This window comes from Pseudomonas sp. H3_C08, assembly GCF_054669455.1.
Genome location: NZ_CP162803.1, coordinates 3,088,720 through 3,145,509 on the forward strand (window position 1 = coordinate 3,088,720; position 56,790 = coordinate 3,145,509).

Sequence of the window (56,790 nt, forward strand, 5' to 3'; positions counted from 1 at the left end):
AATTGTCCCTGCTCAAGGGCGCGGACTACCTGAGCATGGTGTTCCTCGCGCTGTTTCTCGGCTGCCTGGAATACACCCTCGAAGAAGGCCCGCGCTGGAACTGGTTCAGCGACCAGACCATTCTGACCACGGCGTGGATCAGCGGCCTCGCGGGATTGGCCTTCATCGGCCGGACCTTGCACGTGGCCAATCCGATCGTTGATCTGCGCGCCTTGAAGGATCGCAATTTCGCCCTCGGCTGCTTCTTTTCGTTTGTCACCGGCATCGGCCTGTTCGCGACGATTTACCTGACGCCGCTGTTCCTCGGCCGGGTACGCGGCTACAGCGCGCTGGACATTGGTCTGGCGGTTTTCTCCACTGGCGTGTTCCAGATCATGGCGATTCCGCTGTATGCCTTTTTGGCCAATCGCATGGACCTGCGCTGGATCATGATGATCGGTCTGGGTTTGTTCGCGGTGTCGATGTGGGAGTTCAGCCCGATCACCCACGACTGGGGTGCGGGGCAATTGATGCTGCCGCAAGCGTTGCGCGGGATCGCCCAGCAACTGGCAGTGCCGCCAGCGGTGACGTTGACTTTGGGTGGGTTGGCGCCCGCACGTTTGAAGCATGCTTCGGGTCTGTTCAACCTGATGCGCAATCTGGGCGGGGCGATTGGTATTGCGGCGTGCGCGACCATTCTCAATGACCGCACCAACCTGCACTTCACACGGTTGGCCGAACACTTGAACAGCAGCAATGAAGCGATGAATCAGTGGCTGTCGCAGGTCGGCGGCAACCTGGCGAATCTGGGCCAGAGTGGCGACGTCGGTGTCACCGCCAGCCTGCGCCAGTTGTGGCTACTGACCTACCGCGAGGCGCAGACGCAAACCTACGGCGACACCTTTCTGATGATCGGGGCGTGCTTCGTTATCGCCACGGCGATGGTGCCCTTGATGCGCAAGGTGCAACCACCGGCGGCGCCGAGTGCGGATGGGCATTGATCCCTATTTTCTGGCCATGCCCAATTCCCCTGTGGGAGCGAGCTTGCTCGCGAATACGGTGTATCAGGCAACAATTTAGCGACTGATACATCGCTTTCGCGAGCAAGCTCGCTCCCACAGGGGTTATGCGTTGAGGCTTAAGCTTGTGGGGTTTTGCGGAAACCTACGGCCAAACGGTTCCAGCTATTGATGGTGCTGATCGCCACGGTCAAATCGACCATTTCTTTCGGCGTGAATTGCGCCGCAACCACGTCGTAATCTTCGTCCGGTGCGTGGGTCAGGCTCAGTTGGGTCAGCGATTCGGTCCACAGCAGCGCGGCGCGTTCGCGGTCGCTGAAGAACGGCGCTTCCCGCCAGGCGGTGACCGCGAACAGCCGACGCGGGGTTTCGCCGCCCTTGATCGCATCGGTGGTGTGCATGTCGATGCAGAACGCGCAGCCGTTGATTTGCGAAGCGCGCAGTTTCACCAGTTCGATCAGGGTCTTTTCCAGCGGCAGTTTGGACACCGCCGTTTCCAAAGCCATCATCGCTTTCAAGGCGTCTGGGGAAGCGGTGTAGAAATCGGCACGAGGTTGCATGGTAGCTCCGGGTAGCAAGTGAATGTGTGGTTACGTTAGCCCTCACACCCGGTCCGGCAAATAGCCAATATTGCCGAAGATCAGGAGGCCACTCGGTTTCGCTGCTGACCGCTCGTCAGCCACCCGGCACCAAGGGTTCTGCGCGTCAGACCAATATCAGGTACAGACCCCTTGTGGAGACGGATCATGATCACGCGCAAACTCACTTCGCTATTACTCGCCGGGCTGCTGGCCACGGCATCGACCGCGAGCTTCGCCGTCAACGACGGCGCTGACGCTACCGGCACCAAATCCGGCGGACCGACCAGCACCACCACGCCGCCAGACAACACGCCGGGCGCGCCTTCCGGTGGCAGCGGGTCTTCGGGGATGGGTTCCGGGACTGGCACCAATGGTGGCGCCAGTGGTTCTGGTTCGGGGGCTGGCGGCGGCACAGGTTCGGCAGGTGGCGGGACTGGCGGTGCGGGCGGTGGCACAGGCGGCTGAACGAACAAGAGCCATCCGTGGTGAAAACCCTTGATTGTTTGGGTATTCACATAACCTTGGCCTGATGAAAATCCCTGTGGGAGCGAGCTTGCTCGCGAAGGCGGTGGATCAGCCAACATTTTCATCGCCTGACACTGCGCTTTCGCGAGCAAGCTCGCTCCCACAGGGTTTGTGCCAGGTTTTGGATCAGCGGTCCGAGCGCATCAATTCGGCCAGGCCGCTGTCCAGCGACAACACTGCCGCACGATTACGCCCGGCATTTTTCGCCTGATACAGCGCCGCATCGGCGCGCTGGATAAACACTTCCAGGCTGTCATTGCCGCTCGGGATAAATGAATAGCAGCCCAGACTCACCGTCAGATAACCGGTCGGCGAGCCGCTATGGGTGATGTGCTTGTCGATCACGCTGCGTCGAATCTGCCCGGCAATTGCCAGCGCGCCGTTGATGTCGGTGTCCGGCAACAGCACCGCAAACTCCTCGCCACCGTAACGTACTGCCAGATCGGATTTGCGCTGACAGCACGCCCGCAGCACCTGAGCAACCTGGGTCAGACAGTGATCCCCGGCGACGTGGCCATAGGCGTCGTTGTAGCGTTTGAAGAAATCGATATCGAGCATGATCAGGCTGACCGGACTGACCTGCCGCGCGCCCCGGGCAAATTCGATCTCCAGCGAACGCTCGAACAAACGTCGATTGGCCAATCCGGTCAGGCTGTCGTGGGTCGCAATCTGCTCCAGTGCGCGCTGGGCCTTGCGCAGGTTTTTCTCGATCCGTTCGCCGTCGCGCACCTGATGAATGAACACCCAGCCAAACAGGCCGACGCCGAGAATCACCAGCGCGACAATCACACTCGACTGGAACGCACGCTCGTACCAACCCTTGAGAATCGTGTCGCGCGAGGTCGCAGACGACACCACCAACGGATACGCCGACAAGCGTCGATAACCGTACAAACGCACAACACCATCGACCACCGAATTGATCATCGCCGTGCCGGCCGCCGCCTCGGGCAGCAACGTGCGATAAATCCGTCCTTGCGCCAGCGACGTGCCGATCAGGCTCTCATCAAACGGACGGCGGGCAAGCAAAGTGCCGTCGCTCAAGCCAAGAAACATGATGCCTTGGTCATCGAGGCTGAAGCTTTCGAAGAAGCGGTCGAAGTACGACATCTTGATCCCGGCCAGCAACACACCCTGAAAATTGCCGGCGTGATCATTGACGCGTTTGGAAATCGGGATGATCCACTCGCCGTTCTCGCGGCTGCGAATCGCCGGGCCGATGTGCGCCAGCGTCGAAGCGTTCTGTTGGTGGAATTTGAAATACTCGCGGTCCGCCACGCCATTGCCACGGGGCAGGTCAGGAAACGAGGTAATCACCCACTGCCCATCACGATCGAACAGGAACATGCCGTGCAACTGATCGAGTTGCTGCACGCGCCGGGCGAAGGTTCTCTGCAGACGCGGCTTCTGCGCGGCGCCGTAACCGTCCTCCTGAATCCAGTCGACCAGGCTGGTCATCACCAGATCGGCAGCCAGAAACGTGTCCTCGGCCTGCTGGGCCATCGCCCGGGTCAGGTTGCTCGACGCGACTTTTGCCACCGCCAGATCCTGGCGTCGCGACTGCTCCAGTTGCAGGTACAGCAAACCGGACAGGCACAACCCCACCGCAACGATAAACAGCACCGCCGCTTTGCGTAGCGGCAGGCGTTTAAGGGTGCCTCCGGGGGCCTGATGTGGGTCGTGAATGGGGATAGGCAAAAGCAAGTCCTGGGCAGGTACGACAAGGGCGCCAGCAGGGAAACCCTTATGTTTGTGAGCGTAGCCCACCGGAATCTACGGGGCAAACGCCCCGCTCCCGCCTAGGTATATCGGCGCGCAGCGAATTTGGATGATCGCTGTTCGCAGATTTATTTTCGATGCCTCTTTAGGGTTAGTCAGTTGTGAAGGCGTGTGAGCAGTTTGCAGCGCGGTCTGGTGGAGTTTTTGCGTGGGGAGTTGGGGGTGGATGCGCGGGAATTGACCTGATGACCCAGGCCTGTCGAAACCCTGTGGCGAGAGAGCTTGCTCGCTCGCCACAAGTTTAGTGTTCAGCCGATCAGTTCTGGCACATCAACGCGACGGCGGCACGCGAATATCCCCCGCCCGGCACTGGGTTTTCACGCCCTTGCCACACGCGCCGAACTGCAAATCCTTGCCCATGCACACACGCACTTCCGACAGTTCCGGGCCGCTGCAAATGACAGCGATGCCATCTGCCGGGATCCCCGGGTTGGCCTTGCGGAACAGGTCGGCAATTTCCTGAGCTTCGAAGTAATAGGAGCTGCTGAACGGTTGCAGTTCCTGCGGGATTTTCACCGCCGCCACCGCTTTGTCCGCTTCATCCAGATAGCCCATCGCGCCGAGGCCGCTGCAGGTGCCGTGCTTGGACCATTCGTGGTCGAGCAGTTTTTTGGTCGGGAACAGCGTCAGGCCCTGGCTGGTTTGCGCCGCGTTCAGCGTGGTCAGCGGTGGACAGGACTCCGGCCAGCCACCCTTGGCGTATTGCGGCCACAAACCGTGAAGCACGAAGCCGTAGCCCTTGCCCGTGCACTGCGAGTCATCTTTGTGCGTCAAACAAAAGGTCGGCGACCAGGACAGCGCCAGCAGGTAGTAATCGAACACCCCCGCCACCGATTCTGCCTGGGCCTTGCTGGACTGTGACTGGCGCGCCGAACTCAAACCGATGCTACCGGCCGTCAGCGCAATCACCGCCAAAATTGTAAACAGCTTTTTCATGTACCCACTCCTTTGGGACGCCTGCGTCCATGGTTTTTGATCCTGACCGACTTGGCCAGCACTGATTTCGACACGCTTGTGTTGCAAGCGCATGACGCAAGGCAAAGCCGTACGCCGTTGAAAGGTCTACGATTAACAGGCAGCCACCAAACCAAGGGAACCAAAATGAGTAAAGCAGACGAACTCGCCGCCAAACTCAAACAAACCCGGCATACCCACGCGGATGCGGCACTGGAAATCGATTGCTGGCCTGCTCAGGTGTATGACTTGTACCACCGCATTGAGGCGTGGTTGCAGCCCGTCACCGAAGTAGGACTGAAGATTCGGCGAAATCCTACGCATGTTTGCGAAACTTCACCGGATTGTGAGGCGCATGACTACGCAATTGATCAACTGGTGATCGAGGCCAATGATCGAAGCCTGACATTCGATCCCATTGCGCGATTTACCGAGGATGGCGCCGGGCGGGTGCAGATCATCCCGTCAGCCACGGACACCTATCTGCTGCGTACCGTGGATGAGCACGGTGAAAGCCATTGGTGGATGCAGTCGATTGAAACCGGGCAGCAGTTGGATGCCATTGCGCTGACGGAAAATAATCTGTTGTTGGCGGTGCAGGAAGGATTGGGGCTTTAAATTCTTTCCATCACGAACAACTCAGAAAAACAGACCAATTGCATTGAATGGCCGGATTTCTAAAGAAATCTGGCCATTTGTCGTTACAGAACCACCAATCAAACCCGATGGAATCTTGATCGCATGGATGCTTCGCCCGCACCAACGTTTACGCAGTTCTTCAAACGCAATTTCAAACGCGTTCTTGATTACTGGAGCCAGATCACCGTCACTCTGGGCTTTCTCGGCGCGGGGTTGGCAATCCTTGGGCTATACGTCTACACCCGGACAATTGGTCGTACTGACCTTTTCCTGGCAGGCAGCGATGCCAAGTCAGCCCTTGCTATCTGGCTGTTACTGATCGTGCTGATCATGGTGGGCTACCTCGGCGTACTCTCCGCCAGCGCATGGTTCTACGGAATCACCGTTTCGATGTTCGAAAAAGTGCCAAAAAGGCACAAACAAATCGCTGCCTTTTTGCTGCTTCCTATGTGTTTTGGCTTTGGTACCTTCATTTCTCTGCTTTTCAAGTTCCCGAACACATTCAGCGCCGCAGGTTCGATGCTGTTTGTTTTTTCCTTGACCCTGCTGGTCTACTTCGCACTTTTCCTGCTCAAACGCTTTCGAAAGATCTTCAACAAAAACACCCGGCGAATGGGTGGCTGGAAGAAAAACGGGTTCCGACTCTTGATCGGTAGCATGATCGGCTTTGCCGTTCTGTGTGCGTCCCTCCCCACATTGCTGATTATCTCGACCTACGTCGGCGAAGATAACGCGAAAGCGGTAGTGGTTGTCGGGGTGTTTTCCCTCGGCACACTCATTTTCAGTCTCCTCCCCGTTTTCATTTTTTACATCAGCAAAGGTCATGTCTTTGCGCGTATCGCTTATGGAATCGCAACAGCACTGGTTCTGTTCAGCGGGTTTCTTCTTTTATCGCCAGGTGCAATGCCAAGCATCACCTACGCGGCTGCTGGAAATCTGGCGATTCGTCAGCAGCCAGCGCGATTCATACTTGACGAAAACATCAGCCTGGACGATCTGGATAACAGACTGTGGCGAACCACACTCAATGAAAAACAAAAGATCGAAGTCACGGCGTTTCCATTGTTCACCTTTGGCGACATCTTGCTGTTGTGCAGCAGAGACCTGCAGCGTTTGAACCTCTATGAATTGCCTCGCTACACACACTTTTGCATCGCCACACGTAACAGCAAGGTCACTCAGAAACCGTTGCGTCCAGGGGTTGCGCCGCTACTCAGCTGGCAGCAGCGTGCTGAACACGTCGTTGGCTGGGATCACTTGCGCTCAGCCATTCTCAAGCCGATTCACCTATCGCCACAGGTCTTCCAACTGCAACGCCGCATTGAGCAATTGGCTGAACCTGTCAAAACTGTAATCCCCTACTCAGCCAACTGAAAGCTGGCGCTGGAGGCGTTGCCCGGTACGTTGAGTCCGGGCGCGGGATGACACCCGGGAAAGCCTTTCACTACACTGGGCCACCGTCCTTCTCAGAAGCCCCGATCGCAATGACAACATTAAAAAGCACGATGATCCTCTGCGGCCTGCTGACCCTGGCCGCCGGCGCCCATGCCGAGCAACCCCCTTCGCACCTCGACAGCATCCAGCAACAAGGCCAGTTGCGCGTCTGCACCACGGGCGACTACAAGCCCTACACCTTCAAACGCACCGACGGCGATTTCGAAGGCATCGACATCGCCATGGCCCGCTCGCTGGCCGACAGCCTCGGCGTCAAAGTCGAATGGGTGCAAACCACCTGGAAAACCCTGATGCCGGACATGCAGGCCGGTAAATGCGACATCGGCATGGGCGGCATCTCGGTGACGCTCGAACGGCAGAAAAAAGCCTACTTCAGCAACACCCTCGACACTGACGGCAAGATCCCGCTGGTACGTTGCGACGATGTCAGCAAGTACCAGACGGTGGAACAGATCAACCAGTCCGGCGTAAGACTGGTCGAACCCGCCGGCGGCACCAACGAAGCCTTCGTCCACGCCTTCCTGCCCCAGGCGCAACTGGCCCTGCACGACAACGTGACGATCTTCCAGCAACTGCTCGACAACCAGGCCGACGTGATGATCACCGACGCCTCGGAAGCGCTGTATCAGCAGAAACTCAAACCGGGCTTGTGCGCGGTGAATCCGCATCAGTACATGCAATATGGCGAGAAGGCTTACTTGCTGCCGCGCGATGACATCAGCTGGAAACTGTATGTCGATCAGTGGCTGCACTTGAGCAAAGTCACCGGCAAGTATCAACAAACGCTAAGCGAATGGATTGCCGTACCGGCCGCGCAGTAATCCTCAATCATCATGCAGCATGCCGGAGCTGTACTGATTGAGACTGCTGCCGATACTGTTGCCGCCGAACTTCAAGGTATTGGCGTTGCGCCCCTCCGGCGACTGACAGTCGCTGGAGAAACAACTGGTGGTGGTCAAACCACCCGCGCCGGAACAGGCACTCAACACCGATACTGCAGCAGCAATCAACAGCACTTTAAGGCGCATGGCACGTTTCCCCTCGGGATGAACAACGACGATCTTGTCTCAGCATCCTAGGCCTGCTTTGCACGCGGCAAGATGAAACTTTGCTGATCGACAGCGCGCGTTCAGAATCGACTAACCACCAGACAAGAACCGCCACGTGCAATCGGATCAGCGCAATTCAACGCCAGGAGGCCCAAGCTTGAGACGAGAACTGAGCCACGCCGATCTATACAAAATCCGCGCAGCCCTCTCCGATATTTTCGTCGACACCGGCGTCGATTACCCCTACATCGCCCAGCAAATCGAAGGCTATGATCCGGAACAGGTTAAAGACATTCTGTATGCCGAAGTTGCCGTCGTCTGCGCCTGGAACCTGGAATGTGTACTCCCGCCGATCTGGACAGGTTTCGAACCCGATGCGTTGAACAGGGACATCGAGCAAATGCTGCTCGCAAACACGAACAGCTGGATTCGGCGGCAACTGCATAACCTGCACACCGCGTGGTTGCGATTCAGCTATCGGGAAGTCTGGGCAGAGATTACCGCTCACTGCAAAGGCTGGAATTAATACAGCCCTGCGTGGCAATGGCACATCAACGACATACAACGCGTTGAAACTGAAAAGATGATTGCCCCTCTGTCCGTTCAGTCCTTTCCCGGTTTGGGTATCGCAATCCGGCTACCAGTCTTGACCTCGCGCAACGCCAGGCTGGACTGAATTGAGGCAATCCCCACCTGACGCCTGAGCACCTGCTCAATGAAATCGCTGTAGCTATCAAGATCCTCGGCCAACACCTGCAACACATAATCGGCATCGCCAGTAATTTTGTGACAGGCCACCACCTGCGGCAATTGCGCAATCACCGCCTCGAAGGCGTCCGGCGCGTGGTCGGCGTGGGTGGAAAAACGAATGTGCACGAACGCCATGATATCCAGCCCGAGCATTCGCCGATCAAGGTTGGCCTGATAGCCCTTGATGACCCCCGCCTCCTCCATGCGCTTGCGCCGCCGCCAGCACGGCGTAAGGCTCAGCGACAGCCGCTCGCTAAGTTCAGCGTTGGAAATGCTGGCGTCTTCCTGCAATAACTCAAGAATTGCCAGGTCGGTCTCGTCGAGGCTGATGCGTTTGGATATTTTTTTCTGCATGCCGCCATTCCTGAGTAAAAACGCCCGAATAATCGACCAAACCACGAAAACAAAGCAAAGAAAGCGCGGCCAAGCCGGAACAGAATATTTGCACAGGCCAACAATAACGGATGCGCAGAATGTTTACAGTTTTCAGTGATTCCCACCGTTTACACCACGGCACCGAATTGAAAGACGGCGTGCTCAAACCTTCTTTCGAGCAACCGAGTCGCGCCGACACCGTGCATAACCGCGTCAAACAGGTCGGCCTCGGGCAGATCGTCGAACCGCGCGCGTTTGATCGCTCGTGCTACGTCAACGCGCACAGCGAGCGCTACGTCAGTTTTCTGGAAAATGCCTGGAGCGAATGGCGCGCAACCGGTCGCACTCACGATGCCTTGCCGCTGGTATGGCCGGTGCGCGATCTGGCCGGCGAAGAGGTGCCGACCTTCATCGATGGCAAGCTCGGCTTCTATGCCATGGACGCCGGTTCGCCGATTACCGCGACGACTTGGCAAGCGGTGAAAACCAGCGCCGACATCGCCCTCACCGGCCTGGCCCTGCTCGATGAAGGCCACGACAGTGCCTTCGCCCTGTGCCGTCCGCCCGGCCATCACGCCGCGCGCGAATACATGGGCGGTTATTGCTACCTCAACAACGCCGCCATTGCCGCGCAACAAGCCATCACCCAGGGCGCCAAACGTGTCGCAGTGCTGGACGTCGATTTCCACCACGGCAACGGCACGCAGAACATTTTTTACCAGCGCAGCGACGTCATGTTCGTCTCGTTGCACGGCGAACCGGCGGTGTCCTATCCGTACTTCTCGGGCTACAGCCACGAAGTCGGCGCGGGTGTCGGCGAGGGTTACAACCTCAACTATCCCCTGCCGAAAAACACCACCTGGGAGAGCTATCGCAACGCCCTGCTCCACGCCTGCAAAAAGCTCCAGCAGTTCGCCCCTGAAGTGCTGGTGATTTCCCTCGGTGTCGACACGTTCAAGGACGACCCCATCAGCCACTTCCTGCTGGAAAGTGATGACTTCATTGGCATCGGTGAACTGATCGCCAGCGTCGGCTGCCCGACCCTGTTCGTCATGGAGGGCGGCTACATGGTCGATGAAATCGGCATCAATGCCGTCAACGTGCTGCACGGCTTCGAGAGCAAACGCAGCTGAGCCAGCCCGCGCTCTACAACCTTTCAATGACTGGATCGGAGAACAAGAACATGACGCTTTTTATTGATGTCGATGATGCTGCACGCCTGTTCACCCAAGTCGGTATCCGCTGCGCCATCCGCGAAATGGCCGGCTACATCGAAGCGGACTACGCACGCTGGGCGCAGTTTGATAAATCACCGCGCACGGCCAATCACTCGGCGGACGGCGTGATCGAGCTGATGCCCACCGACGACGGCCAGCAGTACTCGTTCAAATACGTGAATGGCCACCCGAACAACGGCCAGCAGAACTTGCTCACGGTCATGGCCTTCGGGCTTCTGGCTGATGTGCAGAGTGGCTATCCCACGCTGCTCAGCGAACTGACCTTGACCACCGCCGTGCGCACCGCAGCCACCTCGGCACTGGTCGCGAAGTCGCTGGCGCGCCAAGGTGCGACTTCGATGGCCCTGATCGGCAACGGTGCGCAAAGTGAATTTCAGGCACTGGCCTTTCATGAAATGTTGGGCATCAACGAAATCCGCATTTTCGATATCGATCGCGACGCTTCACTCAAGTTGAAGCACAACCTCGCGGCGTTCCCGGACATCGACGTGATTCTGGCCAGCTCGGTGAAGGACGCGGTCAAGGGTGCGGATATCGTCACCACGGTCACCGCCGACAAAGCCTACGCAACCATTCTGACCCCCGAAATGATCGAGTCCGGCATGCACATCAACGCGGTCGGCGGTGACTGCCCGGGTAAAACCGAACTGCACGCCGACATCCTGCGCAACGCCCGGGTCATCGTCGAGTTCGAACCGCAAACGCGCATTGAAGGCGACATTCAGCAACTGGCAGCCGATTCCCCGGTGATCGAATTTTTCCGGATTGTGCAGGGCGAAGTGGCCGGACGCGAAAACGATGCGCAGGTGACGGTCTTCGATTCGGTAGGTTTTGCTCTGGAAGACTTTTCCTCTCTGCGCTACCTGAATGACCTGGCTCAGGCACAGCAAATCGGCCAGCGCATCCACCTGGTGCCGACGCCGGCCAACATCAAAAACCTCTTCCAACTGCTCGATCCGCAACCGGCCAAAGCCTCGCGTCTGCGTACCGTCAGTTGATCGCTAACCGCCGCCCCCAAGCCACAGGGGGCGATTCACCTTGTGATCAGCCGCTGCACCTCTAACAAGAACGCTCGACACCTACTTTCTGCCAAAACTCAAAAACATAAAATCAAGAGGTTTTGCAATGAAATCGACCCCTTCCGGGCTGCCTGAACAGCCCGCGCTGCAGCGCACGCTCAGCAATCGTCACATCCAGTTAATGGCCATGGGCGGTGCCATCGGAACCGGCCTGTTCATGGGTTCCGGAAAGATCATCGCCCTCTCCGGGACGTCGATCATCCTCATCTACATGATCATCGGCCTGTTCGTGTTTTTCGTCATGCGCGCCATGGGCGAAATGCTCCTGTCCAACCTCAACTTCAAAACTTTTGCCGACTTCGCCGGTGCCTACCTCGGCCCACGCGCAGCGTTCTTTCTCGGCTGGTCGTACTGGCTGAGCTGGAGCGTGGCGGTGATCGGCGATGCCGTCGTGGTCGGCGGATTCTTCCAGTACTGGTTCCCCGACGTACCGGCGTGGATACCCGCCGTCGGCATGCTGGCGACCCTGTTCGCGCTAAACGTACTGACCGTCAGGCTGTTCGGTGAAGTGGAATTCTGGTTCGCGATCATCAAGATCATTGCCGTCGTGACCCTGATCGGCGTCAGCACCGTGCTGATCGCCAGCTCGTTCGTCTCGCCCAGCGGCGTCACCGCGTCCCTGAGTCACCTGGTGGACAAACAAGCGGCGTTCCCCAACGGCTTGTTCGGCTTCTTCGCCGGATTTCAAATGGCGATCTTCTCCTTCGCCGGCACCGAGCTGATCGGCACCGCCGCCGCCGAAACCCGCTCGCCGGAGAGGACTCTGCCCAAGGCAATCAACTCGATTCCGCTGCGGATCATCCTGTTCTACGTCCTCGCGCTGACCTGCATTATCGCCGTGACCTCGTGGCAGCAGGTTTCCCCGGTCAAAAGCCCCTTTGTCGAACTGTTCCTAGTCGCCGGATTTCCCGCAGCGGCCGGCATCGTCAACTTCGTGGTCCTGACCTCAGCGGCATCCTCGGCCAACAGCGGCGTGTTCTCATCGAGCCGCATGCTGTTCGGGCTGGCCAATCAGGACAACGCCCCCGACATATTCCGCCGACTGTCGAGCAACAGCGTGCCGCTGCTGAGCCTGGCGTTCACCACACTGTTGATGCTGGTCGGCGTGCTGGTGCTGTTCATCGTGCCGGAAGTCATGACCGCGTTCACCATCGTCTCCACCGTGTCGGCGATTCTGGTGATCTTCACCTGGTCGACCATTCTTGCGTCTTACATCGCCTACCGCAAAAAACGTCCGGATCTGCATGCGAAATCGGCTTACAAGATGCCCGGCGGCGTGCCGATGGCTTGGTTTTCGTTGGCGTTTTTGGGGTTTGTGCTGGGGCTGCTGGCGTTGCGGCCTGATACGCGGATTGCGTTGATGGTCATGCCAGGGTGGTTTGTCTGGTTGGCGATTGCTTACCAGTTGACGCGGTTGAGGAAGCCGAAATCTGCGGTTGAGTCGGCGAGTCAGTTTGGCTAGATCTGCAAGCGAAAGCCGTCACCTTAAGGTGACGGCTTTTGTTTTCACTGAAAGGCTGTGCCAATCCTCGACCGATCGGATGAGTACCAGATTCCGGTGACTTTACCGGTAATGTCTTCGAGTGCGACCTGGCCCATGAAGCGGCTGTCGTTACTGCTGTCGCGGTTATCACCGAGCAGATAAACATGATCTTTCTCGACCACCGTCGGCGGCGTTTGCAGATAACGAGGATTCTTCACGCGCTCTGGCGGTGCAAAGAACAGCCCCATGTTTTCGCCGTTGCGAATGACCTTACCATCAACAATCGACAAGGTATCGCCACCCACTGCCGCCACACGTTTGACCGCCTCCGTGCCGTTGTAGCGATAAGTCACAATGTCGCCCACCTGCGGCGCGTCGATGCGCATTTTGGTGACGATATAGTCACCGATCGAAAGGGTCGGAACCATCGAGCCAGAGGGGATGAAGTAAGTCTTGAACCCCAGCGTCGGGCCTCTCAATGGCCCCAAAAGAATCAGCGTGAGAATGACCAGCGCCACCACGTAAAGCACATGGAAACGGGTGCTGGGGCTGTTCACCGGATGGTCGTTTCTACGCACCGATATCGCAGCTGCCGTGGCCGAGCCGAGTTTCACCAGAACGATAAACGTAGCGAAGACATACAGGCCCACTGGCGTGGCAGGCACCCCGCAGACACCGAGTAAAATCACACCCAGATAAAGCAAAGCGGCAACACGCACCGCCCACTTCACCTGACCGGCGTACACCAGACCCCAGCCGGCCACCAGGCACGACATCACGAATGCTTGCAACGGCAGCTTTGGCTTATCAGGAGCAGACATAAATTCTCTTCACGTAAATAGCTGACAATCAAGCGCCCGGCCTATTGAGCCAATAGGGCGCTACGGGCAATGCAGAGGGGGTTATTTAGCAGAAAAATAACCGGTCGTACGCAATTGCAGGCTGTACACCCAGATACCAAACACCAGTGCATATTCTTTGAACATCGGCAGAGTCAGCAGATGCACAACCGAATCGCTGTTCATCTGCGACAGAGAAAAGGCAATCCCCAGAATCAACGCCAGAACAAAGCACAGCGAACTGACCTTCTTTCTCGCCAGCAACAGCAAGCCGCCGACAAACATCAACAATGCCACCACACAGACGTTCAACAACATCAAGAACGAAATATCCCCTTCCCGCGCTTGTTGAAACCCGTCATGAGCCACCCACAGGCCAGCCTGAATCAACACGACAAAGCAATAAAAAACGGCCATGAAGACAACGGCGGGACGTGTGTTGTACCAAGCTTGGGACGATGTAGCTTCCATGGTGCGGCGACTCCTGAGTAAAGGCGCGGAATGCTACTAAATGGCCATCACCGTGTCCATTTACTCACCCTCCTCTCGGCTGCTTTGCTTAACGCTAACAACCCCTCCGTGGCAACGGCTAAGCCGTTTGCCACAAAGGGGGCTGATTGCAGTGGTCTAATTTCCCCGGACACCCCGATAGGTGGAAAATACATCTATCGAGGAGTTATTCATGACTAAAAAACGCAGGGCATTCGACGACAGCTTCAAGCTGCAAGTCGTGAAGATGATCAAGGATCAGGGACTGACCGTTACGCAGGTTTGCCAGGATCTGAACATTGGTGAGACAGCCGTTCGACGCTGGGTTCAGCAATACGAGGCAGAGCAACTGGGACAGGCCGGAATCGGCAAGCCATTGACGGCGGAACAGCAGCGCATCCGGCAGTTGGAGCAGGAAAATCGGCAGCTCAAGATGGACAACGACATCTTAAAAAAGGCTACCGCCTTCTTTGCCCGCGAGCTGAAGTAACGTATCGACTGGTTCGGCAGCTGCAACAGAAGGCTTACTCAGTGGCACATGTCTGTCGGTTGCTGAGCATCAGTCGTTCGGGCTTCTATGAGTCTCAGAAGCGTGCTGATGCACCTGTTCGGCAGAGTTGTCCTGTTGTTGTGCAACTCAAGGCGTCTTTTACCGAGAGTGGAGGCTGCTACGGCAGCCGCCCTTTGCGCGACGCTTTGCGTGCCAAGGGCATGCTTGTCGGGCTGTATAAAATCCGTCGTTTGATGCGAGCTAATGGGCTGCGCTCGGCTTGGAAGCGCAAGTTTGTACACACGACCGATAGCAATCATGACCTGCCGATTGCAGAGAATGTACTGGGCAGAAAATTTGATCAAGTGGCGCCAAACAAGGCTTGGGTGGCTGACATCACCTATATCCGCACCCGCAGTGGCTGGCTGTATCTGGCCGTGGTATTGGACTTGTTTTCACGCAAGATAGTGGGCTGGTCGATGGCTCCGAATATGCCGGCAGAGCTGGTGTGCACCGCGATGCAACTGGCTATCGCGCAGCGTCAACCGCCGCCAGGCTTGATTGCCCACTCAGATCGGGGTAGCCAATATGCGAGTGCAACTTACAGAGAATTACTGGCAAGAAACGGCATGCAGCAGAGCATGAGCCGTAAAGGTAATTGCTGGGACAACGCAGTGATGGAGCGCTTCTTTTTGAGTTTGAAAATGGAGCGGGTATGGCGCCGTGACTACGCGAACCACGCTGAAGCAATCCGCGACATCACCGAGTACATCGTTGGGTTTTACAACAACGAACGGTTGCACTCGAAACTGGGATATCTGCCACCGACCGCTTACGAGCGGGCGATGGCGTCAAAACCACCTATCGAGGTGTCCGGAATTAGTTGACCACTGCAGATTTACACTTTCACCTCAACGTTATCCAACGCCTGATTCACCGCCAACTCCCCCAACATCACCACCTGCGCAATGCCGAGCGCGGTTTTGCGGTGTGAGGGGTCTAGTGCTGCGGCGAAGTTGTTGAGCATTTCCGAGGCGGAACTGAGAGTTTCGCTGGCATTGGCCAGTAGGGATTCCGAGTCGTATTTGGGGTTGGCGAGGTACATGCGCTCGGGCTCGTTGACGCTGGCCATGATGTGCCCGGCGGGAAGGAGGTAGTGATCGAGCGCGCGCTCAGCGGCTTCGTGGAGTTTTTTGGAGTTGAGGGATTCGTAGGGGGATGCGGGATCGGTTTCTGGTGGGTTGGGCGTTACTTTGAACATAGATGGAACTCCAGCACTAAAAAATGGGAGCCATCCACTCTCGCTACCAAACGAAGGGTGGTGACCATACACAGGTTGGTAGACCGGAGCACTGGAACCGGCGCTTCCGAAGAAGCCCTGAGCATGGCCACCATAATCCAGACGCAAGAATGCGACTGCATGGGGTGACGCGATGCATCAGTGCTGCGGGTCTACCAAACCCGATCACTGGATTTCAGTGACCCAGGAACGATAGAACCCGCTAGCTAGACGCACAAGCCGGCGGATTCTGTCTTAGGTGTAGGGGGAGGCGCAAGGAGGCGTAGGCTAAGGACTGCAAAAGCATGTTTTTTTACACACGCGAAGATTTTTTCGTTAGAAGAAACTCCTGCATAGGTTTCGCCTTTCCGTTCTGAAGCACTAAATTTTGTACTGGTATCGACTCGACGATAGCAGCCCAGCTACGATGATTTGCAATCAGAGTCCTGTACCTGATATTTCTGTAAAAAGCTTCGTAAAGAAATTGCTCTTAGGGTTCACCTTATAGATCCAAGGAAGAAAAATGCAGTCAGAGTTAAAGTCCCTATCAAAGATTTTTTCAGAGGTCATCTTTCGAATCCCTGACTATCAGCGGGGCTATTCTTGGGAAACAAAACACCTTAAAGACTTTTGGAACGATATTGAACAACTCCCGGATGACAAGAGTCATTACACGGGCGTATTGACGTTAGAACCGGTGAATCCCGAGAACTATAGAACTTGGGAGGATGACACTTGGATTATTGAGTCTAAGCACTACAGTCCAATGTATGTAGTTGATGGACAACAACGGTTAACGACTGCCATCATACTGCTTCAATGCATTCTAGAATCAATCGATGAAGCAGAACTTTTAAACTACACAGAAAAATCAGATATAAGGAAAAAATATATCTGCGAAATCAAAGGCAAAGGAATCTCAAGATCTTATATCTTTGGTTATGAAAAGGACAACCCAAGTCACGAATTCCTCAAGCAAGTGATATTCGGAGATTCTTCCATCAATCACTCAACAGCGGAAGAAACTATATATACAAAAAACCTAAAGTCCGCTAAAGATTTTTTTTCAGAAAAGGTAAAAGATCTTTCCAAGGATGATCTAGAGTACATTTTCACAACTCTTACACAGCACCTACAATTTAATATATTTTACATTGAAAAAGACCTGGACGTTTTTGTAACTTTTGAAACCATGAACAACAGGGGCAAACCCTTATCTCATCTCGAACTGCTAAAAAACCGACTTATTTACTTATCTACCAAGTTCGACGTCGAGACATCAGAAAGCGTCCAATTACGAAAAGCTGTAAACGAAAGCTGGAAATCAATCTATCACTACCTTGGAAAGATGAACAAAAGCGAACTTGATGATGATTTTTTAAGAACGCATTTTATTTGCTATTTCAGTGAACTACTTGAAGATAAATTTAAAAACCCTTTTCAGACTCGCCGATATTTCAGCTATGGCGATGATTACAAGGATTACCTATTAGATGATTTCTTCACTCCAAAAAGGCTAAAAATTGAAACAAAGGAAGAAACCGAAGCAGTTGATTTACCTGCCATAGAACTGAGGCCATTAGATATAGAAACAGTTTTCGACTATTCGCAGAGCATTAAATGCTTGGTAAAAACTTACTATCATACGGCTCATCCAGCAGAAGGAGACTGGGCTGATACTGAGAAAGAAAAACTTAGCCAAATTAACAGACAGGGTAATGGAGATATTTTCAAGCTCTGCGTTGCCGTCCTGCATATGTTCGATCATGGTACTGCGCGTGAAGGTGCACTGAGCGCCATTGAGAGGTTCGGCTTTCTAACTAAGTTACGTTCATATTATTTCGACATCAGCATAACGGAGTTAACAGGCAAAGTTTTCGCTGGAAAATTAGATATAGAAGAACTCACAAAGATACTTACAGAGCCGTCAGATAAGTTCTCAAAATCCAAGGACTTTCATGATTCAATAAGAACCCTTGGAAAAAACCTGAATAGCGGATACTACAGCTGGAAACAACTTCGTTACTTCATGTTCGAATACGAACAACACTTGCGACAAGCATCAAAAACAACAAGACAGCTCTTAAAGTGGTCTGATGATGTGAGCCGAGAACACTATAGCAAAGATCACAAAACCATAGAGCACATCTACCCTCAGAAGGCAAACTCTGGTTACTGGACCCAGGCAATAACTGGACGTGGCTATTCGATTAAAGAAAGGAATATGCTCAAAAATTCGATAGGAAATTTACTGCCTGTATCTCATGCAAAGAATGCATCCCTGAGCAATAAATCATTTGAAGAAAAAAAAGGTTCTGAGAGCAATCAAGTTGGATATCGTTACGGATGCCTCTCTGAAATACAAGTTTCTGCATGCAAAGAGTGGACAGGTGTCGAGATCCTGAGGCGCGGAATCTATCTCTTAGACTTTCTTGAACGCAGATGGAGCCTTAAGATTGGTGACGCGTCGAAAAAAGCTGACGTATTGGGATTGAAGTTCGTTTTATCGTATGAAAAAACTGATATCAATTCTGTGGTAAATCAAAAGATGCCCGTGCCCTCGGCCCCAGACGAACGGATAGAGGAACGCGCAGATCAGATTGAATTCTAATGTTTGACAATATGAGGGCTGGATCACCTGATTTTGTCCTTTGTGTTGCACAAAAAGTGACCAGAAGAGTTGTCAAAAAAAACGACACTTGAAATGACGATAAAGAGACCGATGAACGGGATAGATTTATTTAATACCAAGCTTCCATCTTTCCAAATAAATCCACTAACTTTTTTTGTTAAAAATAAATCTATCACTTTTTTGCCGGCCCTTTTTACCTCTGTGGAAATCTTCAGGAGAACTTAATCAATGGAATACATGTATCGATTTAGATCAGTTGATAGACTAATGGGAAAAAACGGAGAAGAGGGTGAGTTAGAAGGCCAATACATTTTTTTTGCATCGCCAGAACAACTCAATGATCCGATGGAAGGATACAAGGATGTTTATTTTCAAGGCGACTCGGTAATATGGATAAATTTAATTAAGCATTACATACGGTGCTTAATTGATAGTTGCATGATATACCTTATTTCACCTGATGAAATTCCAAGCGCCAAAATTGGTGTATTCGCCTCTGCATTACATTCAAACGACAAGCTCAATTCAATCAACATTACCATATACAACCATTTAATCACTGAGCCGGCGCTAGGAAAATTCATCTCAAACATGGCAGTAAAAAGAAAAGTTCGACGTTGGGAGTTGTGTGCCTATTTACAAACAATTCACACACATCTGCTCGGTGTAATATTCAACACCTTTTATGATGTCAAGATAACCCCTGTAAAGTTTTCATACTTTATGTTCGGCGAGTCGGAAAGACTCGAAATGATTAACCGTGCCGCCGACGCACTTATAGATTCTGACGAGTTGACGGCCGATCAAGAGGCTAGTTTCCAGAAAAGCTTTCAGAAAACTAATGAAAAAAAACTATTAACCCAACTGCGGACGGAAGGCAAAGGAAAAGATTTTTGGTTTTTTTTGTTGTTTGATTATCCAGAAGTTTTTTGCAAGGACATCGAACGATTGGTGTATCCAGAATGGTATATAGCTTGCTTCATGTCTAGCTGCGCGGATTCAGCCATATGGGGAAGCTATGGGGGACACCACAAAGACGTGTGTTTAAAATACAAAGTCAATAAAAACGAAGGCCAAAGCACCTTAAAGCTTAAAGCTCCCAACGGACAAAACTCTAGCGGAGTTACATGGGGAACAATCGATTTTACTTTCCATGAGGTCTCCTACGAAAATTCGTTTGTGGACATTGATTTCTTTAGATCCATGGGCCACTTGTCTGTTCCCAATTTATCTCGCACATGGTTTATCGGAGAAGATCAGGTTAGGAGCATATGTGCTGAAGACATGTTTAGAGATGAAAACTTATGGAGAGATAATTATTGGAAAAACTTCTATCATTCGGTAACTGTAAAACTACAAGCATGGGACAGGGAGAAAGAATCAAGGCTGATTCTCACATCACCAATCAACAATCTGGAGGACGTAAGCATGAGAAAACTTAAATATGACTTTAGTTCTCTCGAGGGTATAATCTTTGGGATCAACACCTCAACTAAAGATAAAATAAAAATCATAAAAAAGGTTAGCGAGATTTGCGGAGATCTCAAAAGAGAGGAATTTAGTTTCTACCAAGCTAGATATGACAAGTATTCTAGAGAAATAATTTACGACAAACTTGAATCAATCTCACCTAAATCAGCATGCACTTAACCCCAGAATCTTCACCATAACAGAATATCAAACTTGGATATCTAAGAGCTTAGCTAACCCATAATCCACATGCAATCTACTCTTCAAAAAAATCATTTTTATAGATAAGGGGATAAGAAAAAACAAGGAGTGAGCTGAGGAAGGGGATGCCTTTATTTACATCTTATTCTTTTCCTTACAGTGTTAATGAACTCCTCCCCCAATTGACCTCCCGAATCCCCGCCCCACCCCAATCCTGTTAAACTCACCCACCTCCCAGCCCCACCCCAATCCAGAACCGCCAATGTCCCCTATCACCGCCACACCCGCTCCACTCTCCCGCCGCTTCTCCGTCGCCCCCATGATGGATTGGACTGACCGCCATTGCCGTTTCTTCCTACGCCTCCTGTCGAAGAACGCCCTTCTCTACACCGAAATGGTCACCACAGGCGCGCTGCTCAACGGCGATCACGAGCGTTTCCTCCGTCACAACGAAGCCGAGCACCCTCTCGCGTTGCAGTTAGGCGGTAGCGTCCCGTTGGATCTGGCAGCCTGCGCGCGCATGGCCCAGGATCATGGCTACGACGAAGTGAACCTGAACGTCGGCTGCCCCAGCGATCGCGTGCAGAACAACATGATCGGCGCGTGCCTGATGGGTCATCCGCAACTGGTGGCGGATTGTGTGAAGGCAATGCAAGACGCGGTGTCGATTCCAGTGACGGTGAAGCACCGCATCGGCATCAACGGTCGGGACAGTTACGCGGAGCTGTGTGATTTCGTCGGCACCGTGCGCGATGCCGGGTGCACCAGTTTTACCGTGCATGCGCGGATTGCGATTCTGGAGGGGTTGTCGCCGAAGGAGAATCGTGACATTCCGCCGTTGCGCTATGACGTGGCGGCGCAGTTGAAGGCGGATTTTCCGGCGTTGGAGATTGTGCTGAATGGCGGGATCAAGACGATGGAGGCTTGCCATGAGCATTTGCAGACGTTCGACGGTGTGATGTTGGGGCGTGAGGCTTATCACAATCCGTATTTGCTGGCAGAGGTGGATCAGCAGTTGTTTGGCAGTTCGGCGCCGGTGATCAGTCGGGCTGAGGCGTTGGCGCAGTTGCGTCCTTATATAGCCGAGCATTTGCTCGCCGGTGGTGCGATGCATCACATCACCCGGCATGTGCTGGGGTTGGGCACAGGGTTCCCGGGGGCACGGAAATTCCGTCAGTTGTTGTCGGTGGATATTCACAAGGCCAAGGATCCGCTAGCGTTGCTGGATCAGGCGGCTGAGTTGCTTGAAGGTCGTTGATTGAAGTTTTGAGTGTGCGGGTGACGCATGAGCGTTGCCCGGTGTTTTGTTGTACTGACAGGATGTCTTTTGTTTATGCCCGCGTTTACTTTTTCTGCTTTCAAGCGCTTCACCCTCCTCGCCTTGTTCAGCTTCACTTCCGACGTTTATGCGCACTGCGATGGCTTTTGCATGGGCCGTACCGATACGCCGTGGGAGGTGACGCAGATTTCCGGGCTCACCTTGGTGTCTTTATTTCTCGCACCTTTTTCGGCTAGCCAGGAAACGACCGACAGTCACAAGCGTGTTTACTCCGCCGAGGAGCAGGAAGACGCGCGACTCTATCTGGCCAGCGACGGCATGCTGCAGGCCGCGTATTTCACCTCGGCCTTGCAGCGCTTTCGCCAGGAGTCGGCGGATTCGGCGTTAAACGATCTCGCCGTTGCGGCGTTGATCAGCGCTCAGTGATCAGGCGGCCGCCGCTGCTGTCCAGTTCACCCAACCAAACAGCCACGTTGCCAGAATCAACAAACCAAACGCGATCCGGTACCAGGCGAACGCGGCGTAGCTGTGGTTGGCGATAAACTTGAGCAAGCCGCGCACGGCGATCATGGCGAAGATAAACGCGGTGACGAAGCCGAGGGCGAAGACTGGCAGGTCGTTGGGCTGGAACAGGTCGCGGTATTTGTAGCCGGAGTACACGGCGGCGCCGACCATGGTGGGCATAGCGAGGAAGAACGAGAACTCGGTGGCGGCTTTGCGTGACAGGCCGAAGAGCAGACCGCCGATGATGGTCGAGCCGGAGCGCGAGGTGCCTGGAATCATCGCCAGGCATTGTACGAAACCGACTTTCAGTGCGTGGGACCAGCGCATGTCGTCGACGTGTTCGACACTGATCACATGGCTGCGCTGTTCGGCCCACAACATGATGATGCCGCCGACGACCAGTGCCACGGCGACGGTGATCGGGTTAAACAGGTATTCGTGGATCGCGTCGGCGAACAACACGCCCAAGACCACGGCGGGCAGAAAGGCGATTAGCAAGTTGAGGGTGAAGCGTTGTGCATTACGTTCGGTGGGCAGGCCTTTGATGATGTCGAAGATCTTCGGTCGAAACTCCCAGACGACGGCAAGAATGGCACCCAGTTGAATAATGATGTTGAAGGCCATGGCGCGTTCGCCGCCGAATTCCAGCAAGTCGGCGACGATGATCTGGTGGCCGGTACTCGAGATCGGCAGGAACTCGGTCAGGCCTTCTACCGCACCTAATATCAACACCTGGAAAAGGGTCCAGAAATCCATTAATCCTCCGTCAGAGCGCTCATGGCGAGCGACCGGGTAATAACACTCAGGGGTTGAGTATCTGCAGTGAGACCATTGACATACATAAACGCAAAAGTTCATCAGCCACAAAGATTACGTCTTATTAAAAGACACACTCAAGCCATGTTAGTAATCGTCGGCCGACGAACTACGCAGAAAATATTTAGGCCTTTTTGCAGAAAAAAGTTGCTCTGACAAAAAAGTGTGATCAATATCACATTATTCTAGGATGGCCAGACAGTGGCAATTGGACACGGATAAGGCTATCGCAATAAGCTCAAAATAGTGGCACCATTGCATATCGCCACCATCTAAGCAGTAGTTCACCCCTCCGAGAAAATCAACTAAAAGCTTGAAAAGCTTAATTATTGTTAGAAAACTCGCGAGCCACGTCTAAAAATCGCGTGAATGTTACCAATTGTCAGTCACAGATGAGAACCGGTGCTTTAACATCCCGATGTCAGCACTTAATTCGAGTCAATGCATGATGCTCTCAGCGAACTTAGCGACTAGAAGCCCGCGCCCGACAAACGACGAACCTGGTGTTCTTACTCTGGGTCGTACCCGTGGCGTGGCTGAACATTTCAAAGCGCTAGTCGCCCAGCATATACGTACCGATATGGCGCTCGAAGCCAGCGCGTACACTAGTTCATATCAGTTGAATGAACAGTCTGGTTCGTATCGAGCGATCTTCCTGATTATCGACAGCCCTCAGGCGCTCGAAGACAATCTTGCCCTGGTCGAGAACCTGCGCAGCGACAACTTGAAACCGATCATTTGCGCGGTCATCACCGGTCGCGGCGCCTTCAACAAGATCAAATATTATCTGGCTGGCGCGGATGTTTGTATCAAGCTCAATACCCTTTCCGACGATGGCGCCGAGTTGCTGGGCGAGTTCTTCAACAGCGAAGAATGGCAACGCGATATCGATCTGACGCTTGATCCGACGCGTATCTGCCTGATGGGCACCAGCAAGAAACTCGATATCTCGTTTGCCGAAATGAAGATCCTCGAAGCCTTCGCGCAAACCAGTAATCACATTCTGAGCCATGATGAAATCGCCAGCATCATGGGCCTCAACACCAATTTCTACGACCCTCGAGCGCTGGAGAAGTCAATCAGTCGCTTGCGTGGAAAAATCAAGGACATGTATGGTACAAACGCGATTCAGAGCATTCGCGGCTATGGCTATCGCCTGCTGCGGGGTCTGATATCGACTGCCTGACTCTCGGGCAGCCATCCCATTTGCATACGTACGAAGGATCGTCTAATGCAACCATATAGCTTCCGTTCTGCTTCACGCCTGTTTGAAATCAAGCAATTGAATGAGCGCGACAACACGCCCCATAACAATAAAACTCCATAACATAGCAGCAGATCGAGTGGAATTTATCGAGGGCCAATCTTGGGCCCAGACCCTGCCTATCGATTACTTCCGAGGAAGTCATTGCTCGCCTGCCGATTTATCTTTTAGCCAATTTTGGTATGTATTCAGGAGAGAGACATGGAAACTAGTACAACCCTCCCAAGGAAATATTTTGTTGTCGTGACTCACAGTACAACGTCGCAACGCGAACTGGAGAGCATGCTGTCCAGTGAACGTTTCAATTCGTTTGAAGGGGTTGATTCGCCCTCTTCCGCTCCAATGGTGATGGAGTTCACATATCCAGGCATCAGTCGAAAAAATATCCCGCGCAGTATCGAACACGATACTCAGCGAATAGTGGCCACGCTCGAGTCCGAATGGCGCGCCGCGCAATCGGCTAATCCTTTCCAGAATGTCCCGGTCATTACCGGGGAATCCCGCAACATGCCACCTGCCGTTGAAGGTGATATGCCCGGCAATGAAACCTGGCATCTCGACCCGGCTCAGGGTGCACTGGTCAAAGAAGATGTCGAAATCAGCCTGACTGGCCTGGAAACAGCACTGGTCAGAAAAATGCTCAGCCATGAAGAGCGTGTTGTCAGTCGTGACGAGCTGATTCTCAGCATCGGTCGAGAACCGGAACAATATCGCGGCCTGGAAATGTGCTTGAGTCGCCTGCAAGACAAATTCAAAAGCGCCAGTAATGGTGAGCGACTGTTTCGTGCTGTCAGAAACCGCGGCTATTGCCTGATTCAGGAAGTCGTCGCGTAACCCGCAAGACCTCCACGAACAGAACAAACAGAAAAAGTGCGATTACAAAAACAACAAGAGCACTCTGTTTGGCTTGGTCTTCCTCCCTGAAGTAAATATTCCCTGCCTCCACCCTCCAACAGTAACAAATACAACACACTTTATTCACCCCTCGCTCCACGACCTTTTCTAACACCCTTCTATTTAATTATTAAAAAGTTGGCACTGTGCCATCTTGTTAGAACTCGTCAGACACCATTCCAGCCAATAACTTAGTCTATTGACTGACGACAGTTCGGCATATCGATGTTGTTACCTCAGGACACTCGTTAAAACAAAAACAATAAGTCTGCATAACAACTCGGTTTTCAACTGTTGAAACCTGAATGGACGTCTTTTGGGGATACCGTATGGATCTTTCTTTAAGTATCAATCGAAGCACAGGCCTCAAGGGACTGACCTTTTGGGGCCAATGGGCGCTGGCACAAGGCTTTGTGGTGACGCTGCTGTTCATACTCGCCGAGCAGCACACCGGGACGGTCGCGTTCTACTACCGGATGTGTGCAACCCTGGCGGTACTGGCGTCGGTGCCGGCGTATACGTTTAGCGGTGTTTATCGCAAGCGTGACAACTACCTGACCGGGCTCGGTCGGCTGTTCATGGGTTGGTCGATGACCATGGCGGCGCTGGCGTGCATCGCTTTTGTCTGCCAGGCCGATGAGCTGTTTTCGCGGCAGGTGATTCTGAGCTGGGCGGTGTATGGCTTCCTCGGCCAGGCGTTTCTCTACGCGCCGCTGCATGCGTTTTCCAAGTACTACCAGCGTTCGCGTAAAAGCGAACACAAAACGCTGATCGTCGGCACCGGCGAACTGGCGTTGGGTCTGGCGAAGAAGCTCAGCCAACTGGAAAACCTGCCGCTGGTAGGTTTGGTCAGCAATGGCGATGTGTCTGCACTGGGTTCGGATGCACCGCGTGTGGTCGGCGATCAGGAACAGTTGCTGGAGCTGATCGAAACCCATGATATCCGCCGCTTGTACATCACCCTGCCGCTGTGCGAAGCCGCGAAAATCGAAGCGATTTATGGCGATTTGCTCGGCGCCAACGTCGACGTGGTGTGGGTGCCGGACTTGAACAGTCTGACGCTGCTCAATCACTCGGTGAAGGTTGTGGATGGCCTGCCGGCGATCTACTTGAACGAAAGCCCGCTGACCAGTCGCCCTACCGCTGCCTTGAGCAAGAGTCTGGTAGAAAAAACCGTGGCGTTTCTGGCGATCATCGCGCTGAGCCCGATCCTGCTGATCATTGCGCTGGCGGTGAAGATCAACTCGCCAGGCCCGGTGTTTTTCAAACAGGATCGCCATGGCTGGAACGGCAAGGTGATCAAAGTCTGGAAGTTCCGCTCGATGCGTGTTCACGATGACCGTGACGTGAAGCAGGCCAGCCGTAATGACTCGCGCATTACCGCAGTCGGCCGCTTTATTCGCCGCACTTCGCTGGACGAACTGCCGCAACTGTTCAACGTGTTGCAGGGGCACATGGCCCTGGTCGGCCCACGCCCTCACGCCGTCGCGCACAACAACTACTACTCGGGGAAAATCCTCGCGTACATGGCGCGCCACCGGATTAAACCGGGGATCACCGGGCTGGCCCAGATCAGCGGCTGCCGGGGTGAGACGGACACCATCGACAAAATGCAGAGGCGTGTCGAGATTGATCTGCAGTACATCAACAGCTGGTCGTTGTGGCTGGATCTGAAGATCCTGGTGAAAACACCGTTTACGTTGCTGTCGAAGGATATTTACTGAGGTTCGAAGCTAATTACCGCAAGGGGACGAAAGTCCCCTTTTTTGTGCGTGGGATTTGGGAACGAGAGTGCATTGTGGAGGGATGCAAAAACCTGTGGGAGCGAGCCTGCTCGCGAAAGCGGTGGGTCAGGCAACATTGATGTTGGATGTGCTGACGTCTTCGCGAGCAAGCTCGCTCCCACAGGGATTTGGGATGGCATCGGAATTTTGGGCGTGACAGATAACCAATGTAGGAGTGAGCCTGCTCGCGATGGCGGTGGGTCAGGTAACGGGGATGCTGACTGTGCTGACGCCTTCGCGAGCAAGCTCGCTCCCACAGGGATTTGGGATGGCATCGGAATTTTGGGCGTGACAGATAACCAATGTAGGAGTGAGCCTGCTCGCGATGGCGGTGGGTCAGGTAACGGGGATGCTGACTGTGCTGACGCCTTCGCGAGCAAGCTCGCTCCCACAGGGGATTTGTGGTTGGCTTGGGATTTGTGGCGTGACAAATAACCAATGTGGGAGTGAGCTTGCTCGCGATGGCGGTGGGTCAGGCAACGGGGATGTCGACTGAACGAACGCTATCGCGAGCAGGCTCACTCCTACAGGGCATTTGTGGTTGGCTTGGGATTTGTGGCGTGATGAAAATCCAATGTGGGAGCGAGCTTGCTCGCGAAAGCGGCGGGTCAGGCAACATTGATGCTGGATGTGCTGACGTCTTCGCGAGCAAGCTCGCTCCCACAGGGGGCTTGTGGTTGGCTTGGGATTTGTGGCGTGACAAATAGCCAATGTGGGAGCGAGCCTGCTCGCGAAAGCGGTGGGTCAGGCAACATTGATGTTGGATGTGCTGACGCCTTCGCGAGCAAGCTCGCTCCCACAGGTTTCAGAGGCGCTTCGGAAATCTGCGCTTACTCTGTGATCTTCTCGAAATTCCGATAAAACATGTCCCCTTCGCGGCTATCGGTCATCGAGTGCAGTTGATAACTGCGGCTGAGTCGCGCACCACCGTCACGGGTCAGCGGCGCCCAGACCAGGTTGGCGCGGCGCATGGTCGACATGCTCATCATTTCGTCGAACGGGATCGACAGGTAGATGCCTTTGTCGAAACTACCTTCGCCATACTCGGCACTGCCCGCCGTGGTGATCGTCGCCCACGCACCAAAGCGCACGCCATTGAAAAACTCGCGCGAGATGTCCAGCGTACCGCCCCAGTCTCCGGCCAGATAACGCCCGACGCTCACCGCCGCCAGCGTATCGAACGGTAAATCGGTATACGCCGTGACATGCCCGGTCACCACCGAGTAATCACGCAGGGCAAAACCCTGATCGAAATCGCGCTGCCGCACCCAGTTCAGATCCGCGCCCACCGACCAGCGCTCACCGGTCGGGCGGAACAACACCTCACCGCCGACACCGGCAAACATCGACTCCAGATAACCGCCATAGACCATGCCGTACCAGTCTTTATCCAACTGCTCGGCATGACTCACCTGAAACAACGGCATGGTCGTGTTGGACGTGGTCAGGTACTGACGCAAATCCGTGCGCACACGCGGCAAACCGCTCGGCGCGTCGTAGGTGAACTTGTCGAAGTTGTTGGCCAGGTTGGCACTGAGCAACCCGCTCCACCAGGTGTTGCGGTTGAAGCGGTATTCAGCGTCGGCATCGGCGCTCAATTGATAGAGCAATCCGTCCGGACCACCAACGTTCTGTTTGAAGCCCAACCCCACGCCATAGCTGAAATGCTGCGGCGCTTCGGTGTAGAGGGTCTTCTCGTTGTGTGGCATCGCCGGGTTGATCTCGGTGGTGCGGTGCAGCGACTCTAGTGGCTCTTCGTTGTTGATCACTTCGCGGAAGGTCTGGCGCGGCACGCTGGTTTCTTCCAGCGGCAAGTCGTAGCGCTTGTTGACCACGGTGAACCAGTCGATGTCGTCGTTGACGCTGTTGTCGAGAATCCGGCTCGCCCGCCCGACAGCCTTGGACGAATGGAAGTAACGCTGCTGCTCGCCATAGACGATCAGCTCGGAATCACGCTGCGTGATGCGCTCGACCTTGTAGCCGGCATTTTGCTGCAAGCGTTGCGAAACGTTGGCCCAGTTGACCTGATCCATCGCCGTGTTCGGTGCCTTCGCCGGCAGCGGTTCCGGGGTCGGATCGTAAGTCTTCGCCGGAGCCTTGCGGCTGACGAAATTGGTGTGAAAGGTCACGCCGAACATCGCCGTATTACCGCGCTCCCACGCCGCGCTGACATCGACCGAATCGGTCACCTTGAATACCGCGCCAAGGTTAATCGGCGAGTCCTGTTTGATCTCGTTGTCCTTCGGTTCGTTTTTGTAATCGTTGCCTTCGTATTCGAGTTTCAGGCTGAGACGATCCCAAGGCGTCTGATAGCTCACGCCACCGAAGAACGACGGCCGGCCACGAAAGTACGAGCCGGAGTTGACGTCACCGGTGCCTTCCAGGGCCGGACGGGTATCGAAGCGATCGCTGACGTAGCCCAACGGGTTGTCCATGTCGCCGCGATTACCGAGGTAACCCCAGGCAATCCCGGCACTGAAATCGAAGTTGTCGTAGCGTTTGTTGGCGACGAAAAATTCGCTGGAGAACAAACCGGTACCACCGATATCTCGGAAGCCCAGCGCCACATCGGGTAGCCAGTGACTCTCCTGCCACAGCCGGACTTTGACGTCGACCGCCTTGTCCTTATAGCTTTGACTACCGCTGAGGGCCTCCGAGCCGTATGGCCGGTTGGTGATCGCGGTGTAGCGAAACGAGCCTTCGAGCCAGTCCAGCGGCTGCAGCGAAACGCTATAGCGGCTGTACGGTTCGGTGCGGTTGGCGTTGACGCTCAACTCGCCGGCCGGGGCCATGCGCGCCGTCGGCGTCTGCAACAGCCCGGTGCCACCGAAATCATTCTGGGTAATGCGCGGTTCGGCATGAGCCAGACCGCAGGGCAATAACAACACAGCTGCAAAACGTAACTTCAACGAACCACCTCGGCCAGCTGCGTGGCAATGAATTCGGCCAACTGCTGATTCAGTTCAGGAAGAGGCGGATCAAGATCGTCATTTTTCACCGGCACCAGAATCTTGCTGCCGGCCACCGGAAACTGCCCGGACTCACGATTCCAGTGGGCGATGCCGACACGCCGCGAGACGCCGTTGGGCTGGATCAGCCACAGGTAATCGGCTTCGGCATCGCTCAGGATCGAACAGCCTTGCAGGTATTCACGGGCCTCCTGCAACGGCTGATACGGCAAGTGGCACGGCTCGGCGACGGCACCGAGCACTTGCACTTCGTCGACGCGTTTCGGGTAGATCAGACGATCACCGTCATCGAGGCGAATGTTGCGCGCGAAGCCGACTTCCAATGCAACCGGATCAAGATCGGCGATCTGCCGCCCCGTTACCGGCATCTGCCGCACTTCTTCGGCAATGCGCTGCGCCAGTGCCGCCCGACTCGGCCGGTCGAACAGCATCGACATGCGTTGCAGCACATCCAGATCAAACAACACACCGACCTTGAGCCGTGTCTGCGCCTCAATCAGCGACTGCCGCAGCAACCCGCCCGCCAGCCAATAGCCTTCGGCATTCGGCACGGCTTCGCTGATCACATCGAGCAAGCGCCCACCCGGTGGCAACGCGACCGGCCCGGGATTGGCGACATCGCCCGACACCGTGACAGCCGCCTGACTCACGCTCGCGACTAGCAACAAGCTCGCCGACAACATTTTCAGGCGCATCACGGCAGGTGCCTGCGATCAGGGGTCAGTTGCACAACCTTGACGCGCAACTGCGACGTCAGTTGCTGCTCGCTCTGCAAAATGAACCCGTCGCGCGGGTCGACCCAGTAACGATTGGTCGCGCTCAGGCCAATGGCCGGGGCGTCAATGTGTTCATCGACACGCAGCACGGTGTATTCCTTGTCGAGAATCTTCAGGGTCTGTTCCGAGCGGCGGGAGAAGCGGCTGTTGACGATCACCCCGACTTCCTGACCTTTGTAGAGGTCGATCCAGCGCCGCGTGGTGAACCCGTCGGCAACGTGATGCAGGCCCTGTTTGAAGGGCGAGTCGTCGGCCAGCCGCGTGCCATCGAGATCGCCTTCCAGACCCAGGCCAATGGAGCGCACGGCAAGGCCATTGCGCAGCAGCAGAACCTGTTTGCCCGAGGCGACCCAGAACTGCAGGTCTTCACGCTCGCGCACCAGCGCCAGCACCCCGGAGCCGGAAGGCGTGGTCAGTTTCATTTGCGGATAGTTGACCCCCGCCACTTCGGCCGCCGACACATCGACCTCATCCGGGCCGACGACTGCGGCCTTGAGGTTATTTAACGAAGCGCTCATCAGCGGGTTACAGCCGCACAGCAACGAGGCCGCCATCAGGCACAGGCCAACTTTCAAAATGTTCAAAGTCGGACCTTATTTGGCGTTGTTGTTGCTGTATTCGCTCCAGTTCTTCGCAGCGGAAGCGCCGGTGCCGACAATCGATGCCGACGGCACCAACTGGCTGATCAGACGGTTCCAGCGAGTCACGTTGGCAGGCCCGACATACACCACGTCCTGCGGGCGAACTTCGAAGTGCGAAGCGAGCGCCATGGCGGTCGGCGATTCGGCTTCCAGCTGGTAGATCTTGGCCGGTTCGACATCAAGGTTTTCCACGCCACGAATGACATAGACCGCGTTGCCATTGGAGGTGGTCTGGGCCAGGCCGCCGACCGAACCGAGCACGTCGGTGAGGTTCATCGTCGCGGTCTTGAAACTCAGCGCACGCGGCTGGTTGACCTCGCCCATCACGTAGATGCGCTTGTTGTCGTTGTACGGCAGATACAGCTGATCGCCGCCCTTGAGGTAAACGTTCTGCAACTCGGAATTCGCCTGATTGAGCGAGTCCAGATTGAGCGGATAAGTACGCCCCTTGCGCGTCAGCAACAACCCGGACAGATCAGCGTTGTTGGTGTCGATGCCGGCCGAGCCGAGGGCTTCGACCACGCTCAGCGGATTGGTGGAAATCGCTTGCGGGCCCGCCTTGGCCACCGCGCCGGTGACCACGACCTTCTGGCTGGCGAAACGCAACACCGCGACATCTACCTGCGGCTCGGCGATGAATGCCGACAGCCGTTGTTCAATGTCCGAGCGCAGTTGCTGGATGGTCCGGCCAGTGGCCTGGACTTCCTTGATGAACGGGTAATAGAGCGTGCCATCGGAGCGCACCAGACGGCCGTTGGCATCGATCTGTTGTTGCGCGCCGGACGGGGCCGTCAGTTCGGGGTGATCCCACACGGTGATGTATAGAACATCGTTGTTGCCGATGCGGTATTCGGCCGGCGTCGCCAGCAGCTCCGGCGGCAGCGACTCACGCTTTTGCGTGGCGCGGTTCATGGCAATCAGCTTCGGCGTGATCGGAATTAGCTCGACCCGGCTGCTTTCGCTGGCACCCTGGCGGGTGATGTCACTGGTGCTGAGGTATTGACCGGGGGAAAACATGCAACCTTGCAAAGCGAGACTTGCCAACATTAAAAGATAAACACTACGAGTCATAATGGCACTACGCTATTCAAGGGCGAATCCAAAAACAAAGTCACCCGACTTGCGTCGGGCGACCCTGTACTGCACTAACAGAACTTCCTGTTAGTTATGCGTGCCGGTTGTACCGGTGGTACCCGTCGTACCGGTGGTACCGCCGTTGGCACTGCCACCGCTGTTAGACGCCGCTACAGCACTGGCAACCATTGCAGTACTGGCTGCGGGCGCTTGAGAAGCCGCCACGTTGCCACCTACATTGGTTACCGCTGTCAACGGTGCTTCAGCGGCGGCAGCCCAGTTGCTCAACATCGTCAACAGGGCAACTGCCATCACTTTTTTCATATCAACTCCTTTCTAACATTCGACCTGTTAAAAAACCGGCCTGAGTTAGCGGTGGTGAGTTCAAGTCCGCAAAAAGCGCGAACATGATCCGTCGTTCTTTCACAGTCTTACCCAACTGATAAAAGTCGAACGGCAGGTTTATATCTACGGATTTGCAAAAGGCATTGCCAGTGTAATTTCCCGACGTTATCTAACAACCTGACTGAAAATAACATTGAACTAAATGGCCATCATCGCGAGTAGCCTTGGGGATGGTTCGATTGCCAGCGCCAAGTATCAGTGACCATGTCCTGCAAGTTGCGCGTAGCTTTCCAGCCCAGCTCTTTTGCCGCCTTGGAGGCGTCGGCCCAACTCTCGGCGATATCCCCGGAGCGGCGCGGCATCATTCGGTACGGCACCGGTTGCCCGCAGGCCTGCTCGAAAGCGTGGAGCACCTGCAGCACGCTGTAGCCATCGCCGGTGCCGAGGTTCCAGGTATGAATGCCGCTGCGCCCGGAGATCGACTGCAACGCCTTCAAATGCCCGTCGGCCAGATCGACGACGTGGATGTAATCGCGCACGCCAGTGCCATCGATTGTCGGGTAATCGTTGCCGAAGATCGACAGCTCTTGCAGGCTGCCGACCGCCACCTGACTGATGTACGGCACCAGATTATTCGGGATGCCGTTGGGGTCTTCGCCCATGTGCCCGCTGGCGTGGGCGCCGATCGGGTTGAAGTAGCGCAGCAAGGCGATGCTCCAGCGTGGCTCGGCCAGGCTCAAGTCACGCAGGACGTTTTCGACGATCAGCTTGGACTGGCCGTAGGGATTGGTCGGATTGCCGGTGGGAAAATCCTCGCGAATCGGCATCTGCTCGGGCTCGCCATACACCGTGGCCGACGAGCTGAACACCAGCCGGAACACCCCCGCCGCCGCCATCGCCTGACACAGATTGATACTGCCGCTGACGTTGGTCTCGTAGTACTCGAGCGGTTTGCGCACGCTCTCGCCGACCGCTTTCAGGCCGGCAAAATGCAGCACCGCTTCGATGTTGTGCTCGCGGAAAATCCGGTCAAGCAATGCCCGGTCACAGACATCGCCGCGGATCATCCAGGCACTCTTGCCGCAAATGCCCTCAACGGCGTGCAACGCGGCTTCGCTGCTGTTACAAAGGTTATCCAGTACGACAACTTCATAACCTGCTTCAAGTAGAGCAAGTGTGGTGTGCGAGCCGATATAGCCGGCGCCACCCGTTACCAGAATCTTCATAGTGCTATCCGTCTTTGGATGAGTGACAAGTAGCGTGTCAAGCCTGTTTTATTGAAGATGTGTCACAACTCACACAAACAGGCGACAACAACCGAAAACAAAACTAGTTCAATGACTGGCAATAAATATTTTTGCAGGTCACACTGTATTGCCCGCTACTTATTAGCACTCCCTGTGCGCTCATCACTATCAACCGATACCGACTAAAAATAACTAATAAAGCATTCGCCGACATCTCATAACATTGTCATGTTTTACCAGCCCAACTAATTGCCATTAACAACCTGACTCAGGTATTAAAGTAGGCCTTCAATCAACATTGAAACTTGCAGCCATTGTTTATGGCCCGCATCCGTCGCCTGTGTTCCATGACTGTCCAGGATACTTTTATGATTCGTAAATGTTTGTTCCCCGCTGCCGGCTATGGCACGCGTTTCTTGCCGGCCACCAAAGCCATGCCGAAAGAGATGCTGCCGATCGTCAACAAGCCGTTGATCGAGTACGCCGTTGAAGAAGCGCGGGACGCCGGCCTGCAACACATGGCCATCGTCACCGGTCGCGGCAAGCGTGCGCTGGAAGACCATTTCGACATCAGCTACGAACTTGAACACCAGATTCGCGGCACCGAGAAAGAGAAATTCCTCGCAGGCACCCGCGAGCTGATCGACACCTGCACCTTCTCCTACACCCGGCAGGTGGAAATGAAAGGTCTGGGCCACGCGATTCTCAGCGGTCGTCCGCTGATCGGCGATGAGCCGTTTGCCGTGGTGCTGGCCGATGACCTGTGCCTGAACCTGGAAGGTGACGGCGTGCTTACGCAGATGATTGAGCTGTACAAGAAATTCCGCTGCTCGATCGTCGCCATCCAGGAAGTCCCGGCCGACCAGACCCACAAGTACGGGGTGATCGCCGGCGAGCTGATGTCCGACGGCATCTACCGCGTCAACAACATGGTGGAAAAACCGGCCCCGCAAGACGCGCCGTCGAACCTGGCAATCATCGGCCGCTACATCCTCACCCCGGACATTTTCGACCTGATCGCCGACACCCAACCGGGCAAGGGCGGTGAAATCCAGATCACCGACGCACTGATGAAACAGGCGCAGAACGGTTGCGTGCTGGCCTACCAATTCAAAGGCCTGCGCTTTGACTGCGGTGACGCCGAGGGTTACTTGCAGGCGACCAATTTCTGCTACGAAAACGTCTATCTCAAGGGCCGCTGAGACGGCTCCCTTCACCCAACGAGGCCACCATGAACATTGCACAACATTCCGTAGAGATTGAACGCGAGGTGGGTAACCTCGGGGTGATGAGCTGGCTGTCGCGCCATCAACCGTTGCCCAGCGCCAACGAGTCCTGGCTGGGCACGATTCTGCTGGTGGAGCGGATTGGCGTATTTCCGGCGTCCGGTGATATCCGCCGGCCGCTGCGTGATCCGTATCCGCTGCTCGCGCATTTGAAAAAACTGTATGGCGAGCAGGCATTGGAGATGGATGACCAGGATGGCCTGAAAGTGATCTTCAGCGACTGGCGCTTTCGCGTGCGGATTTGCTGCAACGACCCGGCGATCATCATCAACGTTGAGACACGGTGCGATACGCGGTTGATGCCGCAGAAGATTGCGGAGTTGCTCGAGCAGGTCGACGCCTTCGAATAACTCCCCTCACCTGATCGTTCCCACGCTCTGCGTGGGAATGCATCCAGTGACGCTCTGCGTCACCCAGCGAAGGGACGCGGAGCGTCCCGGGCGGCATTCCCACGCAGAGCGTGGGAACGATCACCGCTCTGGGGTTTGCGTGTTATTTAGGGGAGGCGTCGCACCGATCCTTGGCGCCGGTAATCCAGCCATAAAAGTAATCGGCAATCACCTTCCCGCCCGTGGCCGGCACTGGATGAATCTTGTCCGGGCCGATCATCGCCGCCGCGTAGCGTTTGACGTCCGGCCCGAACGCACATTGCAGATTGGCATACCCCAAATGCTGCTCACGCGCCCAAGGTTCCAGCACCTGCGCGTACGCCGACATCGGATAAGCGCTGGAACGCGTGGTGTCCTGACGCATGATCAGGTTGATGCTCGCCTGCGGCTGAATCTCACGCAGCATGCCGACCAATCCCTGAACGTTCTGCAGATACTGCGCGGGCTTCACGCCGAAGCCCTGATCGTTGCCACCGAGCATGATCAGGTAAACATCAGCGGGGATCTTCGACACGGCAGCTTTCCACTGCACCTGCCATTGCGGATCCTGGTGATAGAAATCCGCAGACGCCGCACCGGAGGCCGCCAGTTTCGAAACCCGCACGCCATTCTGATCGTTGCTCATCCACAGGCCGAACAACGTCGGGGCGCCTTTCACCACTTCCAGTTTGAAGGACCAGTCTTTCGCTGCAGACAGGCCTGCCAATGGCACTTCCTGAACCCCGGCGCCTGTCAGCGTCATCGGCTGCCAATCTTCTGAAGGTGACCAGCGGTAACGGATCTCAGAGGATTCGCCAGTGCCGAGGTAAAGCAGTTTCGCCTGAGTGACCGCCGTATCGATGCGCGGCGAAGGATTGGCATCCACCTGCAACCACGCACCGGACCGGCCCGTCACTGTGCGGCTGTCCGGGCTTGCTTGCCCCAACTCTGAAACCTTCCAGTCGCCGCCGAAGTACTTGTCACTGCTGCGGGTGTATTTGAAGTGCGTGCCGCCCAGCGCGGCACCGTGATTGAAACCGACGTAACCCGGCCCGGCAAACCCCACCTCCCCGGCCACGCGCTGCACCAGTTTGTTCAGGTAGAAATCCTGCCCGGCGCTGTAGCTGTCGCCGATCACCGAGACCGACAGCACCTTACCGGCCTTGCCTTCACGCCACTGCGCGAAACGCTCGCGCGCATCGCCCACCTGAACCACCGACGCTGCGACGGGTTGCGCGTCATCTACTGCCAACATGCAAAATTTCCTTCAGTCTGAAATGGCCCACTGAATGCCGGGATGTACAGAGATCAACTGTAGGAGTGAGCTTGCTCGCGATTGCGGTGGGTCAGGTATTGAAATGCTGACTGACGGACCGCTATCGCGAGCAGGCTCACTCCTACATTTGTCGCGGTCATCCGCTAAATCTGTGTACACCAAAAAAACCTGTGGGAGCGACGGTGCGACGATTCGACTTGCTCGCGAAGCTCTTAGCTGTTTTGTGGTTGCACCACTGGGGTGACAGGCGCCGCCGCTTTCTTCTTCACCGCCCGCTCCCCAAGGAACAACACCGAGGTGAAATTGAACCGGCTGAAAATCATCGACAACAGCACCGGCCCGAGCAAACCAAAGGTCAAACCACCGAGCACCAGCAAACTTTCATCCTTCACCCCCAACCGCCCCAGCACCAACCGCGACGTCGCCGCGAACAGCACATGGAACAGAAAGATCGCATAGGAATAGCCACCCAGCCAGGTCAGCGCTTTCGAGCGCATATCACTCGAAAGCAAGGCGATGCACGATACGCAACCCACGGTCAGACCGATCAGGCTACGGCGATCAACAATCAACTCACGATCAATCGCTGCCACATACAACAACGTCAGCGAGATCAACACAAACACCAACGGCCCGATCACCTTGAAGCGTTGCTTCAGCGCATCGACGTTCTCCTGGCCAATCATCCCCGCGACAAAAAACGGCAACAGATAAATCGCCCCGTTGATCCCGAACGCGTCGAACTTGAACGGCGGCAGCAGAAACAACACTGCCGCAAACGCAAACAGCCCATACAAGCGCGTCGCCGACCGCAACATCCCGCGCCACTCCAGCAGCCCGACGAACATGAAAATGATGAACACCGCCTGCAGGAACCAAAAGTGGTTGATCGGCACCCAGAACGACAACAGCGCGTCGATCACCCCGACATCCTTGTTCACCCCCGGCCCCACTGCCTGCAACACCGAGAACGGCACACCGACGCAAAACAGCGGCACGATCAAGCGGCGCACCTTGCCGCTGAAAAACGCGGAAAAGTCATTGCCGCGGATTTTGTAAATCGAATAGATGTACCCGGAGATGAAGGTGAACAACGGCATGCGCACGTACACCATCGAATCGGCGAGCACCCGGAACGGCGAGCCGACATCGATCTTCAACCCGCCGCCCAGCGGGCCGATGACGTGATAGAGCACCAGCAACAGGCACGCCAGGCCACGCAGGGTTTCAATCTCCAGGGACTTTTTCTTGCTCGACATAAAGCACCTGCCTCAATTCAGAATTCGTGATTCAACCTGCACCGGTTTGTTCGCCCGCAGCATCAAGCCCAGACCGACAAACAACACCGGCACCACCATCGAGAAGTGCCGGGCGAAGGAGCCGAAGTCCGGCTCGAACAGGCCTTGCACCAGCAGAAACGCCAGCGGAATCGCGATCAGTTCCTTGGGTTTGGTCTGGATCGGCGCGCCTTTGTAATCGGTCGAGGTGATGACTTTGAACAGCAGCAACGCGGTCATGATCATCAACGCGACGAAGATCACCTGCCCCGGCCCCGACAGCAGAATCAGCTCCACCGGGAACGACAGGCGGAAGAAGATGATCATCGAGTCCAGCGCCTGCGAAACGAAGTCGCTGCCGCTGAGCCACGACACGATCAACGATTTCGAGCCCTCCTCGCCCGCCGTGCGCAACTCGTTGTTACTGGCGCGGATCGACGACACCGGAAAGCCCAGGGCGAGCTGGATCGACATCGCCACCGCCAGATAAAACAGGAACAGCATCAGAAAGAACGTCGTGCGCGACACGTACTTTTTCATCACGCAGACGCCAACCCACGACAGCGAAAACAGAATCCAGTAGGGCCGAATCAGCACGCCGTAGATCACTGCCGAGAGGAAAAATCCGCCGCGATATTTTCGCGTCAGCGAGCTGAGCAAAATGCTCAACACCGCCACCGACACAATGATTTCCTTGGTCAGGTTCTCAAGGAAGAACGAGCGCACGATGCCCCACAGGCACAGGGTGCCGAAGATCGCCAACGGCATGCGCCGAAAAACCACCACCGGAATCGCCGTGAGGAAAAAATTGCAGAACATGCCGTAGGCCCAGGCATTGGTCAGGTTGATCCCGGTGGGCCGCAGCAGGAATGCCGAACACTCGTAGGACGAGCGATCCGGCGAGAACGGGTTCCAGAAATTGCAGTTGTCGGCGCGGGCGTAGGACGACCACAACGTCATCGCATCCGGCCCCGGATCACGTGGAATCAACAGCGGCATCGCCACCGACAGAAACAGCCCGGTGAAGAGGATCAGGAACGAGACATACGAATCGAGTCGCTTGCCGCGAAACTCGATGCACGGCAGTTTCAGGCCCATGACAACGCAGCCTTTTTCCCGGCCGTTGCGCGGGTCAGCACGGCAATCACCAGCAGTTGCACGATGATCGCGAAGACATTGCCCCAAGCGGCGCCGTAAATCGAATAGTGCTTGATCAACACATAGCTGACCGGCACCGAAACCAGCAGACAGATCGCCGCGCTGGCGAGCGATACGCGACTGTTTTTCGAGGCAATCAAACCGCCCCAGACGATGTCGCCAATCGCGCGCAAAGCGAAGGAAAAAATCAGCACGCCGAGGATCACATTGTCCGGACGCGGCACGCTGGTGGCGACGTAATCGAGCACCACGTTGAAAAACACATAGATCGCCACCGCCACCGCCGCCGACACCACCAGCGAGCGCATGACCCACTTGTTGACGAACAACTGCTTGACCGTGAACGCCTGCTGATCGGCTTGAAAACGCTTGGCCAACAACGGAATCCCGATCACCGCCACTACCGCATACGACAGCGCCTGCAAGGTGTTGGCTGCTGACCACGCGTACACGTATTGACCCAGTTTGGCGTACGGTTCGAGGTCGGCGATCAGAAACCGCTCGGCGCATTGACTCAACGCGATCAACCCGGTGCCGAGGTAAAACGGTAATCCCGCTTTCCATACAGTAGCAGTGGCCAGTGTCCCGGTTTCCCGGCCGTGATGAACGTTCACCACGATCAGGTAACCGGCGATGATCACCAGCACGTTGGCGGCGACCCACAACCACAACACACTGGCGATTCCCGAGACCCAACCGAGCATCATCCCGCCCACGGCCAACACCGCCCACAGGCCGGTCTTGATGAAAAACAGCAGCGCGCCCGCCGTGGCTTTCTGCGCGGAAAACACGAACGAGTTGATCTCGAACGACAGATGCTCAGTGAGCAACACCAACGTCACACAAAGGATCAGCGCGGCGCTCGCTTCGACTTGCTGGAACAGCGAATAAATCAGCACCGTCACCACCGACAAGATCACGCCAACGGCGAGGTACAGCAGCAGCACCTTGTCGACCACGCGGCGCGAACTGCCGCCGACACTGATCAAGCGATTGATCTCGGAACTGAACCCGACACTGTAGAACTTCGACGCGATCAACGAAGCGGCGACCACCACACCGTAAAAACCCAGCGCTTCATACCCGAGGTAATGGGTGATCGCCAACACCAGCAAAAACTTCGCGCCCAATGCACCGCCGCGAAGCAGTAGCCGAAATATCATCGAACGACACCTTTGATGATCTCGTCCATGGCCACGGTTTTTGCCTCGATTTCACGGCAGGTATCGGTCAGGCGCTTGCCGAAATTCGACAACGCATTCGGCGCGTAAACCGTGTCGATGATGGTGTCGACATTGATGTCGCCGCCGTTGATCACCCAGTCTTCCACGCCCATGTCCTGATAGGCGCCGAAGCCTTTGCGTTCGTAGCTGATGTGGTACGCCGGCACGCCGGAAAGCAGCGATTCAATAGCGCCGTGCAGGCGTACGGAAATCACCAGGTCCGGCTGATACTTGGCAATCGTCGCCTTCAACGACAGCAAGTCTTCGCTAATGCCCAGTTCGCGATAGAACGCACCGTCATCGTTGCCGCGTACCGCGCTCTGTACGGCGCAGACCACTTTGCTTTTGTTCTTCAGGCGCTGCAGCAGCAACTTCAGATTGGCGACGTAAGCGACTTTCTTTTCCTTGCTCCACTCCGGCGGCTTGCGCAGTACCACGCAGACCGTGGCTGGCGATGACGCACAGCGGGTGAATTTTGCTTGCTGGAGGATTTTGCTCGCCAGCGATTGCACCGCCAGATCCGGCGCGCGGTAGACGTTGGCGCAGGCATCGAAAATGGCCGAAGAGCGGTTGTCACGGACGAATACCGCGTCGGCGCTGGCGTAATGCTCGACGATCTTGCTGCTTTCGCCATGGAACGGGCCGATGCTTTGCGGCAGGTACACCGACGGCACTTTGCTGAGGATCGCGGTTTCCAGTTGCTTGGCGTGGCCGAGTTTCAACTTGATATGTTCGAAAGCACTTTTCGAGCGCATGTAACCGCCGCCGACGCCGACGATCAGGTCGGTTTTCTTCAACAGATCCGCCAGCCCGGCGTAAGACTGATTGAGAAACACCGCTTGCTTGACCCGGCCAAAACCCTTGGCCGCCATCACCGGCGCGTCGAAACGCGGGTGCGGCAAGTAGCTGAAAGAATCCGGATCGGAAGCCACGACACTGATCGCGGTGTCTTCGCCAAAGTTGCGCTGCACCAGGGCAATGGCCAGATCGACGAGCAAGCCGTCACCGGAGTTGGACGCACTGTAGCCATGCAAAATCGTTACGTTCATATGCTTGAGTTCTACTTAAAAAGTGGGAGCGCGATACAGGTCGTAGGTCTGGCGAATCATCAACGCGGCGCTGAAACGCTCGCGGACAATGCTCCGTCCTTCGTTGCCGAGGTCGAGCAAGCGTGGTTTCTGGATAATCGTCAGCACGTCGGCCAATGCCTGGTGATCACCGGACGGGAAGACATAACCGGAGACTTCATTGGTGACCAGTTCCGGCAGCGAGGTGCAGTTGCTGGCGATTACCGGCAAACCCATGGCCATGCCTTCCAGCGGCACCATGGCGAAACCTTCCCAGCGACTCGGCACGATCAGCGCATCGGCTTTCTGGTACAGCGCCTGCACTTCGCTCGGCGTGACCCATGGCAGGTATTCAACAGAGTCCATCGGCGGGCACTCCACCGCGTCCTCGTTCACCGCGCTGCCGACCACGGTCAGCTTCAAGTCTTTGCGCTGCACGTTGGCGAAGGCCTTGAGCAACACGTCGAAGCCTTTCTGATAATCGAGGCGACCGACGAAGAGCAGATGAATCGGCTCGGGACTCGCCGCTTTCGGCGCGTCATCCTTGTGGTGAATGCCGTTGTAGATAAGCTTCATGCGCTTGCGCTCGATACCGAAGCGCGCGGCTTTATCGAGTTCATACTGGCTGACGCAAATGATCACATCGGTGACTTTCTGCAGTACCCGCTCGATCCATGCATAGATTTTTTGCTTGGTCGGCGAGCTTTCCATCAAGAACGAAAACGCGTGCGGGCAGTAGACGATTTTCGGCTTGCGCCACGGTCGCAACAGCACACATACGCATCGCCCGATCACGCCGGAAAAGGTGCTGTGCAAATGCACCACGTCGGGTTTTTCCTTGAGCATCACCTGGGTCAAACGCCAGGCGAAACGCAGCAACGACGGCACATTGCGTCCAGTGCGGGGAAAGGTGCGGATCTGCTGCGCGCCGATGCCGTGCAACTCTTTGGCCTGATCGTCCGGGACCAGGTACACCAACTCGTAGTTCGCCGCATCACCTTCAGGCGAAGCCGAAATCGTCCGGATCACCGTCGCGACGCCACCTTTGATCGTCTCTGCCACGTGCAGTATTTTCTTCACAAATCACCCACTTCAAACAGGAAAAAACAGTCGCTGACAGTCAGGATTTGTCGGACGCGTATTCGTAGTTGTAATAGCCGTAACCGCCATTGCCGTAGTAGCTGGCCGCACGCTTCTCGACGCCGTTGAACACCGCGCCTTTCAACTCGATGCCGTTCTGCGCGAAGCGGCGAATGGTCAGTTCGATCTCTTTGGCCGGGTTCACCCCGAAACGCGTGACGATCAGGCTGATCCCGGCTTCACGGCCGACGATGGCCGCATCGGTCACCGCCAGCAGCGGCGGCGTATCGATGATCACCAGGTCGTAGCGCTCGCTCAGTTCCGCCAGCAGCTCGCGGAAGTTGGCGTGCATCAACAGCTCGGAAGGATTCGGCGGCACCTGGCCACGGCTGATGAAGTGCAGGTTGTCGATTTCGACCTTGTTGATTGCCTGATCGATGCTGCAGCGCTTGACCAGCAGATCGGACAAGCCGTTGGTGATCGGCGTGTTGAGGGTTTTGTGCAGGTGACCTTTGCGCATGTCGGCATCGATCAGCACCACGCGCTGACCGCTCAACGCCATGACCGCGGCGAGGTTGGACGAGACGAAGGTCTTGCCGACCTGTGGGCTCGGCCCGGAAATCATGATGCGGTTGTTGGTCGAATCGAGCCCGGCGAAATGCAGGCAGGTGCGCAGGCTGCGGATCGATTCAATCGACAGATCCGTGGGATTACGCAGGGCCAGCAGGTACGCCGGTTTGTCGACACCGTCGCGGGCGCGGCCTTTTTTGTTGTCTTCTTCATCCTGCAAGGCGCTGTACGGAATCGACGCGTACACCGGCAAACCGAGTTGCTCGATGGCTTCCGGGCCTTCCAGACCACGGCTCAGGGATTTGCGCAACAGCACCAGCGCCACCCCGACAAAAGCGCCGAGGAAGGTGGCGATCAGCACGATCAGAGCTTTTTTCGGTTTGACCGGACTGGTCAGGTCGACATCCGCTGCGTCGACCAGACGCACGTTACCCACGGCACCGGCGCGGACGATGTCCAGCTCTTGGGATTTGTTCAGCAACTGCGTGTAGATCTGCGAGGCCACTTCGACATCGCGGGTCAGGTTGAGCAGCTCTTGTTGGGTCGCGGGCAGATCGCCGACTTTGCCTTCCAGCGATTTCTGTTGCTGGGTCAGTTCGCCGATCTGGCTCATCAACGCGCGATAGGCCGGGTGCTGTTTGGTGAACTTGCGATCCATCTCCGCCTGCTGCATTTTCAGCTCGGAGATCCGCGTTTCCAGCGCTACCGACTGACCGAGCACCGACTGGGTTTCCAGCGAGATGTTCACGGTCTTGCCGTGGGTCTGATAGGCGTTCAACGCATCGCTGGCCTTGGCCAGATCACGCTTGACCTGCGGCAACTGGCTTTGCAGGAAAGCCAGACTCTGCGCTGCTTCCGCCGAGGTGCGGCGCACGTTCTGATCGACGTACAGCGCGGCGATCTTGTTGAGGATCTTCACCGCTTCAGCGGCGTCGCTGCTGGCCAGCGCCAGTTTGATAATTCCCGATTCCTTGCCCTGCTCGGAGATATCCAGCGCGTCCTGATAACCCTGAATGGTCACGATTCGCGGATTGCGCACCACTTCGAAACGCGTACCGGGATTGGCCAACAACTGAGTGATCTGCCCTTCTACGCCGTCCTGCGCGAACGCTTCGCTGGCGACGCCTTCGACCAGCAGATTGTCGTTGTCATCGAGCAACTGGAAGTGCTTCTGTTCGCCGGCGATCAGGGTGAGTTTCTTGCCCAACAACTCTTTGGGCAGATTGAGCCGGGCAAACTCCAGGCGCTCACCGCCCCAGGCATAACTGTTCAGACCGAAACGCGGCGCAGCAACGCTGGTTTCGGTCTCGCCGCGATAACGCCGGGCGAGAAAGCCGCCAATCATCGGGAAGGTGTTGGGGGTGACATCGATGTCCAGCCGCAGGTCGTCGACGGTTTTGCCGATCACCGCGCGGGATTTGATGATGCCGATTTCGGTCACCGACGGCGATTGCCCACCGAGCATGCTGTTGAGGTCGGAGAAACCGAGCATGTCGTTCTTTTTCGGCTCGACCTGCACCAACGCATTGGCCAGGTATACGGGCGTGGCCAAAACCGCGTACGCGACACCGGTCACCATGAAGGCGCCGGTGAGCGCGCCGATCAACCATTTCTGATCGATCAGGCTGCCAAATATGCCGAGCAGATCAATACTGTCTTGATCGTTGTCACGGGTGCCGATTACTGACGGTAACTGCATAAGTCTGTTCTTACCATTCACTGATCTGAAGAATATTCATCAATGCCCGAGGCGCTGCGCCCATGAACTAACAGCATCTTCAATCAATGCATGGGCATGAATAAAAGCGGCCTTGCCTTGACGATACGGGTCCTGTATTTCGCGCTCGCTCTGCCACTTGCCGAGCAGAAACACTTTGCCTCTGGCGTGAGAGGCAATCTTCAGTACTTGATTAACATGCTGTTTTTCCATGACCAGAATCAGGTCTGATTCATTGACGATGTCTGCGGTCAGTTGCCGTGCCATGAAGCCTTCGGCGTTATGGCCATGGTCTTCGAGCACTTGCCGGGCGGACGCTTCTACACCCTCGCCCACCCGCGCCGACAGGCCTGCGGAGGAAACGGTGATCGCTGAGGGGGCGAGCGCGCTACGCAGCATCAGCTCTGCCGTCGGACTACGGCATATATTGCCCACGCAAACGACAAGGATCTTTCTGAACAAGGTTTTACTTTCCTGTGTAATGTCAAACGGCCAACATCCCGAGCGCACTGAATGAACCCTCAAGATCTTCCTGCACTCAGAAATAGATTCGCCCTGTTAGTACCGAAGCATTAAGTACCACAGCGTTTAAAAGCCCCCCAACCACTATTAACGGACTAAAAATAACTGTGATTTTCGAGTGATTGTTTTCCGACAAAAACTAACATTCGCGCACTAAGTGCCATCACCTCACTCGAAAATTGAGAAACGAGATCATTTATTCGCAGTTGTCACTTCTCTTCGGGAGAGCAGACATGAAACCAACACATCTCAAAAGACTCGGCGCGTTGGCATTGATGGTGGCAGGGGCTACGACTCAGGTTCACGCTAGCGAAGTGTTTCCCAGCCTTCCAGCCAAGAACATCGGCGTGCAGGTGAAGATCCAGAACTTCACGGCCGCCGACGCCGCGCAGATCAAGTCGGCAGGCTTCGGTTTTGTCCGCTTCGGTGTGTGGAGCGACAGCCTGACAGCCAAGGCTTATCAGAAACAGGTCAGCGATGCCTTCGCCGCAGCCCAGTCTGCGGGCCTGCCGGTGTTGCTGACAGTCCGCGCGATCAAGGCGTTGCCCGCCACCTCGAGCGCCGATCTGAGCACTGCCGGTGAAGGCTTCGCCAAAGCCGTGACGGGGCTGCAACAGTCGTACAGCGCGCAACTGGTGGCGATCGAGTTATGGAATGAGCCGGACCTGGAAACCTACTGGCCGACGCGCAATTTCGACACCACGTTTGTGCCGTTCATGAGCGGCTTGTGCAAGGCGCTGCAGGAGCAGCCTCCATCGACACCCGTGATCGGTTACGGCTTCGCCCGCCCGCCTAGCGCAGGCTCGGCTGCAACCGTGGCGCTGCACCGCATCGTCAGCGAATACCCCAAATGCCTGAGCGCCGTGTCCTACCACCCCTACGGCATGACCGCCACGCAGATCAGCAACGCGCAAAACTTCATTCAGCAAAACTTCCATCTGCCGGGAGTCATCAGTGAATGGGGCATCTCGGCGCTCGCCTCCAATGGTGGGCCTGAAGGACAAGCGAGCAAGATCAACACGTTTATTGGCGATGTTAAAAAGCTCAATATTCCGCTGACGTCCATTTATGAATGGAAGAACAGTGATTCGGGCAGTAACGACCGCGAGAAGAACTTCGGCCTACTGACCTCTGACGGGCAGCCGAAACCGGCGCGTATGTCCGTCGAAGCCCTGTTGAACGCCCAGTAGCGCATGCACAACCGGCCTGTACGCAGGTCGGTTGCTTTGAACCTGTTGGCTGTTTTGGCATCGTATTCATCGATACCGCGCCCCGCCTTTCAAACAATCGTTTTCAGGTTGTTGCTGCAGGGGCCATCGATACACGCACCTACCCTTGAGTGGCCGTCAGCGCTCGGGTAATGTCATCAGACCCATAGGACAGAGCACGCCCATGACTTCCAAGCTGGAACAACTCAAACAATTCACCACCGTTGTTGCCGACACCGGCGACTTCGAAGCGATCGCCCGAGTCAAACCGGTCGACGCCACCACCAACCCGTCCCTGCTGCTCAAAGCGGCAGCCATTCCGGCCTACGCCGAACTGCTGAATGCTTGCGTCAGCGACTGCAAGGGCGATGTCGGCCTGGCCAGCGACCGTTTCGGCGTCGCGGTCGGCCAGGAAATTCTCAAAGTGATCCCGGGCCGTATCTCCACTGAAGTGGATGCGCGTCTGTCGTTCGACAAGGATGCGGTGCTCAAACGCGCGCATCGCTTGATCGAGCTGTACGACAAGGCCGGCATTGGCCGCGATCGCGTACTGATCAAGATCGCCTCGACCTGGGAAGGCATCCGCGCCGCCGAAGTGCTGGAGAAGGAAGGCATCCAGACCAACCTGACCCTGCTGTTCTCCTTCGCCCAGGCCGCCGCTTGCGCCGACGCTGGCGTGTTCCTGATTTCGCCATTCGTGGGCCGCATCTACGACTGGTACAAGAAGGCCAACGGTAACGACTACACCGGCGCTGATGATCCGGGCGTGCAGTCGGTCACCCGCATCTACAACTACTACAAGGCCAATGACTACAAGACCGTGGTCATGGGCGCGAGCTTCCGCAACCTCAATCAGATCGAGCAACTGGCCGGCTGCGACCGCCTGACCATCAGCCCGGACCTGATCGACAAGCTGGCGGCCGATACCGGCAAGCTGGAGCGCAAACTGGCACCGGGCAACGCCGGTGAAGCCCGTCTGAGCCTCAATGAAGCGCAGTTCCGCTGGTTGTCCAACGAAGACGCGATGGCTACCGAGAAACTGGCTGAGGGCATCCGTCAGTTTGCTCGCGACCAGGAGAAGCTTGAGGCGCTGTTGCAGGCCAAGCTGTGATTTGAGTGGGTGAAATGCAAAAAGGGCGAACCTTCACAGGTTCGCCCTTTTTCATTCAGTCAGCCATGGAAAATGTATCGTCTGATCTGACGCCTTCGCGAGCAAGCTCGCTCCCACAAGGGGATTGGTGATCGACACTGATCCAGTGTGGGAGCGAGCTTGCTCGCGAAGAGGCCGGCCGGGACAACATCACGTCATGAGATCAATGCCGCTCGAGGGCATTCACCAGGTCATGGAACGCTTCCCGGTTGGAATCGTTCAGGCCCATGAGGATCTTGTGCGCTTCAAGCACCTTGATCCGCACCACTTCTTCCGACTGGTCCTGATCAGGCAGGTCGTCCAGGCACTCCGGGCATGGCACCGGGTGGTTGACGATGTTGAACACCTGCTCGAAACCCATCGATTGCAGCAGACGGGTGATGTCTTCGTGGGTGGTGACGACGGTCGGCAGCAGGCCGACCTTCTGCCGCGACAGGATCGACAGTTTGGCCAACAGGCCCAACGTCGTGCTGTCGATGCTGCGGGTTTCGGTCAAATCGATCACGATCGCGTTGAAATTCAGCGCGGTGAAGATTTTCTCAATAGTCGCATCCAACGCCGAACACAGGGTCAGGCGAACTTCACCGACGAACTTCAGGACGAAGGTGCCGTCCTGCTCGGCGAACTGGATTCTACCGGTACTCATTAAAGATTCCTGCTCAACACCAACAGGGCGATATCATCCGGCATCTCCCCTAGCGTGGCCAATCCAAACACTTGCCGCAGACCATCCAGGCTGCCGCCCGCCGACTTCACCCGTTGAGGCAAAGCGGCTTCTTTTTCTTTGAGCGTAGGTTCTGGCAAAAGATCCAGAATGCCATCCGACATCAGCGTCAGGCTGAATGTCGGCGGCAGCTCAAGCACGTGGTCTTCGTAGGTGGCTTCATTGAAGAGGCCCACCGGCAGACCACGCCCTTCGAGATAACGAACACTGTCAGGCGTGTACAACACAGGCAACGGCAGATGGCCGCCGATGCTATAGGTCAACAAACCGGTCTCCTCGTCGATGACTCCACCGACCATTGTGACGTGTTTACCCAGCTTACAACTGATCAGCCCCCGGTTGATATGACCGAGGACTTCAGAAGGTTTGAATTCCGGCAATGTGCCGTTGCGCTTGGATTCGAACAGCAAGCGCGTGGTCATGAACTTCAGCAGCACGGTGACGAAGGCTGAAGAAGCGCCATGCCCGGATACATCGGCCAGGTAAAACGCGACCCGGCGCTCGTCGACACGGAAATAGTCGACAAAATCACCCGACAGGTACAACGACGGGATGATCTGGTGCGCGAACTTGAACTCGTCGATGCTCCACGGGCTTTCCGGCAGCATGTTCATCTGCACCTGGCGACCGGCGTTCTGGTCTTCCTGGAGCAGGTTCAGGCTGGCCTCGAGCTCGCGGTTGGCCTTCTCCAGCTTCTCGCGATAGCGCTGGTTTTCCAGCAGCAGGCGCGCACGATCGAGGGCCCGGCGCACAGAGTGCTCGAGCACAGCCAGATCTTCGAGAGGCTTGATCAGGTAATCCGCCGCGCCCAGGCGCAGGGCCTCGACCGCGTCGTTCATCACGCCGGCACCCGACACCACGATCACCGGCGTTTGCGGCGATCGCTCGGTGACCTGACGGATCAGTTCGAGACCGCCCATCTGCGGCATGCGCAGATCGCAGATGACCAGGTCGGGCGTGTCTTGCTCGAATACCTGAAGACCCTGTTGGCCGTTGCTGGCCTGCAGGACGCTGAAACCACTGTCTTCCAAATAGGCCGCGAGGCTCGCGCGCACTACTTCGTCATCATCGATTATCAGCAGCGTGGCACTGGTTTTTGGCATGTGGGCAAACGGCGCCAGAATTAGGTTGGCGTAGTTGGCGGGGCATCTGGCCCTGCGCAGACTACTGGATTCGCTTTCTAGCCTCTCTGCTGCACCGCTTTCGAGCATTGACTGCAAACGCGGTTGCACCAGAGGTGCCCTTCTAAGGCGCAGACGGTACTCCCATCCGCAGAGCGTTTCAAGCATGCGCCGATGGTCGCTTGACGACTTTACTTGTCAAATCACCGAGAGTTATAAGAACAGCTCAAACCGTAACCCAATGGAAGGACGAACCTATGAGTCAAACCAGTCGGGACTACAGCGAAAAGCGCGATTTCATCCGCATGCGGGTCGATGCCGATGTCGTGTTGATTCATGAAGGTGATGAAGTTTCAGGGGTGTGCATCGACCTCTCCAGCACCGGCATGCAGATCGAAGCACCGCGCCAGTTCGCGGTCGGTGATCGTTTGAGCGTGCGCATCGACTCCGATCACGCCGCACTCAGCGGCCTTGAGGCCGAGACCGAAGTGGTCTGGATTCGAGCACAGGATGACGGCGGCCAGAAACTCGGTCTGACCATCCTGAAGATGAAATAGCTACACACAAAAAAGGCGACCCTGAGGTCGCCTTTCTTTTTACCGGTCGAGATTAAAAATCGTCTTCGACCTGGCCATCCTTCACTTTGAACTCGCGGTTCTGCAAGTAAGCGTTGCGGATGAAGGTGTACTTGTCGCCGCTGATCAGCTTCTCGCTCGACAGCAAGCTCGCGCGGGTGTCGACGATGTTCAGGCCGAAGATCGAATTACGCGCCGGCACGTCGTCGATGTAGCGGTACATACCGGTGTAGCTGTCGACGTATTTCGACGGTGCATCACGCAGGGTGCTTGGGCCGAGCAATGGCAGCATTACGTACGGACCGCTGCCGACGCCCCAGTAACCGAGGGTCTGACCAAAGTCTTCATCGCTGCGGTTCAGGCCCATTTTGGTGCCGACATCAAAGAAGCCGAGCAGACCAAAGGTAGTGTTGAAGATCAGGCGCGCGGTGTCGACGCCAGCGGCAGCCGGTTTGGCCTGCAGAATGTTGTTGGCAAGGTTGGTGACGTCACCGACGTTGCGGAACATGTTGTGAATGCCGTCTTCGAGAAACTGCGGTGTAACGAACTCATAGCCCTGCGCCAATGGCTTCAGCGCGTAGGTGTCAACGAAGTCGTTGAACTGGAAGATCGGACGGTTGACGCTTTCCCAAGGGTCTTCTTCCGTTGCCGCCTGAGAGGCAAACGGGGCCAGCAACAGGCCGGCACATACACAAAGCTGAGCGAGCGGATTGCTCCAGCGCATAGAAAAACTCCTTGGAATGGTACTGTCGCGGACCTCTGGGTCCGGGTATTCAGGTCGCTAGTATAAGCGCAAAAGCCCGTTTGGACAGTCTGCGCAATGAAGCAGTCTGTAGGACGCTTCGCGCGTCGCCTTCACACCGCTGTCATCCAACTGTCACTGAGACGCCCTAGCCTGATCGTTATTTCAGGGACGTTGCCATGACACACGCCGAAACCTTGCCCGTCGCCGCCCCCAGCCTGACGGCCGTACTGTTCGGACTCAGCGGTTGTCTGGTGGATTTCGGTGCTCGCGCCCGGCAACAGACGATCGCCCTGCCCGAGCATGCCGAGCCCACACCCGGCGCACTCGACAGCCTGCACAGCCTGCAGCGCCAGCAGATTCCCTGCGCCTGGCTAGATGAATTGCCCCCGCCCCTCGCGCAAGCGTTGTCGGTCTCATTGCCAGCGTGGATCAAACCCGCGCAACATTCGGCAACAATCAATCCATGGCCCGCCCCGAACGCCTGTTGGCAAGCATTGATGACGCTGAACGTCGGTAGCCTGGACGGTTGCGTGCTGGTCAGTGGCGAACCGCGCCTGCTGGAAGCTGGACTGAATGCCGGCCTGTGGACCATCGGCCTCGCCTCCTGCGGCTCGCTCTGCGGCCTGGCACCTCAGGAATGGCAAGCCTTGAGCCAGAAAGAACGCGAACACTTGCGTGGCAAGGCCACCGTGCAGTTATTCGGGCTGGGCGTGCATTCGGTAATCGATCACCTGGGTGAACTCGACACTTGCCTGGCGGACATCCGCCTGCGCCGCCTCAAAGGCGAAAAGCCCTGACCGGGATCATGCAGGTTTGCCGGGAGTGGATTAATCTAAAGGTCAGCCATAGACCTTTGGCGCGCGGCTGCGGTCAATGCCAGTGCCTATTGATAAAAGGAAAACACCATGCCCGCCCAAGAACTGCAAAAACAGCTCGAGACCCTGCGCGAGCAGCTGGAGCAGAATCCGCCGCTGTCGGAAGTTGAGCGTGAGGATTTGCATGCGCTGATGAAGCAGATTGAACTGGAACTTGAACTCGAAACCAAGACCAACGATTCGAACATTGCCGACGGCGTGAACCTCGCCGTTGAACGCTTTGAAGTTGACCATCCAACCATAGCTGGCACCTTGCGCAATATCGTCAACGCGCTGGGCAGCATGGGGATCTGATTCCCCCCGAAACGCAAAAAGCCCTGCCATCACTGGCAGGGCTTTTTCATTTCCGGACTTGAAACACACTTCCCTGTGGGAGCGAGCTTGCTCGCGAATGCGGTGAGTCATTCAACGATGATGTCGACTGACACGACGCCTTCGCGAGCAAGCTCGCTCCCTCATGGGATATCGCACATTCTGGATCTTTATTGACGTACGAGCCGGTGGTTCGGCAGCTGTACGCTTTCGGTGCTGCGATACGGATTGATATCCAGACCACCACGACGCACGTAACGTGCAAATACCGTTAATTTCTCGGGTTTCAACAAGCGCTGCAGATCGAGGAAAATCCGCTCCACACACTGCTCATGGAAGTCCGAATGCTGGCGGAAGCTGACGATGTATTCCAGCAGACTCGCATGATCCAGCGCCGAGCCACGATATTCCACCACCACCGTGCCCCAGTCCGGCTGACTGGTCACCGGGCAATTGGATTTGAGCAGGTGGCTATAGACCGTCTCTTCAACAATCCGCGAATCATCGCAACGCAACAGTTCCGGGCGCGGATGCTCATAGTTGCTGACGCTGATATCCAAATCGTCGATGCATACGCCCGGCAACGCCACGACGCCTTCCGCTTCGACGTCCTTCAAGCTTCGTACCCGCACGCCCACCGGTTTGCCGGCAGCGGCCGACAAATCCTTGACCAGCGTCGCCTCCAGGCTCGCAACGTCGGCAAACGCCGTCTGGTTCAGCGAGTTCAGATACAGCTTGAACGACTTCGACTCGATGATATTCGGCGAATCCGCCGGAATACTGAACTCGCCGATCGCCACCACCGGCTTGCCCGACGGCAGCAGCCACGACAGCTCGAAGCAGTTCCAGAAATCCACACCTTTATACGGCAGGGTTTCGGCGGTCAGGCCCAGTTCGGCCCATTTCGCGGTGCGCGGAATCGGGAACAGCAGGGACGGCGTGTATGTGGCGATGTATTCGCTGGATTTGCCCAGCGGCGAATGTTCGGCTGCGGGATGCATGGCGGAAACCTGACTGAAGAATCAGCGGATTCTACCAGTCTTTGCCCGCGCCTTTGAGTGCTTACTGACTGACCGTCAGTTTGCCGACCATGCCCGCCTGATAATGCCCGGGAATATTGCAGGCGAATTCCAGGCTCGTGGCCTTGCTGAAGGTCCAGGTCAGCTCGGCAGTTTTGCCCGGCTCGACCAACACGCTATTGGGGTCATCGTGCTTCATGCCGTGGCCCATCGCTGCGTGATCCATGCCAGCCATGTCGTGGGACATTTCCTTCATACCGGTAGGCGTAAGCATGCCGCTTTGCTGCATTTGCAACATTTCCTGCTGGTGTTTGGCGTGCATCGCTGCGTCACCGAGGTTGAATTCGTGCAACAACTGGCCTTTATTCACCAGCACAAAACGAACGGTCTCACCGGCCTTGATCTGAATCGCCTTAGGGTCGAACGACATGTCGTTCAACACCACTTCAATGCTACGCGTGGCGTTGGCGGCAGCTGCTGGCTGGCCAAAATCGTAGGTGTGAGCTGGCGCGGCCCACACTGGCGAACTCAGCGCCAACAGACAGGCAGCCAACGTCAGGGATTGGCGTAAAAACATGGTCGTTCTCCAACAAGATAAGGTTCAGCCTGTGGGAAACTTTAGCCGGCCTGCGCTGGCATCTACCTGACAGGCAGATTACAACTTTGTCAGGTTGGCGCCTATCGCCTGCTCTCAAGGTATAAAGCTTTCGTTTCTACACCCCGAACAAAACCGAGTTGCCCATGAAACTGTTGATCGTCGAAGACCAAGCGAAAACCGGCCAATACCTGCGCCAGGGCCTGACCGAGGCCGGGTTCAATACGGAGCTGGTGGCCGATGGCAACAGCGGTCAGCAACTGGCACTGAGCGGTGATTTTGCGCTGCTGATCCTCGACGTGATGCTGCCGGGCCGCAACGGCTGGCAGATTCTGCAAGCGGTGCGCAGCGCCGGGCTGGATACGCCGGTACTTTTTCTGACGGCCAAAGACGCCGTGGAAGACAGGGTGCATGGCCTGGAACTGGGAGCCGACGACTATCTGGTCAAACCGTTCGCCTTCTCCGAACTTCTGGCGCGGGTGCGCAGCCTGTTGCGTCGCGGCAGTGCTACACCGCAAGAAACCAGCCTGCAATTGGCCGATCTGCGTCTGGACCTGATTCGCCGTCGGGTCGAACGCAGTGGCCAACGCATTGATCTCACCGCCAAGGAATTCGCGCTATTGGAAATGCTTCTGCGTCGTCAGGGTGAGGTGCTGCCGAAATCGCTGATCGCCTCACAGGTCTGGGACATGAATTTCGACAGCGACACCAATGTCATCGAAGTGGCGATCCGCCGTTTGCGTCTGAAAATCGACGATGAATTCCCCAACAAACTGATCCACACCGTGCGCGGCATGGGTTACGTGCTCGAAGAGCGTGGCGCCTGATGCGTCGTTTGTCTCTGAGTTCACGCCTGGCCTTGTTGTTTGCCGCCTGCACCGCGGTGGTTTCGCTGTTCGCCGGGGTGTTGTTCAACCGTGCCAGCGAAGCGCACTTCATCGAACTCGACCAGCAACAACTGGACGGCAAGCTGATCGGCCTGCGCCGCGCCTTGCAGGATCTTCAACCCGGCCAACGTGAAGCACGGCTGGCGGATGAGTTGAGTCGTCAGGCCGATCTGTCGCTGCGCATCACTGGCGGCGACGGCCAACGCTGGTACGACAGTTCGACGCTAATCCCCAAGGATTTACCGCAACAATCCGGCCTGTCGACTGTTAGCAACGACGGCACCGATTACCGCGTGCTCAACGCCCCGCTCTACCCGGACAAAGCCGATTCACCGCAATTGTCCTTGTTGCTCGACATCACCCATCACCAACACTTCCTGCAACGCATGCAGCACCTGATCTGGCTGACGGTCGGTCTCTCGGCGCTGGCCACTGCCTTGCTCGGCGCCTGGGCGGCCCGCAGCGGCTTGCGTCCGTTGCGGCGCATGAGCGCCGTTGCCCGTGGGATTTCCGCACAATCGCTGAATGCCCGACTACCGGAAGCGCAAATGCCGCCCGAGCTTGCGGAAATGGCCCACAGCTTCAACGCCATGCTCGCACGCCTCGACGACTCGTTTCAGCGGCTCTCGGCGTTTTCCGCCGACATCGCCCATGAACTGCGCACACCGCTGTCGAACCTGCTGACCCACACCCAGGTCACCCTCACCCGCCCCCGGCCGATCGAGGATTACCGCGAAGCGCTGCACAGCAACCTCGAAGAGCTGCAATGGATGGCGCAACTGGTCAACGACATGTTGTACCTGGCCAAGGCTGACCACGGTTTGCTGATGCCCAAGCGTGAACCGCTGGAACTGGCGGATGAAACTGATGTGCTACTAGAGTTTTTTGCGCCGCTGGCGGAGGACGCCGGGGTCAAGCTGACGCGCGAGGGCAATGCGCGGATCGAAGGTGATCGCAGCATGTTACGCCGGGCGCTGTCGAATTTGCTGGATAACGCACTGCGGTTTACCCCGGCTGAGGGCTATGTGAGCTTGCGGATCGTTGAGCTACCGAACGCTGTGCGCGTTTCAATAGAAAACAGCGGCGAGGGGATTTCTGCGGAGCTGCTGCCACGCTTGTTCGACCGGTTTTATCGGGCCGATCCGGCGCGGCAGGAAGGCAGCAGTGAGCATGCGGGATTGGGGCTGGCGATTACTCAGTCGATCGTCCGCGCCCATGGTGGGCAGATTCATTGCGAATCTGAAGCAGGATGGACGCGGTTTGTGATTGAGTTGCCTCGAACCTGATCGTTCCCACGCTCTGCGTGGGAATGCAGCCCGGGACGCTCCGCGTCCCTTCCAGAGCCGAACGCGGAGCGTCCGTTGAGGCGTTCCCACGCAGAGCGTGGGAACGAGCATGGAGTCGCTTACGAATATCTCAGGGCGTGAGCCGGTTCGATCTTCGCCGCCCGCCAGGCCGGATACACCGTAGCCAGAAAGCTCAGAATAAAGCCCGCCGAGCAGATCAACAGCACGTCCCCACCCTGCAATTCCGACGGCAAATTGCTGACGAAATACACATCCGAACTGAAGATATGCTGCCCGCTGACTCGCTCGATCCAGCCCACGATCTGACTGACATTCAGCGCGGCGATCACGCCCAACACGCCGCCAATGATCGTGCCGACAATACCGATCACCGTGCCTTGCACCATGAAGATCGCCATGATCTGCCGTGGCGTGGCGCCGATGGTACGCAAAATAGCGATGTCCGCGCCTTTGTCGTTCACCACCATGATCAGCGTTGCGATGATGTTGAACGCCGCCACCGCGACGATCATCAGCAACAGCAGGCCGATCATGGTTTTTTCCATTTTCATCGCACTGAACAGGCTGCCCTGGGTGTGGGTCCAGTCGTCAGCCTTGAACTCGGCGCCCAAGCCGGCGGCGATGTCCGAAGAGACTTTCGGCGCGGCGTACAGGTCTTTCACCGCCAGACGCACGCTCTGCACCTGATTCGGCTCCCAATGCTGCATGGTCGCGGCGTCAGCCACATGGATCAGGCCCATCGAGCCGTCCAGTTCGGCGCCAACCTTGAACACGCCAACAACGTTCAAACGCTGCATGCGCGGGGTGATGCCACCCGGCGCAGTGCTGAC

At 56.2% G+C, this 56,790-nt stretch carries 55 protein-coding genes (2 of these 55 cut by a window edge); 26 read left to right on the top strand and 29 right to left on the bottom strand.

What is annotated here, in order from left to right:
• Nucleotides 1-980: the 3' portion of a DHA2 family efflux MFS transporter permease subunit gene (locus tag AB4N74_RS14120; protein WP_427120291.1), read on the top strand. It extends 613 nt beyond the left edge of the window; the window shows 980 of its 1,593 coding nt (coding positions 614-1,593); its start codon lies off the left edge, out of view; it ends in the stop codon at nt 978-980.
• 137 nt (nt 981-1,117) lie between these two features.
• Here the strand turns inward: AB4N74_RS14120 and AB4N74_RS14125 are convergent, their stop codons facing one another.
• Nucleotides 1,118-1,558 carry a carboxymuconolactone decarboxylase family protein gene (locus AB4N74_RS14125; RefSeq protein WP_093433813.1) on the bottom strand — a complete coding sequence of 147 codons (441 nt, stop codon included), beginning with the start codon at nt 1,556-1,558 and terminating at the stop codon, nt 1,118-1,120.
• Between the two features lie 186 nt (nt 1,559-1,744).
• Between AB4N74_RS14125 and AB4N74_RS14130 the strand changes: the two genes are divergently transcribed.
• On the top strand, nt 1,745-2,044 hold the full coding sequence (locus tag AB4N74_RS14130) for a hypothetical protein (protein ID WP_093433811.1): 300 nt from the start codon (nt 1,745-1,747) through the stop codon (nt 2,042-2,044).
• A 186-nt stretch (nt 2,045-2,230) separates the two neighbouring features.
• Here AB4N74_RS14130 and AB4N74_RS14135 read toward each other — a convergent pair whose 3' ends face one another.
• Both AB4N74_RS14135 and AB4N74_RS14140 read right to left on the bottom strand, forming a co-directional pair.
• On the bottom strand, nt 2,231-3,802 hold the full coding sequence (locus AB4N74_RS14135) for a sensor domain-containing diguanylate cyclase (RefSeq protein WP_460100875.1): 1,572 nt from the start codon (nt 3,800-3,802) through the stop codon (nt 2,231-2,233).
• A 351-nt stretch (nt 3,803-4,153) separates the two neighbouring features.
• Nucleotides 4,154-4,819: a ribonuclease T2 gene (locus AB4N74_RS14140; RefSeq protein ID WP_320337513.1), complete on the bottom strand. Its 666-nt coding sequence runs from the start codon at nt 4,817-4,819 to the stop codon at nt 4,154-4,156.
• 165 nt (nt 4,820-4,984) lie between these two features.
• Between AB4N74_RS14140 and AB4N74_RS14145 the strand changes: the two genes are divergently transcribed.
• The 3 genes from AB4N74_RS14145 to AB4N74_RS14155 all read left to right on the top strand — a co-directional run bounded on the left by AB4N74_RS14145 (nt 4,985) and on the right by AB4N74_RS14155 (nt 7,752).
• Entirely contained in the window at nt 4,985-5,455 is a 471-nt protein-coding gene (locus AB4N74_RS14145; protein ID WP_320337512.1) for a hypothetical protein, read from the top strand.
• 123 nt (nt 5,456-5,578) lie between these two features.
• Nucleotides 5,579-6,850: a V-type ATP synthase subunit I gene (locus AB4N74_RS14150; RefSeq protein ID WP_093433803.1), complete on the top strand. Its 1,272-nt coding sequence runs from the start codon at nt 5,579-5,581 to the stop codon at nt 6,848-6,850.
• Between the two features lie 110 nt (nt 6,851-6,960).
• Complete coding sequence (locus tag AB4N74_RS14155) at nt 6,961-7,752, top strand: transporter substrate-binding domain-containing protein (protein WP_460100880.1); 792 nt, start codon at nt 6,961-6,963, stop codon at nt 7,750-7,752.
• Nucleotides 7,753-7,755: 3 nt separating this feature from the next.
• Here the strand turns inward: AB4N74_RS14155 and AB4N74_RS14160 are convergent, their stop codons facing one another.
• A complete protein-coding gene (locus tag AB4N74_RS14160; protein WP_460100883.1) occupies nt 7,756-7,959 on the bottom strand; it encodes a hypothetical protein in 204 nt (67 codons plus the stop codon).
• A 178-nt stretch (nt 7,960-8,137) separates the two neighbouring features.
• Between AB4N74_RS14160 and AB4N74_RS14165 the strand changes: the two genes are divergently transcribed.
• Nucleotides 8,138-8,506: a DUF7079 family protein gene (locus tag AB4N74_RS14165; RefSeq protein ID WP_286079696.1), complete on the top strand. Its 369-nt coding sequence runs from the start codon at nt 8,138-8,140 to the stop codon at nt 8,504-8,506.
• 77 nt (nt 8,507-8,583) lie between these two features.
• Here AB4N74_RS14165 and AB4N74_RS14170 read toward each other — a convergent pair whose 3' ends face one another.
• Nucleotides 8,584-9,084 carry an Lrp/AsnC family transcriptional regulator gene (locus tag AB4N74_RS14170; protein ID WP_093433799.1) on the bottom strand — a complete coding sequence of 167 codons (501 nt, stop codon included), beginning with the start codon at nt 9,082-9,084 and terminating at the stop codon, nt 8,584-8,586.
• A 119-nt stretch (nt 9,085-9,203) separates the two neighbouring features.
• Between AB4N74_RS14170 and AB4N74_RS14175 the strand changes: the two genes are divergently transcribed.
• The 3 genes from AB4N74_RS14175 (at nt 9,204) to AB4N74_RS14185 (ending at nt 12,884) form a co-directional block, all read left to right on the top strand.
• Nucleotides 9,204-10,238, top strand: coding sequence for a histone deacetylase family protein (locus tag AB4N74_RS14175; protein ID WP_460100886.1), 1,035 nt, complete (start codon nt 9,204-9,206; stop codon nt 10,236-10,238).
• 50 nt (nt 10,239-10,288) lie between these two features.
• Nucleotides 10,289-11,341, top strand: a complete 1,053-nt coding sequence (locus tag AB4N74_RS14180) for an ornithine cyclodeaminase (RefSeq protein ID WP_460100889.1) — start codon at nt 10,289-10,291, stop codon at nt 11,339-11,341.
• A 127-nt stretch (nt 11,342-11,468) separates the two neighbouring features.
• Entirely contained in the window at nt 11,469-12,884 is a 1,416-nt protein-coding gene (locus AB4N74_RS14185) for an amino acid permease (protein ID WP_460100892.1), read from the top strand.
• 44 nt (nt 12,885-12,928) lie between these two features.
• On the opposite strand, the gene lepB is transcribed toward AB4N74_RS14185, so the two are convergent.
• Entirely contained in the window at nt 12,929-13,726 is a 798-nt protein-coding gene (gene lepB / locus AB4N74_RS14190; protein ID WP_093433792.1) for a signal peptidase I, read from the bottom strand.
• An 81-nt stretch (nt 13,727-13,807) separates the two neighbouring features.
• Nucleotides 13,808-14,215: a hypothetical protein gene (locus AB4N74_RS14195; RefSeq protein ID WP_460100895.1), complete on the bottom strand. Its 408-nt coding sequence runs from the start codon at nt 14,213-14,215 to the stop codon at nt 13,808-13,810.
• Nucleotides 14,216-14,426: 211 nt separating this feature from the next.
• On the opposite strand from AB4N74_RS14195, the gene AB4N74_RS14200 reads away from it, so the two are divergent.
• Nucleotides 14,427-15,610, top strand: a protein-coding gene (locus AB4N74_RS14200; protein ID WP_286079780.1) for an IS3 family transposase whose coding sequence is annotated in 2 segments (ribosomal slippage) — nt 14,427-14,691 and nt 14,691-15,610 — 1,185 coding nt in all. Because the reading frame shifts where the segments join, the coding sequence is not laid out codon by codon here.
• An 11-nt stretch (nt 15,611-15,621) separates the two neighbouring features.
• Here AB4N74_RS14200 and AB4N74_RS14205 read toward each other — a convergent pair.
• Nucleotides 15,622-15,984, bottom strand: a complete 363-nt coding sequence (locus AB4N74_RS14205; protein ID WP_460100898.1) for a DUF6124 family protein — start codon at nt 15,982-15,984, stop codon at nt 15,622-15,624.
• A 541-nt stretch (nt 15,985-16,525) separates the two neighbouring features.
• On the opposite strand from AB4N74_RS14205, the gene AB4N74_RS14210 reads away from it, so the two are divergent.
• The 4 genes from AB4N74_RS14210 to AB4N74_RS14225 all read left to right on the top strand — a co-directional run bounded on the left by AB4N74_RS14210 (nt 16,526) and on the right by AB4N74_RS14225 (nt 22,010).
• Nucleotides 16,526-18,613, top strand: coding sequence for a DUF262 domain-containing protein (locus tag AB4N74_RS14210; protein ID WP_460100901.1), 2,088 nt, complete (start codon nt 16,526-16,528; stop codon nt 18,611-18,613).
• 249 nt (nt 18,614-18,862) lie between these two features.
• Nucleotides 18,863-20,284: a hypothetical protein gene (locus tag AB4N74_RS14215; protein WP_460100904.1), complete on the top strand. Its 1,422-nt coding sequence runs from the start codon at nt 18,863-18,865 to the stop codon at nt 20,282-20,284.
• Between the two features lie 283 nt (nt 20,285-20,567).
• Complete coding sequence (dusA, locus tag AB4N74_RS14220; protein WP_460100906.1) at nt 20,568-21,563, top strand: tRNA dihydrouridine(20/20a) synthase DusA; 996 nt, start codon at nt 20,568-20,570, stop codon at nt 21,561-21,563.
• A gap of 27 nt (nt 21,564-21,590) precedes the next feature.
• Nucleotides 21,591-22,010, top strand: a complete 420-nt coding sequence (locus tag AB4N74_RS14225; protein WP_460100908.1) for a DUF2388 domain-containing protein — start codon at nt 21,591-21,593, stop codon at nt 22,008-22,010.
• Here the strand turns inward: AB4N74_RS14225 and AB4N74_RS14230 are convergent, their stop codons facing one another.
• A complete protein-coding gene (locus tag AB4N74_RS14230; RefSeq protein ID WP_099756770.1) occupies nt 22,011-22,844 on the bottom strand; it encodes an undecaprenyl-diphosphate phosphatase in 834 nt (277 codons plus the stop codon).
• A gap of 505 nt (nt 22,845-23,349) precedes the next feature.
• On the opposite strand from AB4N74_RS14230, the gene AB4N74_RS14235 reads away from it, so the two are divergent.
• From AB4N74_RS14235 to AB4N74_RS14245, 3 genes are all read left to right on the top strand, one after another.
• Nucleotides 23,350-24,090 carry a winged helix-turn-helix domain-containing protein gene (locus AB4N74_RS14235; RefSeq protein WP_186624444.1) on the top strand — a complete coding sequence of 247 codons (741 nt, stop codon included), beginning with the start codon at nt 23,350-23,352 and terminating at the stop codon, nt 24,088-24,090.
• Between the two features lie 279 nt (nt 24,091-24,369).
• Entirely contained in the window at nt 24,370-25,002 is a 633-nt protein-coding gene (locus AB4N74_RS14240) for a winged helix-turn-helix domain-containing protein (protein ID WP_093433774.1), read from the top strand.
• Between the two features lie 389 nt (nt 25,003-25,391).
• A complete protein-coding gene (locus AB4N74_RS14245) occupies nt 25,392-26,786 on the top strand; it encodes an undecaprenyl-phosphate glucose phosphotransferase (RefSeq protein ID WP_186624445.1) in 1,395 nt (464 codons plus the stop codon).
• Nucleotides 26,787-27,676: 890 nt separating this feature from the next.
• On the opposite strand, the gene AB4N74_RS14250 is transcribed toward AB4N74_RS14245, so the two are convergent.
• The 6 genes from AB4N74_RS14250 to galE form a co-directional block, all read right to left on the bottom strand.
• Nucleotides 27,677-29,755, bottom strand: a complete 2,079-nt coding sequence (locus tag AB4N74_RS14250; protein ID WP_116256603.1) for a YjbH domain-containing protein — start codon at nt 29,753-29,755, stop codon at nt 27,677-27,679.
• Nucleotides 29,752-30,510 carry a capsule biosynthesis GfcC family protein gene (locus tag AB4N74_RS14255; RefSeq protein ID WP_460101144.1) on the bottom strand — a complete coding sequence of 253 codons (759 nt, stop codon included), beginning with the start codon at nt 30,508-30,510 and terminating at the stop codon, nt 29,752-29,754. The genes AB4N74_RS14250 and AB4N74_RS14255 overlap by 4 nt, the downstream gene beginning before the upstream one ends.
• The gene (locus AB4N74_RS14260; RefSeq protein ID WP_034156404.1) at nt 30,510-31,175 is read right to left on the bottom strand and encodes a YjbF family lipoprotein; all 666 of its coding nucleotides are present in this window, start codon (nt 31,173-31,175) and stop codon (nt 30,510-30,512) included. Before AB4N74_RS14260 ends, AB4N74_RS14255 begins: the two co-directional genes overlap by 1 nt.
• A 9-nt stretch (nt 31,176-31,184) precedes the next feature.
• Nucleotides 31,185-32,303, bottom strand: a complete 1,119-nt coding sequence (locus tag AB4N74_RS14265) for a polysaccharide biosynthesis/export family protein (RefSeq protein ID WP_460100914.1) — start codon at nt 32,301-32,303, stop codon at nt 31,185-31,187.
• Between the two features lie 90 nt (nt 32,304-32,393).
• Nucleotides 32,394-32,630, bottom strand: a complete 237-nt coding sequence (locus tag AB4N74_RS14270) for a hypothetical protein (RefSeq protein ID WP_007910552.1) — start codon at nt 32,628-32,630, stop codon at nt 32,394-32,396.
• Nucleotides 32,631-32,860: 230 nt separating this feature from the next.
• Entirely contained in the window at nt 32,861-33,877 is a 1,017-nt protein-coding gene (gene galE, locus AB4N74_RS14275; protein WP_460100918.1) for a UDP-glucose 4-epimerase GalE, read from the bottom strand.
• Between the two features lie 389 nt (nt 33,878-34,266).
• Between galE and galU the strand changes: the two genes are divergently transcribed.
• Entirely contained in the window at nt 34,267-35,100 is an 834-nt protein-coding gene (galU, locus tag AB4N74_RS14280) for a UTP--glucose-1-phosphate uridylyltransferase GalU (protein WP_093433753.1), read from the top strand.
• A 29-nt stretch (nt 35,101-35,129) separates the two neighbouring features.
• Entirely contained in the window at nt 35,130-35,534 is a 405-nt protein-coding gene (locus tag AB4N74_RS14285) for a phosphohexomutase domain-containing protein (protein ID WP_093433750.1), read from the top strand.
• Nucleotides 35,535-35,676: 142 nt separating this feature from the next.
• Here the strand turns inward: AB4N74_RS14285 and AB4N74_RS14290 are convergent, their stop codons facing one another.
• From AB4N74_RS14290 to AB4N74_RS14325, 8 genes are all read right to left on the bottom strand, one after another.
• A complete protein-coding gene (locus tag AB4N74_RS14290; protein ID WP_460100922.1) occupies nt 35,677-36,807 on the bottom strand; it encodes an SGNH/GDSL hydrolase family protein in 1,131 nt (376 codons plus the stop codon).
• A 233-nt stretch (nt 36,808-37,040) separates the two neighbouring features.
• On the bottom strand, nt 37,041-38,087 hold the full coding sequence (locus AB4N74_RS14295; protein ID WP_460100925.1) for an acyltransferase family protein: 1,047 nt from the start codon (nt 38,085-38,087) through the stop codon (nt 37,041-37,043).
• A gap of 12 nt (nt 38,088-38,099) precedes the next feature.
• Complete coding sequence (locus AB4N74_RS14300; RefSeq protein ID WP_016986717.1) at nt 38,100-39,203, bottom strand: hypothetical protein; 1,104 nt, start codon at nt 39,201-39,203, stop codon at nt 38,100-38,102.
• Entirely contained in the window at nt 39,194-40,426 is a 1,233-nt protein-coding gene (locus AB4N74_RS14305) for an MATE family efflux transporter (RefSeq protein ID WP_460100929.1), read from the bottom strand. The genes AB4N74_RS14300 and AB4N74_RS14305 overlap by 10 nt, the downstream gene beginning before the upstream one ends.
• Nucleotides 40,423-41,535, bottom strand: a complete 1,113-nt coding sequence (locus AB4N74_RS14310; protein ID WP_414926296.1) for a polysaccharide pyruvyl transferase family protein — start codon at nt 41,533-41,535, stop codon at nt 40,423-40,425. Before AB4N74_RS14310 ends, AB4N74_RS14305 begins: the two co-directional genes overlap by 4 nt.
• Nucleotides 41,536-41,550: 15 nt before the next feature.
• Nucleotides 41,551-42,633: a glycosyltransferase family 4 protein gene (locus AB4N74_RS14315; RefSeq protein ID WP_093433731.1), complete on the bottom strand. Its 1,083-nt coding sequence runs from the start codon at nt 42,631-42,633 to the stop codon at nt 41,551-41,553.
• 40 nt (nt 42,634-42,673) lie between these two features.
• A complete protein-coding gene (locus AB4N74_RS14320) occupies nt 42,674-44,902 on the bottom strand; it encodes a polysaccharide biosynthesis tyrosine autokinase (RefSeq protein ID WP_093433728.1) in 2,229 nt (742 codons plus the stop codon).
• A gap of 39 nt (nt 44,903-44,941) precedes the next feature.
• Complete coding sequence (locus tag AB4N74_RS14325) at nt 44,942-45,382, bottom strand: low molecular weight protein-tyrosine-phosphatase (protein WP_116256595.1); 441 nt, start codon at nt 45,380-45,382, stop codon at nt 44,942-44,944.
• Nucleotides 45,383-45,675: 293 nt separating this feature from the next.
• Between AB4N74_RS14325 and AB4N74_RS14330 the strand changes: the two genes are divergently transcribed.
• Both AB4N74_RS14330 and tal read left to right on the top strand, forming a co-directional pair.
• Nucleotides 45,676-46,632 (top strand): cellulase family glycosylhydrolase, encoded by a 957-nt coding sequence (locus tag AB4N74_RS14330; RefSeq protein ID WP_460100933.1) that lies wholly within the window; start codon nt 45,676-45,678, stop codon nt 46,630-46,632.
• A 202-nt stretch (nt 46,633-46,834) separates the two neighbouring features.
• Entirely contained in the window at nt 46,835-47,761 is a 927-nt protein-coding gene (gene tal / locus AB4N74_RS14335; protein ID WP_016986723.1) for a transaldolase, read from the top strand.
• Between the two features lie 202 nt (nt 47,762-47,963).
• Here tal and rssC read toward each other — a convergent pair whose 3' ends face one another.
• On the bottom strand, nt 47,964-48,446 hold the full coding sequence (rssC, locus tag AB4N74_RS14340) for an anti-sigma factor antagonist RssC (RefSeq protein ID WP_003226553.1): 483 nt from the start codon (nt 48,444-48,446) through the stop codon (nt 47,964-47,966).
• The gene (gene rssB / locus AB4N74_RS14345) at nt 48,446-49,627 is read right to left on the bottom strand and encodes a two-component system response regulator RssB (RefSeq protein ID WP_016986724.1); all 1,182 of its coding nucleotides are present in this window, start codon (nt 49,625-49,627) and stop codon (nt 48,446-48,448) included. Before rssB ends, rssC begins: the two co-directional genes overlap by 1 nt.
• Before the next feature lie 275 nt (nt 49,628-49,902).
• Here rssB and AB4N74_RS14350 point away from each other — a divergent pair, with 275 nt between their 5' ends.
• On the top strand, nt 49,903-50,202 hold the full coding sequence (locus AB4N74_RS14350) for a PilZ domain-containing protein (protein WP_093433719.1): 300 nt from the start codon (nt 49,903-49,905) through the stop codon (nt 50,200-50,202).
• Nucleotides 50,203-50,254: 52 nt separating this feature from the next.
• Here AB4N74_RS14350 and AB4N74_RS14355 read toward each other — a convergent pair whose 3' ends face one another.
• On the bottom strand, nt 50,255-50,944 hold the full coding sequence (locus AB4N74_RS14355; RefSeq protein ID WP_093433716.1) for an MlaA family lipoprotein: 690 nt from the start codon (nt 50,942-50,944) through the stop codon (nt 50,255-50,257).
• 197 nt (nt 50,945-51,141) lie between these two features.
• Between AB4N74_RS14355 and AB4N74_RS14360 the strand changes: the two genes are divergently transcribed.
• Both AB4N74_RS14360 and AB4N74_RS14365 read left to right on the top strand, forming a co-directional pair.
• On the top strand, nt 51,142-51,762 hold the full coding sequence (locus tag AB4N74_RS14360; RefSeq protein WP_186624454.1) for an HAD family phosphatase: 621 nt from the start codon (nt 51,142-51,144) through the stop codon (nt 51,760-51,762).
• A gap of 108 nt (nt 51,763-51,870) precedes the next feature.
• Nucleotides 51,871-52,134: a DUF4404 family protein gene (locus AB4N74_RS14365; RefSeq protein ID WP_460100939.1), complete on the top strand. Its 264-nt coding sequence runs from the start codon at nt 51,871-51,873 to the stop codon at nt 52,132-52,134.
• Between the two features lie 188 nt (nt 52,135-52,322).
• Here AB4N74_RS14365 and queF read toward each other — a convergent pair whose 3' ends face one another.
• Both queF and copI read right to left on the bottom strand, forming a co-directional pair.
• Nucleotides 52,323-53,153, bottom strand: a complete 831-nt coding sequence (gene queF, locus AB4N74_RS14370) for an NADPH-dependent 7-cyano-7-deazaguanine reductase QueF (protein WP_460091617.1) — start codon at nt 53,151-53,153, stop codon at nt 52,323-52,325.
• Between the two features lie 61 nt (nt 53,154-53,214).
• The gene (copI, locus tag AB4N74_RS14375; RefSeq protein ID WP_093433708.1) at nt 53,215-53,748 is read right to left on the bottom strand and encodes a copper-resistant cuproprotein CopI; all 534 of its coding nucleotides are present in this window, start codon (nt 53,746-53,748) and stop codon (nt 53,215-53,217) included.
• A gap of 164 nt (nt 53,749-53,912) precedes the next feature.
• Between copI and AB4N74_RS14380 the strand changes: the two genes are divergently transcribed.
• On the top strand, nt 53,913-54,593 hold the full coding sequence (locus AB4N74_RS14380) for a heavy metal response regulator transcription factor (RefSeq protein ID WP_093433705.1): 681 nt from the start codon (nt 53,913-53,915) through the stop codon (nt 54,591-54,593).
• The gene (locus tag AB4N74_RS14385) at nt 54,593-55,939 is read left to right on the top strand and encodes a heavy metal sensor histidine kinase (protein ID WP_460100944.1); all 1,347 of its coding nucleotides are present in this window, start codon (nt 54,593-54,595) and stop codon (nt 55,937-55,939) included. Before AB4N74_RS14380 ends, AB4N74_RS14385 begins: the two co-directional genes overlap by 1 nt.
• 119 nt (nt 55,940-56,058) lie before the next feature.
• On the opposite strand, the gene AB4N74_RS14390 is transcribed toward AB4N74_RS14385, so the two are convergent.
• On the bottom strand, nt 56,059-56,790 hold the 3' portion of the coding sequence (locus AB4N74_RS14390; protein ID WP_102902248.1) for a lipoprotein-releasing ABC transporter permease subunit. Its footprint extends 513 nt past the window's final position; the window shows 732 of its 1,245 coding nt (coding positions 514-1,245); its start codon lies off the right edge, out of view; the stop codon is at nt 56,059-56,061.

What these genes read in the sequence shown, in the direction of transcription:
- AB4N74_RS14125 (WP_093433813.1), bottom strand. Translation starts at nt 1,558, where the DNA reads ATGCAACCTCGTGCCGATTTCTACACCGCTTCCCCAGACGCCTTGAAA.
- AB4N74_RS14130 (WP_093433811.1), top strand. Translation starts at nt 1,745, where the DNA reads ATGATCACGCGCAAACTCACTTCGCTATTACTCGCCGGGCTGCTGGCC.
- AB4N74_RS14140 (WP_320337513.1), bottom strand. Translation starts at nt 4,819, where the DNA reads ATGAAAAAGCTGTTTACAATTTTGGCGGTGATTGCGCTGACGGCCGGT.
- AB4N74_RS14145 (WP_320337512.1), top strand. Translation starts at nt 4,985, where the DNA reads ATGAGTAAAGCAGACGAACTCGCCGCCAAACTCAAACAAACCCGGCAT.
- AB4N74_RS14150 (WP_093433803.1), top strand. Translation starts at nt 5,579, where the DNA reads ATGGATGCTTCGCCCGCACCAACGTTTACGCAGTTCTTCAAACGCAAT.
- AB4N74_RS14155 (WP_460100880.1), top strand. Translation starts at nt 6,961, where the DNA reads ATGACAACATTAAAAAGCACGATGATCCTCTGCGGCCTGCTGACCCTG.
- AB4N74_RS14160 (WP_460100883.1), bottom strand. Translation starts at nt 7,959, where the DNA reads ATGCGCCTTAAAGTGCTGTTGATTGCTGCTGCAGTATCGGTGTTGAGT.
- AB4N74_RS14170 (WP_093433799.1), bottom strand. Translation starts at nt 9,084, where the DNA reads ATGCAGAAAAAAATATCCAAACGCATCAGCCTCGACGAGACCGACCTG.
- AB4N74_RS14175 (WP_460100886.1), top strand. Translation starts at nt 9,204, where the DNA reads ATGTTTACAGTTTTCAGTGATTCCCACCGTTTACACCACGGCACCGAA.
- AB4N74_RS14180 (WP_460100889.1), top strand. Translation starts at nt 10,289, where the DNA reads ATGACGCTTTTTATTGATGTCGATGATGCTGCACGCCTGTTCACCCAA.
- AB4N74_RS14185 (WP_460100892.1), top strand. Translation starts at nt 11,469, where the DNA reads ATGAAATCGACCCCTTCCGGGCTGCCTGAACAGCCCGCGCTGCAGCGC.
- lepB (WP_093433792.1), bottom strand. Translation starts at nt 13,726, where the DNA reads ATGTCTGCTCCTGATAAGCCAAAGCTGCCGTTGCAAGCATTCGTGATG.
- AB4N74_RS14195 (WP_460100895.1), bottom strand. Translation starts at nt 14,215, where the DNA reads ATGGAAGCTACATCGTCCCAAGCTTGGTACAACACACGTCCCGCCGTT.
- AB4N74_RS14205 (WP_460100898.1), bottom strand. Translation starts at nt 15,984, where the DNA reads ATGTTCAAAGTAACGCCCAACCCACCAGAAACCGATCCCGCATCCCCC.
- AB4N74_RS14210 (WP_460100901.1), top strand. Translation starts at nt 16,526, where the DNA reads ATGCAGTCAGAGTTAAAGTCCCTATCAAAGATTTTTTCAGAGGTCATC.
- AB4N74_RS14215 (WP_460100904.1), top strand. Translation starts at nt 18,863, where the DNA reads ATGGAATACATGTATCGATTTAGATCAGTTGATAGACTAATGGGAAAA.
- dusA (WP_460100906.1), top strand. Translation starts at nt 20,568, where the DNA reads ATGTCCCCTATCACCGCCACACCCGCTCCACTCTCCCGCCGCTTCTCC.
- AB4N74_RS14225 (WP_460100908.1), top strand. Translation starts at nt 21,591, where the DNA reads ATGAGCGTTGCCCGGTGTTTTGTTGTACTGACAGGATGTCTTTTGTTT.
- AB4N74_RS14230 (WP_099756770.1), bottom strand. Translation starts at nt 22,844, where the DNA reads ATGGATTTCTGGACCCTTTTCCAGGTGTTGATATTAGGTGCGGTAGAA.
- AB4N74_RS14235 (WP_186624444.1), top strand. Translation starts at nt 23,350, where the DNA reads ATGATGCTCTCAGCGAACTTAGCGACTAGAAGCCCGCGCCCGACAAAC.
- AB4N74_RS14240 (WP_093433774.1), top strand. Translation starts at nt 24,370, where the DNA reads ATGGAAACTAGTACAACCCTCCCAAGGAAATATTTTGTTGTCGTGACT.
- AB4N74_RS14245 (WP_186624445.1), top strand. Translation starts at nt 25,392, where the DNA reads ATGGATCTTTCTTTAAGTATCAATCGAAGCACAGGCCTCAAGGGACTG.
- AB4N74_RS14255 (WP_460101144.1), bottom strand. Translation starts at nt 30,510, where the DNA reads ATGCGCCTGAAAATGTTGTCGGCGAGCTTGTTGCTAGTCGCGAGCGTG.
- AB4N74_RS14265 (WP_460100914.1), bottom strand. Translation starts at nt 32,303, where the DNA reads ATGACTCGTAGTGTTTATCTTTTAATGTTGGCAAGTCTCGCTTTGCAA.
- AB4N74_RS14270 (WP_007910552.1), bottom strand. Translation starts at nt 32,630, where the DNA reads ATGAAAAAAGTGATGGCAGTTGCCCTGTTGACGATGTTGAGCAACTGG.
- galE (WP_460100918.1), bottom strand. Translation starts at nt 33,877, where the DNA reads ATGAAGATTCTGGTAACGGGTGGCGCCGGCTATATCGGCTCGCACACC.
- galU (WP_093433753.1), top strand. Translation starts at nt 34,267, where the DNA reads ATGATTCGTAAATGTTTGTTCCCCGCTGCCGGCTATGGCACGCGTTTC.
- AB4N74_RS14285 (WP_093433750.1), top strand. Translation starts at nt 35,130, where the DNA reads ATGAACATTGCACAACATTCCGTAGAGATTGAACGCGAGGTGGGTAAC.
- AB4N74_RS14290 (WP_460100922.1), bottom strand. Translation starts at nt 36,807, where the DNA reads ATGTTGGCAGTAGATGACGCGCAACCCGTCGCAGCGTCGGTGGTTCAG.
- AB4N74_RS14295 (WP_460100925.1), bottom strand. Translation starts at nt 38,087, where the DNA reads ATGTCGAGCAAGAAAAAGTCCCTGGAGATTGAAACCCTGCGTGGCCTG.
- AB4N74_RS14300 (WP_016986717.1), bottom strand. Translation starts at nt 39,203, where the DNA reads ATGGGCCTGAAACTGCCGTGCATCGAGTTTCGCGGCAAGCGACTCGAT.
- AB4N74_RS14305 (WP_460100929.1), bottom strand. Translation starts at nt 40,426, where the DNA reads ATGATATTTCGGCTACTGCTTCGCGGCGGTGCATTGGGCGCGAAGTTT.
- AB4N74_RS14310 (WP_414926296.1), bottom strand. Translation starts at nt 41,535, where the DNA reads ATGAACGTAACGATTTTGCATGGCTACAGTGCGTCCAACTCCGGTGAC.
- AB4N74_RS14320 (WP_093433728.1), bottom strand. Translation starts at nt 44,902, where the DNA reads ATGCAGTTACCGTCAGTAATCGGCACCCGTGACAACGATCAAGACAGT.
- AB4N74_RS14330 (WP_460100933.1), top strand. Translation starts at nt 45,676, where the DNA reads ATGAAACCAACACATCTCAAAAGACTCGGCGCGTTGGCATTGATGGTG.
- tal (WP_016986723.1), top strand. Translation starts at nt 46,835, where the DNA reads ATGACTTCCAAGCTGGAACAACTCAAACAATTCACCACCGTTGTTGCC.
- rssC (WP_003226553.1), bottom strand. Translation starts at nt 48,446, where the DNA reads ATGAGTACCGGTAGAATCCAGTTCGCCGAGCAGGACGGCACCTTCGTC.
- rssB (WP_016986724.1), bottom strand. Translation starts at nt 49,627, where the DNA reads ATGCCAAAAACCAGTGCCACGCTGCTGATAATCGATGATGACGAAGTA.
- AB4N74_RS14350 (WP_093433719.1), top strand. Translation starts at nt 49,903, where the DNA reads ATGAGTCAAACCAGTCGGGACTACAGCGAAAAGCGCGATTTCATCCGC.
- AB4N74_RS14355 (WP_093433716.1), bottom strand. Translation starts at nt 50,944, where the DNA reads ATGCGCTGGAGCAATCCGCTCGCTCAGCTTTGTGTATGTGCCGGCCTG.
- AB4N74_RS14360 (WP_186624454.1), top strand. Translation starts at nt 51,142, where the DNA reads ATGACACACGCCGAAACCTTGCCCGTCGCCGCCCCCAGCCTGACGGCC.
- AB4N74_RS14365 (WP_460100939.1), top strand. Translation starts at nt 51,871, where the DNA reads ATGCCCGCCCAAGAACTGCAAAAACAGCTCGAGACCCTGCGCGAGCAG.
- queF (WP_460091617.1), bottom strand. Translation starts at nt 53,153, where the DNA reads ATGCATCCCGCAGCCGAACATTCGCCGCTGGGCAAATCCAGCGAATAC.
- copI (WP_093433708.1), bottom strand. Translation starts at nt 53,748, where the DNA reads ATGTTTTTACGCCAATCCCTGACGTTGGCTGCCTGTCTGTTGGCGCTG.
- AB4N74_RS14380 (WP_093433705.1), top strand. Translation starts at nt 53,913, where the DNA reads ATGAAACTGTTGATCGTCGAAGACCAAGCGAAAACCGGCCAATACCTG.
- AB4N74_RS14385 (WP_460100944.1), top strand. Translation starts at nt 54,593, where the DNA reads ATGCGTCGTTTGTCTCTGAGTTCACGCCTGGCCTTGTTGTTTGCCGCC.